Genomic DNA, 57,671 nt, shown 5'->3' on the forward strand with positions numbered 1-57,671 from the left:
ACGACTGGGCCAGGGCACGCTTGGCGATGTCGCAGGAGCTGGTGAAGTCCACTTCCTTGGCCACCGGGCTGCCCTGGAAGGAGCAGGTGCTCATGTCCACGGTCAGGGTGATCTGGGCGCTGGCTTGAGCCTTGGCCAGATCCGGGTTGGCGGCGTTGGTCAGAGCCTTGAACAGCGGGAAGTAGGTGACGATGGCCAGCAGCAGACCCGCCATGATGATGGGTTTGCGACCAATCTTGTCCGACAGAGTGCCGAAGATCACGAAGAAAGGCGTGCCCAGCAGCAACGAGACAGCCACCATGATGTTGGCGGTGGCGTTGTCCACCTTCAACACGCTGGTCAGGAAGAACAGCGCATAGAACTGGCCCGAATACCAGACCACACCTTGACCGGCCACCAGGCCAAACAAGGCCAGAGCGACGATCTTCAGGTTCTTCCACTGGCCGAAGGACTCAGACAAAGGTGCCTTGGAGGTCTTGCCTTCCGACTTCATCTTTTGGAAGGCCGGCGATTCATTCATCGACAGGCGAATCCAGACGCTGATGGCCAGCAACAGGATGGACACCAAGAAAGGAACGCGCCAGCCCCAATCGGCAAACGCAGCCTCGCCCACCAGGGTTCGCGTGCCCAGAATCACCATCAGCGACAGGAACAGGCCCAGTGTCGCCGTGGTTTGAATCCAGGAGGTGTAGGCGCCGCGTTTGCCTTGAGGAGCATGCTCCGCCACATAGGTGGCAGCACCGCCGTACTCGCCGCCGAGGGCCAGGCCTTGCAGCATGCGCAACGCGATCAGGATCACCGGAGCCGCAGCGCCGATGGTGGCCGAACCGGGCAAGATGCCGACGATGAAGGTCGACAAGCCCATGATCAGAATGGTCACCAGGAAGGTGTACTTGCGACCGATCATGTCACCCAGGCGACCGAACACCAGGGCGCCGAAGGGGCGCACGATGAAACCGGCCGCAAAGGCCAGCAGCGAGGCGATGAAGGCCGCCTGCGGATCCAGTTGCGAGAAGAATTGCTTGGCGATGATGGCCGCCAGCGAACCGTAGAGGTAGAAGTCGTACCACTCGAACACGGTGCCGAGCGAGGAGGCGAAGATGACCTTCTTTTCCTCTGCCGTCATCGGCGTGCTGGTGGAGACTGCGTTTGCAGTTGCCATGGTGGGTGTCTCCGTTGATTTCGTCCGGCCACAAGGGGATGGACCTGGGGTCCTGAGCGGCTCTCACCAGCAAAAGGCTGAGGGCCCATCCTCTTGCAAACCGACGTTTGCTTGAGAGCCACCGACCGGTAGCTCTTGACACGCATCATGGGAGCCGGCTCTGACCCAACTCTGACGCCGAACTGAATCCAGGCTGACAAAATCCGCTGCAACCCTGCTTTGCAATTTCACAATCCGAAATTTCAAGCCTTTACAGGGTAAGTCCCGGGCTGAGTCGGTCAGGCTCGGTGTGCCGCTGAACTAGCGCGTCAGCTCATGACATCCAGGGGCCTTGCGCCCGAGCTGCTGGCGCTTGACGCGGCAGCAGGCCTCAGGCACCCGCGCGACGCAAACCAGGACGTTGCACCGCGGCGGCTTCCCAGCCGCCCTGCTCAAACCAGACGTCGCCCTTGAGGTAGGCGGCCAGCATCTCCAGCGAATCCAGGCCCCAGAACAGCCGGCCGTCGACCTCAATCGTCGGCACCCCGAACACCCCCAGCGTCAGCGCCGCCTCGGTGGCCACACGCAGCGCTTCCTTGATGTCTTCGCTGGCGGGGTCGCGCACCGGGGCGAGCTCCTGCGTCAAGGCGGCCAGACGCGTGGCATCGGCGGGATGAGCACCTTCGCTGCGCCAGACGTGGCGGAAGATGCGCTCGACCGTGGCCCGGTTCGGCGTGCCGCCCGCAGGAGCACAGGCCCAAGCCAGGCGCAGCAGCGGCAAGGGGTTGAATGGATGCTGGGCCGGAACCTGCAGCGGCAGGCCCAACTTGTGAGCGGCCCAGCTGACCTGACGGAAGGTCCACTGGCGCTTGGGTTCGATCTCGGCCGGTCCTTTTTGGCCCAAGGCGTGAAGCAAGGCGGCAAACAGAATCGGTCGGTACTCGACGCTGTAGCTCAGGCCCTCCAAGGCTTGGGGCAAATGCTCGAAAGCCAGGGCCGCGTAAGGGGAAATGGGGTCGAAGTAAAAGCGCAGCTGTTTCATGCGGAAGGCTCCTGTCGAGTGCTGCGGCCCTATGGGCCCCAGCGGAACGCGGGTGGAAAAAAGTAAACCGATAGGCCTCGTGCGTTACAGCACTCAGGCGATGAAAATGCCCTGCTCGGCCAGTTGCTCGCGCCGCTCGGGCAGGCGCGCCAGAATCTCGCGGCGCGTCTCATCATCGGCGCGCGACCAGACAGTGATTTCCGGAATGCTGCGGGCACAACCTTCGCACCAGCCGGTCGGCGCATGAATGCGGCAGATATTGGTGCAGGGAGAGCTCACCGTGGAAGCCGGCACTGGGGCAAGCACAGAAACAGGGGGGCGTGGGCCGCTCATGTTTGCACCACCTCGATGAACTCGGCACCGGTCAATTGCTTGAGCTCCGGAGGGCTCATCGGGAACACGCCGTTCGGATGACCGGCCGCAGCCCAGATGAGATCGAAGCGCAACAGGTCGGCGTCCAGAAACAGCTGAGGCAAAGACAGGCCCTGCGCCGGCGCAAAGCCCAGCGGAGACACGCCGCCAATCGAGAAACCGGTGTGCGACTTGACGAAGTCGGCATCCGCACGGCCCAGAGGCCCGGTGTGCTGCTGCAGCTTTTTCTCGTCAACGCGGCGATCGCCCGAGGCAATCACCATCACCGCGGCATCATCGGCCCGGCGACGGAACACCACCGACTTGGCAATCTGGCCCAGGCTGACGCCCAAGGCTTCGGCTGCTTCTTGCGAAGTCCGCGCGGCCACGTCGAGCCAACGGGGGGGCTGAGCATGGCCGCGTTGTCGCAAGGCCGCCTGGACGCGAAGAAAGCCCTCGGGCCTGGCCTCGGCAACTGGGGAAACAGGGGAATCGGGTAAGACGGGCAAATTCATCCGCGCATTGTCTCAGGCGCAGCCAGCCGCTTATGCCAGGACGGTATCCAAGACGCGCGGGAAATGGATGCGGGGATCCCAGTGCGCAAACTCACCCACCATCGCTCCGGCCCGAGCACGCAGCGACGGATCCGTCGCCAAATCACGCAAGGCCTGGCGCATGCGCGGCTGCGCGAATTGCCCGGCACGGAAATAGCGCCCGACGCCCGCTTGCTGCATGGCCTTCATGGTCAAAACCTGGTCCAGGTTGGAGCAGATGCCCAACACCGGCCGCCCCTTCTGCAAGGCCTGCTGCACGGTGGCACTGCCGCCATTGCAAACCACCAAGTCGGCCCGGGCGGCCGCATCGCTGCCCGGTAGATAGGGCGCGCTGAACACATGAGGTGAGTCCGAGCGGAAGTCGCTGCGACCAGCCGTGGCCACCAGGCAACTCAAGCCCTCGGCCAGACAGGCTTCAATGATCCCGGGCAGCAGGTCAACACTGCCGGTCGAGCCCAGGGTGATATAGGCCAGCGGCCGGCCTTGGCTGAGCGCCTGCTCCCACCATTCGGGCAATGCCGTGGTCGGCGACCAGACGATGGGCCCGACATAGTGGTGCGACGCCGGCAAGCCCTCGGTGGGCACCAGGCCCGGGGTGTCCGAATAGAGCGTCAGATCGCCATCGCAGTAGTACTCTCGCAAGGTTCGATAGGGCGGCAAGCCATGGTCCTTGCGCACCCGGTTCATGGCAGCGCAGTGGTGCAAGCTGGCCCATGGCCAAACGGCACGAAACACCAGATCCAGGCCGGCATAGCCCAGATAGCGAGCCGGCGCCATCTCAGGCGCCTGCATGCGCTGATCAAGAGCAAACGGGCTCCAATGCGCGTTGGCGATCGAGAGCAGAGGAATGCCGACCTTGCGCGCCGCCACACTCAAGGAGAGCCGATAGTCACCCACGACCGCGGCTGGGCGCACGGACTCAAGCATGCGGATGTCGGCCTCCACGTACTGGCGCAATTCCGCCTCGGTGTAGACCGGCTGCCCCGCCGCCAGGCGCTGCAGAAACAGCGCAGGCGCAATGCTCTGCAGGGTGTGAGATTGCCACTCGGGGCTGGCCGAGCAGATCGGGAACTGACCATTGCTCGCGAACACGACCTCATGGCCCAACTCAACGGCGCGATGCGCCAGCACGCTGGGTCGTGCCACATGGGCCAGGGACACGGCCTCAGCCACGAACAACAGTTTCGATGCAGTCATCTGTCTCGACTCGGTACGGGTGCTGATTGGGCGCAAGCAGGACTCAAGGCCGACGGGCCTGGCCGAACAGGCCGTGAGCCCGGAGCTCGCTCACGGTCTTGTCGTACAGATTTTCGGACTGTTCACCCGAGGCCCAGCCGACAAACTCCTCCATGCCCTGAAGCAAGTCAACTTGAGGTTGGAAGCCGAGGTTACGGCGCGAATGCTCCAGATCGGCGTAGCAGGCAAAGATGTCGCCCACGCGGAACTCGCCACGGTCTTCCAGTTGGGCGTTGAGCTTCATCGCTTGAGCTTGCGTACGGGCGATGTCGGCAATGCTGGCAGGAACGCCGGAGCCGACATTGAACTTCTGACCGGCGGCACTTGGCGTACTCAAGGCCAAGAGATTGGCTTGCACCACGTCGCGGACATGCACGAAATCGCGGATAGGTAGTCCGCTCTCGTACATGGACAGGGACTTGCCCTCGCGGAGCAAGGAAAAGAAGATCGAGACCACCCCGGTGTACGGATTCTTCAATGATTGGCCGGAACCGTAGACATTGAAGTAGCGCAAGGTGGTGACGGGCAGTTTGTAGGTCTTGGCAAAGTAGTCGCAGTAGTCTTCCTGCTCTTTCTTCGTACGCGCATACACCGACAAAGGCGCAGACGGGCAATCCTCGGTCGTGGGCATGGCCTGCATCGGCGCCTGGCAATGCGGGCATGGCATGGAGAAGTCGCCCCGATTCATGGCCGCCACCGAACGGATCTCGGGATGCTGAATGCCGTGACTCGGGCATTTGTACAAACCTTCACCATAAATGGCCCGCGAAGACGAGAGCACCAGGCGATGGAGCTCAACCTTCTTCTTCAGAATGGCTTCCAAAAGCACGGCCGTGCCCAGAACATTCGTGGAGACATAGTCCGCGATCTCGTACATGCTTTGCCCCACGCCCGTGCGTGCGGCCATGTGGTAGACGGCATCGATACCGTCCAGCGCCTCCATGCAATCACTCAAGCTCAAGACAGAGCCCAGACGGCATTCCGCCAGCTCTTGCAGCGCCGCACTGAACTTCGGTTCTGCGCCGTGAATCTGCGGGTCGAGGCTGTCCAGAATCCGGACGCGATGGCCCTGGGCCACCAAGGTGCGAGTGGTGTGGGTGCCGATGAATCCAGCGCCACCGGTGATCAATACATTCATGACGACTCCTCTACTGCAAGCAAGGCAGGATGTGCCGGACCAGATGCCGGCGGATCAGCGCTGCAAAATGCGAGCCACGTTCTCTATCGGTATGGCATAGCTGATACCTGAGGGCTGGGCCAGCACCGATTCCTTGGTGTTCTTGATCAAGACCATATTGATGACGCCCAAAACCTCGCCTGTACGAGCATCGAGCACCGGCCCACCGCTGTTGCCGGGATAGGCCACGGCGTCCATCTGCAAGATGTTGAAAGCACCGGACCGCAGCTGAGACAGATTGCGAGCGTTGAGCGAATTGGAACTGGGGGCAGGCAGCGCGACGGGTGTAATGGCCGAGATCATGCCTCGATGGCTGACATGGGAAAAGCCCAGCGCACCCCCTATGGGAAAGCCGATGAAAAGCACCTCGGTGCCCTCCTGGGGCAGTTCGGTCTTCAAAGGCAAGGGCTGCAAAGCTGGAGCGCCGATGTCCAAGATCGCCAGATCGTGGGAACGTTCCAAGCGGACATCCTGAACCTTGCGTATTTCCCAAGCGCCGCTGGGCTGCTTGACTTGCACTACCAATTGCGACTCCTGCTCAGCCCCAGGTTCCGGAAGCACATGGGCATTCGTTGCAATGCGTGTGCCATCGGCCACGGCGAAGCCGGTTCCTCGAAAGGCAAAGCGTGGATTGGCCAAGGGGTTGAAGGTACCGACCAGAACCACGGAGGGTTTGCTGCGCGCAATGATTTCGGGCGCACTCGGCAGCGAGGGCGCATTCTGAGCACCAACTGCAGTGGCAGCCAACGCCAGAACAGCCGCCAAGCTGCGGAGGGTTGAAGCCAAAGTCCGGCGGCCCGTCTGCACCATGCATTTCATCCGAGGCATCAGGCCAAATCTCCCGAGGTCAAACTCATCTCCAGGGCGGCCACGCATTCGCGCCAAGTCTGATCGGGATCAGCTAACTTGAAGCCGTAGAAATTCCCGGCCTCGGTTTCGCGATGGCGCACCAAACGCACCTCGACCCTCGAACGTTTGTTCTGCCCCAGATCGATTTCAGCCCAGCCGTCCCGGTCAAGGGAAAGACTGATCTTGGACTCTGCCTGAAAGCCGGAGAGCGAGATCTCGATGACGTCCAACACAAAGCTTTGTTTCTGCCCTTCCAGGTCGAACTCCACCATGCCTGGGCACCGAATGGAATAACGCTGGTGGCGACGCAAGGGATGGCCATGATCAGCCGAGCCTTGCATCAGAGGCAGTACAGGACGGTACTCGACTTGATCGTAAATGGACCACAGCAGGGACTTCTTGCGATCGTCGAGCTCGGGAAGGACTTGGGTCCGTTGATTGAAGAAGTAGTCCAGCAGCTCAGGAGTCATCACCGGGTCGTTGGTGGTGAAGTACTTGCGGCTGGGCCGTTTGATATTGGGAAGAGTCAGCTCAAAAAAGTACCTATGCAGGTTCTTGCGCGGCGGGCGGCCGCCGTAGCCTTGCTTGAACACAGCCGATGCGGAACGCAAATCGAGGGTCGCGCCGACGGCCGGCGCACCGTTGGCGAAGTCATAGCGATCGACGACGTTTTCCTGAAGCCGCTCGCAGTACAGCACCGCCTCGTAGAGCTCGATGCGATCGGGATTCACAGCGATCACCAAGTGACGGGTGTCAAAGTACTCCGCACAGTACTCCCGCATGAACTTCATCAAGGGGAACAAGATCGCGCCGCCAGTGCGCCGGAATTCAGGGTGTACCGCCAGCGCGGAAATCTCCGCAATCTTCCCTCCCTTGGCGCGCACTTGTGTCAGGTCAAACGCCGACTGCATGGGGAAGCCAAACACGCCTTCGCGGATGATCGAAATGGTGCCCACCACACGGCCGTCGAACTTGGCACACAAAGTCGTGGTCGTGGGCAGTGCGTGATAAATCGTGATGCGCATGCCCGAAGGATGCGGCTTCATGAAGCCGCTGGACACGTAGGCGTCATGAAGGATCTGAAAACAAGCCTCCAGCTCTTCCTGGCTTTCCGCAATTTTCAGCTCCAGTCGACTGTCGGGCGCGGGATCACAGTCCACCATGCGCCGGTAGAAAGGAAAGCGGATGCTCTGCGGGAACTTGCGGAACAAGCCGCGCAGCTGTTGATGGAGGCTCTTGCGGAAACTGGACCGGCGGATTTGACTCATAGATTCCTCAATCTGATGCGTCCCCCAGAACTCCGCTGCACCCAGGCGGCGGGGTATGGAATCAGCGGGAGTGGCGGGGCCTCAAAGCACTGCAGGCGCGTGTTCGCCACCGTCCGGTCAATATACGCCGAGCACACAAATCGTGACAAAGTTTGCAAGCACCAAGACTCCAAGCTTATCGAGAGCACAAAGCCGCCGAGCTTCACAGCCAAGCCATAAATCGGCACGGTCTCGATGAGCGCTTGCTGTTTTGGGTCGGCAATATGTCAAGCCACAAGCACCACGACAGCACTACTCAGCGGCGGTGGATGGATATCTGAGCGAAAGGGCCTCGCGAGCACCTCCCCATGAGCAAGTCACTGGTTCAAGCTTTGATCTGCAGCTTGTCCATCAGGTCGTACAAGGTCGGGCGGCTGACGCCAAGCAGCTCAGACGCGCGTACGATATTGCCGTCCACCCGCGCCAAAGCGGCCACCACAGCCTGACGCTCAGCACGCTCGCGAACAGTGCGCAAGTCCAGGACAGGCGCATCCTCCCCATCCGCCGGCGCTGCAGCGGCGATACCGATGTCTTCGGCAGTGATCTGTTGGCCGTCGGCCATGATGGCAGCACGCTTGATGATGTTCTGCAGCTCTCGCACATTGCCGGGCCAGAGATAGGCCTCGATCTTGCGGATCGCGTCTTCACCCAGACTCAAGCCAGGGCGACGCAGCTCGCTGCTGAACTTGCGCAAAAAGGTGTGAGCCAAGAGCACAGCATCACCCTGGCGATCGCGCAGGGCAGGAATGTCGATCACGATCTCGGCAAGGCGGTAATACAAGTCCTCCCGGAAGCCGCCCGAACTGATCTGGCCTTTCAGGTCCTGGTGGGTGGCCCCGATCACGCGCACATCGATGGGAATCTCCTTGCGACCACCGACCCGCTCAATCACCCGTTCTTGCAAGAAGCGCAAGAGCTTGGCTTGCAAGGGCATGGGCAGATCACCAATTTCGTCAAGCATCAAGGTGCCGCCGTGGGCAGTCTCGATCTTGCCGATCGTGGTCTTGCTGGCGCCCGTGAAGGCACCCTTCTCATAACCGAAGAGCTCGCTCTCCAGCAGATTTTCAGGAATGGCTGCGCAGTTGATGGCGACGAAACGCCCTTCTCGCTTGGACGCCTCATGCAGGCCCTGGGCCAGCACTTCCTTGCCGGTGCCGCTTTCGCCGAGCAAAAGCACCGTGACGTCGCTACTGGCGACCTTTTCGATCGTCCGGCAGATGCGCTGCATCTGAGCGTCACGTGTGACCAAGCCGTTCAAAGCGCCCGTCTGCTGCGCGGTTTGCAATCGGCGGTTCTCTTGCTGCAACTCGTAAAGCCGATAGGCACGCTCCACCGTCAAGCTCAGCACATCAGGATCAACCGGCTTGGACAGAAAGTCGTAGGCGCCCATGCGAATGGCGCGCAGCGCATTGTCCTGGTCGTTCTGGCCGGTCAGAACGATGACCTTGGCCGAAGGGTCCAGCTCCAAGAGCTTTTCCAGACACTTAAACCCCTCAGACACCGAATCCTGATCTGGCGGAAGCCCGAGATCCATAGTCACCACGGCCGGACTGTGGCGCCTAAACTGCAGAACGGCGGAAGCCACATCCTGGGCCAACACCGCCTCAAAACGATCGAGCGACCATTTCAGTTGTTTTTGCAACGACAGATCGTCTTCGACGATCAGCAAAGGTTGTTGACGCACCGCACTCATGCGCCGCCCACCAAGGAATGTTCACCCACTCCGCCGCTGTGAAACAAGGGCAAGGAAATCGTCACTGTGGTCCCGATCTTGAGTTTGCTGTCCACCGAAATCTTCCCGCCCAGCTCCTGCAGGTATTGGTAGCTTTCGTAAGCACCGATGCCCATGCCGCTGGTCTTGGTGGTCTGGAAAGGTTTGAAAAGCCGGTTCTGAACGAATTCTTCGCTCATTCCGCAGCCTTGATCGCTGATGATGAGGCGAGCCATGCTGCCATTCTGTTCCAGGATCAAGCTCACGGCAGCCTCAGCGTCGCTGGCATCAAATGCGTTCTGCACCACGTGACCGAGCACTCGCTCAACCCGATCCTCGTGGCCACGTGTACGCAGACCCTGGCACAACTGCAAGTTCAGGCGCCGCCCCTTCGCATCAGCTGCTGCGGCCAAGCGCTTGGCAATGCCGACAAGGTCCACGCCACTGCTCAAGCCATGCGGCTTTTCGCCCTCGCGCAATTGCAACATCAGCTGCCGCATTTTCTCCAATGAGTTCTCCACCGTGTCCAGCATGTCCTGCTGAAATTCGGGATTATCTCGAAGCCGCTTGGCATTCCTCATCATCAAGGACAGCTGGGTCACGATGTTCTTCAAATCATGAACCACAAAGGCCGACATACGGTTGAAAGCATCGAACTTGCGTGCCTCGAGCAAAGCTTCCGCCGCCTGCATCTGGGCCAAGTAGCTCGCAGCCTGACTGCTGGCGGTCTTGAGCAGGTCACGGACTTCCCAGTTGACTTCGATGGGTGCACGCGGCCGCCCCAGCAAGACCAGTCCCAGCAGTTCTCCGCCCACGATCAAAGGAATGACCAACCAATAGCGCGCGTCGGCCAGCAACCATTCAGGCAGGGTCACAGCTTGGTACTCTTGGCTCTGCGAGCGGATTTGTTGAGTGTCAACAATCCAATTGCGTTCACGCAGGAACTCGCAAAAGCTGGAGGCTACTGGCTCCGCCTGATCTTGCTGGGGCAGGTTCCAATGGACCACCGGATGCAACTCAGCCTCCACACCGCGCCGCATCCACAGCGCACCTGAGGGTGCCTCCACCAGATTGGCCAATGCCTTGACCACCGTCAGGCCCATTTCCTGGGGCGAACTGCCCGAAGACAGGATGGCAGTAAACCGCAGCCACTCCTCACGGTAGTCATAACGGTAATTGAAGAAGTTTTTGCTGATGTAGATCTTCAAGCGCGCTCGAATTGCGCCCGACAGCACAGCCACAGCAAGCGCGATCAAAGCCACGAACATCAGGGCCAATTGCAGCGCCCGGCCCCACTCACCACCGGTGTAGCGGACGTAGTAGCCCACCCCTGACACGAGCAGCAAATAGCCCCCCACCAGCAGGAGCGTGGCCGAATGGAACACCGCGGCCCGCGAGACATGGAGCTTGTCCAGCCAATCGACCTGCCGCCGAGCGGCCATGAACAGCAGAGGCACCGCAAGACTATGGACCAGCGCTCGCACGCTCAAGGCATCGCTGTCAAAGCGCCGAAACAAAGCAGCCTGCGAGAAAAAGAACAAATCGAAGGCAAAGATGGCACTCAGGCCAAGGCAGACAGGCTTGGCATTCCAGCGTGAATCTGCGGAAACGTTGCGCAGCAATTGCTCTATCAGAATCAAGCCCACCACAGCCTGAGCCAGAGAAGCAAAAGCGGCCGGCCGACTGAGCATGACTGGCCAAGACAGCCAGGGGTTGCTGTATTCACGCGAGAGCAAAAAGGCCAGCGAAACCAGGGACACAAAAACCGCCAGCGGAACGAACCGAGGCAATCCTGCGGCCCGAGCCCCGCCATCTGCCGGACGCAATAGCAGACAAATGAAGCCAAGCCACAAGGCGTAGCGCAACCAATCGGCCAGAGGAATCAGCCAGACATCGACCTCGATGGGCAGGCGCAGCCACTGCGTCAGCCAGGACAAAGCTGCCCAGGTCGTGCTGACACCGAGAGCAGACAAAAACACGTAAGAAACGACGTGTGCTGGCACGCTGCGGCGCCAACAGAGTTTCCAAGTGAAATAGAGCGTGAAAACCGCATAGGCCAAAGCGGCCAGCGCATCACCAAACAAGCTGAGATCCAGCAAATTGTTAAGCATCAGCGATTGGAGCACGGCCCAGGTGCAAGCTGAATCGGCACAAATGCCAAGAGCTCACCTGCGGCAAGGCAGAAAAAAGGCCGACTCCAGGAGCCGGCCCATCTTGAGGAGCGCAGGAACTCGATCAGCGTGCGCCTTTGCCGGTCAGAACCACAGCCACCGTTTCCAGCATGATCAGCAAATCAAGGAACAAGGAATTGTTCTTGACGTAGTACAGGTCGTACTGCAGCTTCTCGATCGAGTCTTCCACGGTCGAGCCGTACTCGTAGCGAACCTGAGCCCAACCCGTCACACCGGGCTTGACGCTGTGACGAACGGCGAAGTAAGGGATCTTGCTGATCAAATCATCAACGAAGAATTGACGCTCGGGACGAGGGCCCACCATGCTCATCTCACCGCGCAGCACATTCAGCAGCTGAGGCAGCTCGTCGATACGCACTTTGCGGATGAATCGCCCGACACGCGTCACCCGATCATCATTCAGGGTAGCCCAACGTGGCTTGCCGTCCTTCTCTGCGTCGGTACGCATGCTTCGGAACTTGATGACCTTGAAGATGGCACCGTTCAAGCCAACCCGTTCTTGCTGATACAGAACCGGACCTTTGGATTCCAGCTTGATCAGCACGGCGGTGACCAGCATGATCGGCAGGGACACCAGGAAGATCAAGGAAGAAAAAACGATGTCGCAAAGGCGCTTGATCGCTGTGCGCACCATGCCTTGATTGAAGCCATCACCAAAAATCAACCAGCCCGCATTGACGTGGCTGATCTTGATCTGAGCAAGCGTCTTTTCAAAGTGAGTGGCAATGTCGACCACGCGAATGCCATACAGCTTGCAGTCGAGCAGTTGACGCAAGGGCATGCTGCCGCCGCGACGCTCGGACAGCGCCACAACGATTTCATCCACACCCAAGCTCCGAGCAGTCTCGGTCAAGGAGCCGCGTGATTCGATCATTTCGCCCTGGGGAACTTCGAAGCTCTCTTCGTTAGGCCCGGGCAAATAGCCGACGATCAAGGCATGCGGATCAGCGGCCTTCAGGGTTGCACCGACTGTCTTCGCGACGGCGCCAGATCCAAAAATCAGGATGCGTGTCCGCGTGCGGGACTGGGCCCCTGCATGAGCAGCGTACACACGATGAACCATCACGGCAGCAACAGCGACCATGGCCGCAACCGTCACCAGTTGGCGATGACCGGGATCCACAGGCAGGAGACTGAAGATTGCATATGCCAGCGGGAGTCCGAACAACAAACCAAGCAAAGCGCGAGCACAGGACTCAGTCAGCGAGCGGTTGTGAACATGTTGATAGAGACCACTCGCCGAATTGATCACGAACATGCAACCAGCCAAAGACAGGCCATGAGAAGCGACAAAGGGAATCACCGAGGACGCGGCCTCGTCCTGACTCATGACCACAGCCACCACCGCGAAAACAATCAACCCCAGATCAAAAAAGACCTGCAGCAAGGTCTGCCTGTGCAAATAGTGGCTGAATATCCGAATCATGTTATTCCCCGATCACAAAAACTGAACTGCAAACCGCGTCAAGTGCCTGCCTCAAACTCTTGGCATCCAAGAAATGGACGCCGGGCGTTCCGCGCTTAGCAGCGGACCTAGAAGCAGGCAATCAAATCTGACGCTGGGTCTTACCTTGATCGCGAGCGAATGATGCCTGTAGCTACCCGCCTTGAAAGCCCCCCGTTTAGAGGGGGACCCGCGGGAATAAAGACAAATTTGCGCTATACGGCCATTGAAGTTTCATGTGCCGGCGACTAAGTGCTGACAGTAGAACGCATTCGTCATTCACCTTGAAAATCACAACTGCCGACAGCGTGCCTTTTCCACGGGACTGCACCACAAGCAAATCTAGGCATCTGGCGGACACGGAAATCAAGCCAGGACGAGAAACCAAACCGCCACGCCCTAAGGCGCAACTGTCCTCACATTGGGTCAGCGGAATAAAAAAGGCCCGCTGAAGCGGGCCTTTTGCGATCTGAAGAGAGCTGTCTAAATCAGCGAACCACAGCGATCTGCGACTTCTCGCCACCCTTGTAGGTGTACATGGTCAGGGCGCCATTCTTGATGTCACCCTTGTTGTCGAAGGAGATGGTGCCAGTCACGCCCTTGTAACCTTCCGTCTTGGCCAACACCGGCAGATACTTTGCCGGCTCGGAAGAACCAGCCTTGACCATGGCAGCCACCAGAACGTTCACAGCGTCGTAGACGTAAGGAGCGTAGATCTGGACTTCAACCTTGTAGGTTTCCTTGAACTTGGCCTTGAATGCGTCCGAAGTCTTCTTCGATTCGCCTTCCACGCCACCGGCTTCAGCGCAAACCACTTGGCCGTCACCCATGGTGCCAGCGGCCAGCTTGGGCAGTTCGCCCGAGCAGATGCCGTCACCACCCACGAACTTGGCTTCGATGCCCAGTTGCTTCATCTGGCGCAGCATCGGGCCGGCCACAGCATCCATACCGCCAAAGAAGACCACGTCGGGCTTCTTGGCTTTCAAGTTGGTCAGGATGGCGGTGAAGTCCGTTGCCTTGTCGGTGGTGAATTCGCGACCGACGACCTTGCCGCCGGAGGCCTTGACGCCCTTTTCGAACTCGTCAGCCACGCCTTGGCCGTAAGCGGTACGGTCGTCGATCACTGCGATCGACTGGCCCTTCAGCTCCTTGACGGCGTACTTGCCCAGCGTGCCACCCAGGTGCACGTCATCGGCCACCACGCGGAAGGTGGTCTTGTAGCCGTTGCGTGTGAACTTGGGGTTGGTGGCCGAAGGCGAGATCTGGGGAATGCCAGCGTCGCTGTAGACCTTGGAAGCGGGAATGGAGGTACCCGAATTCAGGTGACCGACCACACCGTTGACCTTGGAGTCGACCAGCTTCTGTGCAGCTGCAGTGCCTTGCTTCGGATCGCCAGCGTCGTCTTCAGCCAGCAGTTCGAACTTGGCCTTCTTGCCGCCGATCATCACGCCCTTGGCGTTCAGCTCGGTGATGGCCATGCGAGCGCCCAACTCATTGTCTTTGCCCAGGTGGGCAATCGCGCCGCTGGTGGGGCCGACGTGGCCGATCTTCACAACCAGATCCTGGGACATGGCTGCACCGCTCAGCATCAGCGCCACGGCGCCGACCACAACATTCAATTTAACCTGCATGAATTACCTCCGAGTTGGAAGAAGGAGAGTTATTTGCCGTTGAATTCTCAACCCCTTGAACATACCCCAAAACAAGGGGGTGACGACATGGGGAAAGCATGGAAGCGCAACAGGCTTTGCCAGGGTGCAAATGGCAAAGCTTCAAATCCCTCAAGCCACCTTGTGGTGGGTGACCTTGAAGCCCAACTCTTCATAGCGGCGCCAGCGCCGGCGCGCAGCCTGCACCTGCTCGGGGTCGGTCGACACCACCTCCAGCACGCGCTGGAATTCTTCGAAACCTTCAGGCATTTCAGCGCCGACATTGAGCAGCACCTCGCGATGGGGCAAGTCCGCGCACCGCTCACTCAACAAGATCGGCGTGTGCTCGCCCAAGGGCGTGCCCGCATGCGCAGCTTCCCAGCGCGCGTGCGGCACAAAAATGCTGGCCTCGGCATCCCAGAGCTTGCTGTCCAGACGCCCCAGCAAATGGGCCGGCCCACACACACCCGTGCGCACACCGGCCTGCTGTGACTTGCGCAGCAGACGAACCAAGTAGCCGAGTCGATCGGCGACGCCGGTGTAGAAGCTGACTTCGGTAGTCATTCGGTCCTTATGAACGAGAAACGGCGAGCGCCGATCACCGGCGCCCGCATCATTCTTCGATCAACGAACTTGCGACAGCACAAAGTGGGTCAGCAGACCGACCGGACGACCGGTGCCGCCCTTGGCTGCGCCGCCCTTCCAGGCGGTACCGGCGATGTCCAGGTGACCCCAGACGAACTTGCTAGCAAAGCGCTGCAGGAACTTGGCCGCAGTGATGGAACCACCGGCACGCGAACCCACATTGGCGACGTCTGCGAAGTTACTCTTGAGGCCTTCTTCGTAGTCGTCATCCAAAGGCATGCGCCAGCACAGGTCCAGCGAGGCTTCGCCGGCTGCGGTCAGGGCTTGCGCCAGGCCCTCGTCGTTGGCGTACATGCCGCTGCGCACACCGCCCAGCGCGATCACGCAGGCGCCGGTCAGCGTGGCCACGTCCACCACCGCTGCGGGCTTGAAACGCTCGGCGTAGGTCAGCGCATCGCAGAGCACCAGACGACCTTCGGCGTCGGTGTTCAAGATTTCGATGGTCTGGCCCGACATCGAGGTCACCACATCGCCCGGCTTGAGGGCGCGGCCGCTGGGCATGTTCTCGCAGGCAGCGATCAGCACCACCAGGTTGATCTTGGGCTTGAGTTCAGCCACGGCGCGCAGGGTGCCGATGACACTGGCAGCGCCGCCCATGTCGAACTTCATCTCGTCCATCTCGGCGCCCGGCTTCAGCGAGATGCCGCCCGAGTCAAAGGTGATGCCCTTGCCCACCAGCACCACGGGAGCCTGCGTCTTGGCTGCACCCTCGTAGCGAGCGACGATGAAACGCAGCGGCTCGTCCGAACCTTGCGCGACGGACAGGAAGGAGCCCATGCCCAGCTTTTCGACCGCTTTTTTGTCCAGCACTTCGACCTTCAGGCCGTAGGTCTGGCCCAGGGCCTTGACTTGCTCGCCGAGGAAGGTCGGGGTGGCGTAATTGCCCGGGCGGTTGGCGCATTCGCGGGCCAACTCAACACCCGCACCGATCGCTTCGCCGCGGGCCAGGCCCAGCTTGGCGGCCTTGGCGAAGGCCGTGTCGGCCTTGTCCACCAGCAGGCTCAGCTTGTTCAGCTTGCCGGCTTCCGGTGCGCTCGGCTTGGTATGGCGGTACACATAGCTCGCATCGCCCGCAGCCAGCACGAACTGCTCGGCCAGGCTGTCGCCGTGCGCGGCCAGGTCAAAGCCGACAAAGGCCACGCCGGCATGCGCCACGCCGCGGCCCTTGAGCAGGCCCAGGGCCGCTTGCACCGCCGAGCGCGCGGCCTTAACGCTGGTCTTGCCAGAGGCGGCCAGCACCACGCGCGGGGCCTTCACACCAGCGGGGCGCTGCAGCACCAGCGACTTGCCGGCTTTCAACTCGAAGTCGCCCAGCTTGATGGCGTCCTTGATGAGGGCGCTCAGGCCGGCGTCCAGGCCCGCGGGCAGCGTGTCACCGCCCAGAACCAGGATCAAGGCATCAGCATTGAAGCTGGCCAATGCGTCAAAGGACGCAGACTGTGTACGGAAGTCCATAATGTCGCCGAGTAGAAAAAAGTCCCAGGATGTTATTCGATTCCACCGTACGCACCGAGTTGGCCCGCAGCTTCGGCGTGACCCTTGTGGTCATTCTCACCACCGTCCTCACCATCATGCTGATTGGCACCCTGGGCCAGGCGGCGGGCGGCAGCGTGGCGCCGCAGGACGTGATGCTGTTGCTGGGTTACGCCTCGCTGGGCCACCTGCCCACGATGCTGATCCTGTCGCTGTTCATCGCCATCGTGACCAGCCTGGGCCGCATGTACCGCGACTCGGAGATGTCCATCTGGTTCGCCAGCGGCATCGGCCTGACTCGCTTTGCCAAACCGATGTTCCGCATGGCCTGGCCGGTCTTGCTGGTGGTGATGGCGCTGTATCTCTTGATCTGGCCCTGGGGCAACCAGAACAGCGCCCAGCTGCGCGAGCGCTATCAAAAGCGCAGCGACCTCTCCCGCGTCGCGCCCGGCCAATTCCAGCCTTCGCGCGACGGCAGTCGGGTCTTCTTCATCGAACGCGACAGCGAAGACGGCCGCACCGGCCGCAATGTCTTCATCCTGTCCAAGCAGAACGACACTGAATCGGTCACCACCTCGTCCAAAGGCCGGATCGAACAAAACGGCGATGACCGTTTCCTTGTGCTGGATCGCGGCCAGCGCAATGAAATGAAAGGCTTTGGCGGCGAGAAGACACTGGCCCGCTTCGAAGAGTACCAAGTGCTGATGGACAGCCAGGTGCTGCGCTCGGCCGACCAGTTACCGCCCAAGGCCTTGGCCACGCTGGAACTGCTGAACAACCCCACGCCGCGCAACCGTGCCGAGCTGGCCTGGCGCTTTGGCATGATTTTGTCGGCCTTCAATATGTGCTTGCTGGGACTGGGTCTGTCGGCCACCAATCCGCGCCGCGTCAGCAACTGGAACCTGCTCTTCGCTTTGCTGACCTTTGTCGTCTATTTCAACCTGGTCAACCTCAGCCAAGCCTGGATCACCAGCGGCCGCATGAGCATGAGCGGAGCCCTGCTCAGCGTGCATGGCAGTGCTTTGGCTCTGGCCTTGCTGCTGCTGTGGTGGCGCGACCAAGGCAATCGCATCCACCTGCCGCGCCGCCGCGGCGCTGGCCTGAAAGCCAGTTGCCCGGGGAACCCCGCATGAAGACCGTCCGCCGCCTGCTCTACCGCGACATCGTCGGTGCGGTCGCCTTTGTCACCCTGGCCTTTTTGTCCCTGTTCTTCTTCACCGATTGCGTCGATGAAATCGACCGGATGAGCCGTGCCGGCGCCGGCAGCTGGGTGGCAGTGCAGCTGGCCTTGCTGTCCATACCGGGGCATTTCTACCAGCTGTTCCCGATCACAGTGCTGATCGGCACGATCTTCTCCCTGGCCCGCCTGGCGCAATCCAGCGAGTTCACCATCTTGCGTACCGGTGGCCTCGGGCCGGGCCGAGCACTCGGCCTCCTGGCCAATCTGGCATTGGTTTTCGCAGTGCTGACCTTTGTGGCCGGCGACTATGCCGAGCCCTTCTTCAAGCGCCAATACGACCTGTTGCGCGCCAGCGCCACCGGTGACGCCCAATCCAGCGCCAAGGGAGCCTGGCTCAAGGAGCATCGAACCGTGGACGGCCAGGAGCGCAGCTATTCGATCAACGTCGGCCAGGCCGATGTGGCCGGCCAGTTGCGTGATGTGCGCATCTTTGAGTTTGATGAGCATGGCGGCCTGATCTCCCGCACCGCGGCCGAGCGTGCCAGCGTCGACAAGCAAGGCCTGTGGCAGCTGCAGGACGTGCAGCGGACCGAGTGGTCGGCCCGCAACAGCCAAGGCAGCAAAGAATCACCCGTGCGCGAATTGCGCCTGCCCAGCCTGGACTGGCCCAGCAGCCTGCATGCAGGCGTGATCACGGCCGCGGTGCTGCCTGCCGGCTCCATGTCCACCTTGGAGCTCTACCGCTATACCGAGCACCTGTCAGCGCAAGAGCAATCGGCCCAGGCCCATAACATCCAGTTTTGGCGCAAGGCACTTTACCCTTTTGCCTGCTTTGTGATGATTGCCCTGGCCCTGCCCTTTGCCTATCTGCACGGACGCTCCGGCGGCATCAGCCTGAAGGTCTTCGGCGGCATCATGCTGGGCATCAGCTTTGTGCTGCTGAACAATGTGGCGGGCCATATGGGCATCCTGAACAACTGGACACCCTGGGCCGCCGCCGCCTCGCCGAGCCTGGTCTATCTGGCCCTTTCTCTGGCCGCCTTTGGCTGGCTGGTTCGCTACCGCTGACATCCCTCCACGGAACCCTTCCCATGAGCCAAGGACTGCTGCTATTTGCCCACGGAGCCCGCGACCCCGATTGGGCTCGCCCCTTCGCGGCCGTCGCCGCCCGATTGGCGGCCCAGCGCCCCGGCCTGCCTTTGCGGTTGGCCTTTCTGGAATTCATGGAACCCAGCCTCGAACAGGCCGCGCATGAGCTCGCGGCACAGGGCTGCACCAGCATCCATATCGTGCCCATGTTCCTGGGCACCGGCGGCCATGTGCGGCGTGACATTCCCCCACTGCTGGAACGCCTGCAGCAACACTATGGCGAGACTGTGAGCTGGTTGCTGCACCCGGCTTTGGGCGATCAGGAACGCATCATCCAAGCCATGACCGACGCCAGCCTGGCCTGGCTTGATGGCCCGCTCGAGCCGCAGACATGAACCTGCATCAGTTTCGCTTCGTGCAGGAGGCTGCGCGCCGCAACCTGAACCTGACCGAGACCGCCAAAGCGCTCTTCACCTCGCAGCCGGGCGTATCCAAGGCGATTCTGGAACTCGAAGAAGAGCTGGGCATCGACATCTTCGCCCGCCACGGCAAACGCCTGCGCCGCATCACGGAACCGGGACAACAGGTGCTGGCCGCCATCGAAATCATCATGCGCGAGGTCAACAATCTCAAGCGCATTGGCGACGAGTACTCCAAGCAGGACAACGGCACCCTGTCGATTGCCACCACCCACACCCAGGCACGTTATGTGTTGCCCGGCCCAGTGGCTCAGCTGCGCCGTCAGATGCCTTTGGTCCGCATCAGCCTGCACCAAGGCAACCCTGACCAGGTCGTTCGCATGCTGCTGGATGACAGCGCCGACGTCGGCCTGGCCACGGAATCCCTGGCCCAGATCGAGGAGCTGGTCACCCTACCCTGCTATGAATGGCAGCATGTGCTGGTGGTACCGGCCGACCACCCCTTGGCGCAAGTCGAACGCCCCAGCCTGGAACAACTCGCTGCTGAGCCTCTCGTTTCCTATCACCCAAGCTTCACGGGGCGCACGCGCATCGACCGCGCTTTCAGTGCGCGCGGTTTGCATCCGAACTTTGTTCTGGAAGCGATCGATTCCGATGTCATCAAGACCTATGTGCGCCTTGGCATGGGTGTCGGTATCGTCGCCGAGATGGCGGTGCGAGAAGACGCGCCGGGCGGCGATCTGGCCTCGCGGCCGCTGGGCCATCTGTTCGGCCAGAATGTCACGCGCATCGCCTTCAAGCGTGGCGCTTATCTGAGGAATTATGTCTACAGCTTTGCCGAGCTGCTGTCAGACCGCCTCAATCGCCCACTGCTGGAGCGCGCCATGAGCGGCGACGCCAGCGACTACAAACTCTGACGCCTGGTCACCCATGGGCTGACCCTCAACTGCTAGACCGAATGAACTTCGAAACACCGGCGCTGATCAGCCGCCTGCCGCGCGTCGGCGCCACCATCTTCAGCACCATGTCGGCTTTGGCGCAAGCCCATGGTGCCGTCAATCTCGGCCAGGGCTTCCCGGACTTCGACTGCGACCCGGCACTGATCGAGGCTGTCCACCAAGCCATGCGGGCCGGGCACAACCAGTACCCGCCCATGCCCGGAGTGCCGGCGCTGCGAGAGGCCGTGGCTGCCAAGCTTCTGGCCAGCCACGGCATGGCCTACTGCCCGGAGCGGGAGATCACTATCACCGCGGGCGCGACCCAGGCCATCTTGACGGCGCTGCTGGCCATCGTCCACCCAGGCGACGAGGTGATGGTGCTGGAACCCTGCTACGACAGCTATGCACCCAATGTCGAACTGGCCGGCGGCGTGCTGGTGCGCGTGCCGCTGGACCCGCACAGCTTCCGACCCGATTTTGAGCGCATCCGTGCCGCACTCAGCCCGCGCACCCGCGCCATCATCATCAACACGCCGCACAACCCCAGCGCCACGGTCTGGAGCGCGGAGGAAATGCTCAGCCTGGCGGAACTGTTGCGCGGCACCTCGGTGTTACTGATCAGCGATGAGGTGTACGAGCACATGGTGTTCGACGGCGCTACCCATCAAAGTGTGGCGCGCTTTCCCGAGTTGGCGGCACGCAGCCTGATCGTGTCGAGTTTCGGCAAGACCTTCCACGTCACCGGCTGGAAGGTCGGTTATGTGGCAGCGCCTGCCTCGCTCAGCGCCGAGTTTCGCAAGGTGCACCAGTACACGGTGTTCTCGGTCAACACGCCAGTGCAGCTCGGTCTGGCGCGCTACCTCGAGGACCCTCGCCCGCACCAGTCCCTGCCCGCCTTTTACCAACGCAAGCGCGACCATTTCCGCGCTGGCCTGGCCGCTTCGCGACTGCGCCTGCTGCCTTGTTCAGGCAGCTATTTCCAGTGCGTGGACTACCGCGAGTTGGGCCAGCCCAGCGAACTGAACGACGGCGAATTCTGCCAATGGCTGACACGGGAAGTCGGCGTGGCCGCCATTCCCATCTCGGCCTTTCACAACAGCGCGGAAGATCAGATGCGGGCGAGTGAACTCAAAATCATTCGCTTCTGCTTCGCCAAGCAAGACAGCACCTTGGACCGCGCCTTGACGCTGCTCAGCCAGCTCTGACTCACCGCCAAGCGCTGCCAGCGCGACTCAGTGACGGCTGTTTGCGCCGGAAGACAAGGCTGACGCTACAGGCTCAACATCGAGGGAGATGTCAACCTCCAGCGCGTGTTGCGGCCCCGGCATCTCCTTGCCCTGCCAGATCATGGTGGCCATCAATTGGTGGCCATCATCGGGCTTGTTCTGAGAGTCCAAGGGCAGGAAGAGGTCGATCTCATCGCTGCGGACCTCATGCTCGGAGCGGTCTCGGGCCACGCTGTAGAGGAACAGCAGTTCGCGGTAAGCGGGCAGATCGAAACCGTGTCCGGTATCCCCGCCCTTGGACAAGAGATCCTGCAAGAGCGCCATGCTGGCCGCAGGATCCGCCCAGCGCCCTTGCACTCGCTTGACGACGGCAGCGTAGGCTTCAAGATCGCGGCCGGAGTTGAGATCGGCCCCCCAAGTGGGCGCCAGCGCATCAAATCGCTTGGCGAAACTGGCCGCGACTTCATTGAAATACATCTCCTCGCCCTGACGCTGGTGGATCTCCAGCAACTTCAGATAGGGCAAGGCACTGGCGCCGCCAAAATTGATGCGAGCCTGCAGCAACTCGATCGCCGCCTCGCTTTGGCCCAGCACGAGAAAAAACTCGACCTGCTGCTCCAGATCGATCAGCTCTTCCACCGTGACATGATCGGTGCCCGCGGCGGTCACATTCAAAGGCACTGGCGACGTGAACGCGCCAGTTTCATTGACGAAATTGGCCGATGTATCGAGCAACTGAATGCTCAGGGGCCCGGAATTCAGATCGTCCTGAGTCGCCCCGTCTGCGGATGGCACGCTGCGGCCCGCTGGTTCGCCAGCATCATCTCGCCCGGATACCACTCGGTCTTCGGTCAGCTCAGCCCCATCCTGTGGCGGCATGGTGATCGTGCGCTCGTCTTGACCGCCCAAGGCCGGCAGACCGGCGAACGGTGCAGGCTCATGAACGTGTTCAGCAGGCGCAGGCGCACGCCCAGCAGCTTGCAGACCCGCCGGCGACGGACTGGGAATCACGGCACCCGGCGTGTGACCCTGGGCCGGACCAGCGGCTGCAGAAGCCAACTCTGGCCCGTCAGTACCAACTCGTCCGGCACTCCACCATGCCGCGTCGCGTTCGGCTCGTTCGCGGCTGCGACTGCGCCACAAGAAGGCACTGAAGCCCGCCAAGGCCAGGCTCAGCACGCCCAGGGCCAGCAGCGCAAGCGAAGGTGGCTCCGAGACCTCGGGTGTCGCCAATTGCGTGCGCATGGCCTGGAGCTTGCCGCGACTGACCTGGTTGTCTTGCTGCAGGCGGTTGAGCGTCTCCTCGAGCTGGCGCAGGCGCAACAAAGCTGTCTCTGCCGCGGCGATCTGCGCCAAGGGCGATTCGGCCGCTTCGTCAGCGTCTGGCGGCTCCAAGCGAAGTTGGGGCGCCAGCCCGGCCACCACGGGCACACTCTTCACGCCCACCGATCGGAAAGGTTTGGCCCGGACTTTAGGCTGAGGCTGATTTGATTCAGCGAGCATGAGCGTCGCACCCGGCGCCTTGACAGGGGGCGCGGACGGCAGAACGGCAGCAGGAGCTGGCACACGGACCGCAGCGGCCAGCAAGGTTTCCGGTCTCGCGCCAGCGGCACCGAGGGCCGCGCGCATGGCCGGGGAATACTGAGGTGGCCGGGTTGTGGCACCAGCGGCCGCACGGACGCCCTGGTCCAGCCCCGGTGGATCGATAAAGGCGGTGTACTGGCGGCTCAGCTGCGTCGGGCAACCCAAGCTCAAGCTGACATGCACCAGAGGCTCATTGATGGGAACGGGGCTGTACAAGCGCACGGCGCGGACGGCCCCCTCGCTTTCCCCTTCCAGCACCAGCTGGACCAAGTTGGGTGGCACACGCGCCTCACCGGCATACACATCAGCCTGCACGCATTCGGCGGCCAGCATCTCCCCGGGCTTGAGTAAGACCGGAAAGACCAGACTCAAGGCCTGCCCCAAAGCAGACTGAGTGAGCGGCCTGTCCACCCCCAGCGCATGGGCACTGCCAGCGACCCCGAACCCCAGGCCGGTCCAGCTGATCAGCAGCGGCGCCAGCACACGAGACTTGCGCCAAAGATGAGAGGACAGTGGGAAATCTCGGTCCATGCCGGGGGCAAATGTTGTTTGACTCACTCTAGCATGGAGGCCCCCTCGAGCGGACCCGATGAAACCGCGAAACAGCCGGGCTTCAACCAGCTATTTGCGAACCTCGTGCCCAAACTTGCCGCTCGTCCTTTTCATCTCAAAGAAGCTCACCCTCGCCCTCATAGACAATGTCGGGCCAGACGACGGAACCCCGTCATCACGTCAGTAATCCACCATGAACAGCTCGGCCCTCACACAGCTTGAACGCCACAACATCGACTCCGGCCCCTGGTTCTCCAAGCTGTCGGCCGCTTTGCGCAGCGACATCCTCGCCCGCGCCTCAGTCAGACGCCTGCACGACGGTGCTTTGCTGTCTTGCCGCGGCGAGCCCGCCGAAGAATGGATGGCGGTCGCCAAGGGCGCCGTGCGTGTCAGCTCAGTTTCCTTGGCAGGCAAGCAAATCGCGCTGACCTATGTGGAGCCTGGAACCTGGTTCGGCGACATCTCACTGTTTGATGGATTGCCTCGCACGCATGACGCCAGCGTGCACGGCGAGACGACCTTGCTGGTCATGCGCAAACCCGACTTCAAGGAGCTGCTGCAGCGCCACACCGAACTCTATGAGGCGCTTCTACGCCTGAACTGCCGCCGTCTGCGCCTGATGTTTGACATGGTGGAAGATCTCAACACGCGCCCGCTGGCATCGCGTCTGGCCAAGCAAATCCTCTTTCTGGCGCGCTCATACGGAGAGCTCCAGGGCGATGAAATCCGTATTGGGCTGCAGCTCGCTCAAGAAGACCTGGCTCAGCTGCTGGGCGCCTCGCGTCAACGCGTGAATCAAGAGCTCAAGAGTTTCGAGCGCGAAGGCGCGGTGAGGGTCGAGCCCACACGACTGGTCGTGCTGAACCGCGAGAAATTGCTGGCAATTGCCCACCGCTGAGGACGATCCGGCCAGCAGACCAAGGCCCAGCGCTGGGCTCCTCTTGTCAGAACGGGCCGAACCTGGATCACCCCAAGTTCCGCCGTCAAGACCGGCTGTGATCCTCTTCCGGCCGCGAAGACTGCCAGGCAATCGAGGTGGTGGTGGGCCAAGGGCCGCTGTCGGACAAGCGGCCGTTGATGCGCTGTGCTTCACGGCAAGCTGACTCCAGCACCTTGAGCAAGCCCTGAATCACCGCCAGGCTGGGCTGCTCCATGGCAGTACGCAGATAGGCGTTGCCTCGCATGGTCATCAGCACAAAAGGATGCCCCTCGGGCAGCAAATCCTGACTGGCCTGAGCCAGCACTTCACTGAACTCACCCTCCAGCCAAGCGGCAGTCAGGTCTTTGTTGACGCCGATCGCGCCAAAGCGCTGGCGCACCAGCTTGGAACTGATCTGACTGACCTTGGGGAACATCACCAGCCAACGCATCTCCTCGGGTGTGTCGGTATCGACGCGGGTCTTGAGGGTGTCCGTGTAGGCTTCGAAGACCGTGGACTCCAAGGCATCCATCAGCTGACGGCACAAGACCATCATCTGCAGGTCACTGTGCAGGCGAAGTTCGCAGCGCATGCGCAGCTCATTGCCTTTGATGTAGCCCCGCTGCGAAGCCCCCCACTCGATGCGCAGACCTCCAGGCAAGGCCTTGGGCTGCTCGATCACAAAGCCCCGGCCGTCGCGCGTCAGTCGGAACTGAGCACTGCGGCTCTCCGACCAATCATGGATGGGCCGCCACCGTGCTGCGTTGGAGCGGGCCACAAACCAGTGTTTGACTTGCTTAAAAAACATGAGCTAGCACAATGCGGCAATTGCCAGAGCTGCGACCCGATGCGGTCTGCATCGACCGTCTGGCCAAGGTGGAGAACCCAAATGATTGAAGTGTATTCATGGCCCACACCCAATGGCCACAAGGTTCACATCATGTTGGAAGAATGCGGACTGCCCTATCGGGTGATCCCTGTGGATATCGGCAGCGGCGCCCAATTTGAAGCCGCTTTCTTGGCCATTAGCCCGAACAACAAGATCCCGGCGATCACCGACAGCGAAGGCCCGGATGGCCGGCCGATTCATCTGTTCGAATCGGGTGCCATCCTGCTTTACCTCGCGGGCAAGACCGGTAAATTCCTGCCCGCCGATACCGCGGGCAAGTATGAAGTGCTGCAGTGGTTGATGTTCCAGATGGGCAGCGTAGGCCCCATGCTCGGACAGGCGCACCACTTTCGCATCTACGCCTCGGAAAAGATCGACTACGCGATCGAGCGCTACAGCCAGGAGGCGCAGCGCTTGTACGGCGTCATGAACAAGCGATTGGCGGCCAGTCGCTACCTTGGGGGCCCAGCCTACAGCATTGCCGACATGGCCATTTTTCCCTGGCTGCGCAGCTGGAAAAACCAAGGTGTGCAACTGTCGGAGTTCCCACATCTCAAGGGCTGGTTTGACGAGATCGCCGCTCGGCCCGCCGTGCAACGCGGGCTGGGCGTGCTTGAGGAACAACGCCGACCGCTGCTCGATGACAAAGCTCGCGAAACCTTGTTCGGCAAGAGTCAATACCGCCGGCGCTGAAGGCATCATCATTGCTGCCGATCGGATGCAGCCTGCCCCTCGGGCAGCGTGGCCTGAGACCGAGCCGCCAGGAACTCTTCGGTCATGGCCCGGGCCAGCAGTTCTGGGCGCAGCCGCTCCAGGCTGCGTGCACTGAGTTCGAATCCACGCTCATTGGTGTAGAGCGCTTGGCCGATGCTCAGGCCGGCGTCGGCCGCACGCGGCCCTTTCAAGCCGAGGACGGGATACAGGCGCAGCCGGGCTTTGAATGTCGCGGACTCCGCATCGGCGAACACCGTGGTTTCCAAAACCTGGGCGCAGCCACGTTGCTCGGCTTCAGTGAGCAGCAGCCCCAAGTTGCGGGCCAAGTCTACGGCGGCCACCTGAAGCACCATGCCGTGAGCCGGTCGAGCCGCCTGATTCAACACCTCCACCACCTGCCGGTTGAAGCGCAAATTGACTTGGTCCCACTGCGCATTCTGTGCCGCCATGGCGGGCTCGTAGTTGCGCCCATGGCCGAACACCATCAGGCAATCCGCCGCCTGAGCTCGCACGGCAGGTGACAGGGTCAACAGAGCCAGCATCGCCACGCCAGCACAAACGGGCAGCAGCAAGCGCTGGCGGGTTTCATGACGACTCATGGTGCTGCGCAGAAGGACGATCCAGGTTTTCGGGCCCAAAGTGGGAGTTGCAAGGCAACACTTTCCGGCGAGTCTAACAATTGAATCCAACAGACCAAGCACCGGCCGCCGAAGCCGAGGCGATGGAGCAAAGCAAAGCGGCGCCACAAGGGCGCCGCCAGCTCACAAGGAATCACATCCAAAACAGGCATTGAGGCCCGCATGCGTTCCAAGCCATTCCCCCTGGGCTGCGAGACAGGTCCGTTCAGACCCGCCCCGCTCCCCTCCGTGCGAGCACATCAAGGCGCGTCGCTTCCCTCGTTTTGTGCTGCTTACTTTACGTTCTGTAACACGCAAGATGCAACCCTTGCGAAAGCAAATCACACCCAAAAACGCAGGAATTCGGCGTCAAATTTCAATTCAAGCGAGATGAGAGGGCAAGGAAAACCCTAGGGCGCCGGTATTCAGCGGGATTTTCGTGCGCGCGCCGCGAAGTTAGCGAGCAGGCAATCGCAAAAACAGAAGAATCTCGCGACTCAACGAAACTGAAACAAGGCGCAAGCGCAAGAAGTGGCCCGACCAGCAAGAATCGAACTTGCAACCGCCCGCTTAGAAGGCGGGTGCTCTATCCAGTTGAGCTATGGTCGGAGGAAGGAATTTACGCAGGGTGCAAGACCCGCCCGATGCACATGGGCAACAGGTCCTCAGTGCGGGCCGCGATTGTGCCACGCAGCCCAAAGCGCCATGCACTCGGACTGCGCGGTCTATGCAGCACTCAGGCCAGCAGCACGTTGACGATGGCGTTGCCAATGCCCATCAAGGCCGCACCGGAAATCAAGCCAGCACAGATGGATTCGCAACCCTCGACCCAGAAACGGTGGCCAGAGCTGCCCGGCTTCTTGTTACGCAAGCCCATCACCCAGAAGAGCAAGGCACCGACCCACATGGCGAACACCGATTCAGGTGGCAGCACCACACCAAGACCGATGGAAACTGCCGACAAGGGGAAGCGGCCCTTGGTGACAATGCGGGCCACCTCAATCGCGAAAGCACTCAGAGCAGCCACGATCATGGCCACCACCGCCGATTGCGGCAGCCCCTGAATGCCCTTGGCAATCAACTCCGCCACACCCTTCCACTGCAATGCAGCGGGCATCGCAAACTGCTCAGTCACCAGCGTGGTCGTCGAACGCACACCGGACGCATCGGCAGGCAGGAACAGCAGGAAATACAAGGGCACGCACGCAGCCAGGCCAGCAAAGATGCCGATCACATGACCAATCACCTGGTGACGCGGCTTGCCGCCCAGCATGTAGCCGGGCTTGATGTCGGACAGCAGGTTGGCCGCATTCGAAGCGATTTCTGAGGTCATGCCGGCCGGCAGCAAATTGCTGGCCGGGTTGCTGCGGTCAATCGCACCCATGGAGAACTGGGTGATCTTGGACAGCGCGCCGGTCGGCGTCCAGGAAGTCAGCGCCATGGAGTTGGCGCAAATGATCGTCAACACAAAGATCAAAGGCAAAGACACCAGTGCCAGGAACATGGGCACGCCAAAGAACAGATGCGTCACCCAAGCTCCCAGTAGGCTGAACACCGGAATACCGACGTACGACACCCACAATGGCACCTCAATATTCGCCAACAGATCGGGGCCCTTGACGGCTGCAGCCGCCCCCTTAGGCTTGCCTTTGATCAAACTGGTGAACAGCTCCGGCTTGGCCAGCAAACTGGTCAGCGAGCCGACCACCATCATCGTCACACCCCACCACAGGGACCATTGATTGACGATCTCGGCACGACCCAGCGGAACGACAACTCCGGTCGGGCTAACCCGCGGGGCAATATCACCGGCCTGAATCATCAGTGGGGCCAGGATCCCGAAATTGATGAACGCGCCCAACAAGCAACTGGTGGCAACCGCGATACCCATCAGGCCGCCCACGCCAATCATGGCGGCATCCAAGGTCAGGCGAAGGCCGAGCACACGGAAATCGGTGCCCAGAATCTTGGGAATCCACAACTCAGCCTTCACGGCCGCTTGGTAATAGTAGGTATCCAAGCGCTCATGGAAATACCAAGGCTCTTTCATGCCCGCCCATTGATCCATGCGCAGGATCTTGAATTGGAGCAGCTTCATCCAGCCATCGCTGACCAGGGCCTGATAGAGAGCGGTGAACCCGGCGACCGCGCCTAGCAGACGAGCCTTGTAAATGCCCGTCGCCGCATCGCCGGTATAGAGCGCATCCAACACCACGCCGCTCGCACGGCCTTCAGGGAAAGGAAGTTGCTCATCGTTGATGAAGCGCCGCTTCATCGGGAAAGCCACCAGCACGCCGAGAATCGACGTTACCGCCATCCAGATCATCATCTGCCACCAGGGAATGATGCGCCCTGTGATCAGCATGTAAGCCGCCAGACTCGAGTACAAGGGCGCGACCACATAGCCAGCCGCAGTGGCAATGGACTGCGTACAGTTGTTCTCGAGAATCGTGTAATCCTTGGCCAGGCCGGCACCGTGCAGCGCGCGGAACAAAGCAAACGACAGGATCACGGAAGTCAAGCCGACACCGATGCCGATGCCCGTCTTGCCTCCGATGTACAGGGCAGTCGCCGCGAGAACGGCACCAAGCAGAAAACCGGTCATGGCCGAGCGCAAGGTGAGCTGCGGCATATCACCACGAAAAACGTTCTTGAACCACCACTCGTCCTTTTGGGCGCGCGTCCAGGTCCTGATCTGTTCGTCGGTCAGTTGTTGAATTGCCATGACAGAGATTCTTCTTGGTTGGCTGGCCCGGTAAGGCCACGAAGGGCGCAATTCTCAGGTTCGAACTGCACGCAGTGAAGGCGAGATAACCCAGGGCTACCCCATAGAACACGTCCTACACCCGGGGTCTTCGCATACCCTTTGCACAACGAAAAAACCCGCTGCAAGCGGGTGCTTGCAGCGGGTTGCTCGAAAAGGTCTTGGTCGGGGCGGCGGGATTCGAACTCGCGACCCTCTGCTCCCAAAGCAGATGCGCTACCAGGCTGCGCTACGCCCCGACTAAGACAGCCATTCTAGCCTGAAAATTCATCACCACAGGGAACATGACCAAACAATTCTTCTACCCCCTGGTTTGCAGGCAAAACTTTATCCGCCCAATAGCCTCGTTATGTCAGGCGTTTCAATCCACAGCCAATAAGAACGCAACCCTCGGACGCTAGCCGGACTGCGCAATTGACCGCGACTCACGGACCAGGAGGCTTTGTGTCAAAATCTTGCGACATTCAAGCCAGCCCTGACTGGACTTCTGTCGGCACCCCGCCGAGACCTCGTCCAAGGACATTCCATGAGCAGCGAACTGATCAAACACATTTCCGACGCATCCTTTGACGCCGACGTGATTCAAGCCGGCAAGCCCGTGCTGGTCGACTATTGGGCAGAATGGTGCGGCCCATGCAAGATGATCGCCCCGATCCTGGACGAAGTCTCCAAGGACTATGGCGATCGCCTGCAAGTCACCAAAATGAACGTTGACGAGAACCGCGAAGTTCCCGCCAAGTTCGGCATCCGCGGCATCCCCACGCTCATGTTATTCAAGGACGGACAGCTGGCCGCCACCAAGGTGGGCGCCTTGTCCAAGGCTCAATTGACGGCCTTCCTGGACGCTAACCTATAATCACCACCAATCTGTTGCCGCGACCACCCGAATCCCGGCTCGCGGCAACAGTGAATTGCCAACACGCCCTGGCCGCATCGACGGTTTTGGCGCGTGGACTCGGCGCCCAAGCTCCCTCGTTTTTCGTATTCGCAGTTCCGCTGGCTGTTTCTGTGCCGTTGGCGTGGCTTGCAGGGCGATTTGCGCTTGCCGCCGAAGTTTTAAGTCCCCGGTCCTTGGCAGGACCCTGACGACCTACCGGGTGTTCACCCATGCATCTTTCCGAACTGAAAGCGCTTCACGTCTCCGAACTCATCAAGATGGGCGAAGAGCTGGAGATCGATAACGTCGCTCGCATGCGCAAGCAGGAGCTGATGTTTGCGATCATGAAAAAGCGCGCCAAAGCTGGCGAGCAAGTGTTCGGCAACGGCGTGCTCGAAGTGCTGCCGGATGGCTTCGGCTTCCTGCGATCCATCGACGACAGCTATATGGCATCGACCGATGACATCTACCTGAGCCCGAGCCAGATTCGCCGCTTCAACCTCCATACCGGCGACATGATCGAAGGCGAAGTGCGCGTCCCCAAAGACGGCGAGCGCTACTTTGCCCTGGTCAAAGTCGACCGCGTCAATGAACTGACGCCCGAGGAGAGCAAGCACAAGATCATGTTCGAGAACTTGACACCCCTGTTTCCCAGGGAACCGTTCAAGCTCGAGCGCGACAACTTCAAGGGCGAAGAAAACATCACCGGCCGGATCATCGACCTGATTGCCCCCATCGGCAAAGGCCAACGCGCCCTGATCGTCGCCCAGCCCAAGACCGGCAAGACCGAGATGATGAAGAGCATCGCGCATGCGCTGGTGGCCAATCATCCCGAGTCCCACCTGATCGTGCTGCTGGTGGACGAGCGCCCCGAAGAAGTGACCGAGATGATCCGCACCGTGCGCGGCGAAGTGATCAGCTCCACCTTCGACGAGCCGGCTGCCCGCCACGTGCAAGTGGCCGAAATGGTGATCGAGCGCGCCAAGCGCCTGGTCGAACTCAAGAAGGACGTGATCATCCTGCTTGATTCCATCACCCGCCTAGCCCGCGCCTATAACAACGTCCTGCCGTCCTCAGGCAAGGTGCTGACCGGCGGCGTCGACGCCAACGCGCTGCAGCGCCCCAAGCGCTTCTTCGGCGCCGCTCGCAAGGTGGAAGAAGGCGGCTCGCTGACCATCATCGGCACCGCGCTGATCGACACCGGCAGCCGCATGGACGAAGTGATCTACGAAGAATTCAAGGGCACGGGCAACTGCGAAATCCATCTGGATCGCCGCATGGCCGAAAAGCGCGTCTACCCTTCGATCCTGATCAACAAGTCCGGCACCCGCCGCGAAGAGCTGCTGCTCAAGCCCGAGATCCTGCAAAAGAGCTGGATCTTGCGCAAGCTGCTCTACAACATGGACGAGATCGAGGCGATGGAGTTCGTGCTGGACAAGATGAAGTCCACCAAGAACAACCTTGATTTCTTCGACATGATGCGTCGAGGCGGTTAAAGCTTGCTGGACCCAGGCCCGCAGACGCGGGCGCCGAGCCGACCCTGGGGTCGGCATCCAAAAAATATTGCTATAATCCGCGTTTTTGTCGCTGTCGGAAAGTGCGTCGCATGGTGCGACTTGGCTCCCGGCACGTCAGCGCAAAGCGAGAGGTCTCTCATGAAAGACGGCATTCACCCCAACTACCGCGACGTTTGCTTCGTGGATCAGTCCAACGGTTTCAAGTTCATCACGCGTTCGACCGTGACCAGCAAGGAAACCACCAAGCTCGACGACGGCCGCGAAGTGCCGCTGGTCAAGCTGGAAACCACCAGCGAATCGCATCCCTTCTACACCGGCACGCAGAAGAGCATCGACTCCCTGGGCGGTCGTGTCGAAAAGTTCCGCAACAAGTTTGCGGGCTTTGCCAAGAAGTAAGCCCAAGCGGGCCGAAGACACAAAAGGCAGCTGCGGCTGCCTTTTTTCATGCCTGTCTGCATAGGCCCAGAGGCAAAGTACTTTACCGACGACGAGTGCGCAGGCGCCACTTGGTTTGGCGGTTCTGCGGCATGATCCGAATTCAAGAAACTTCCAGCCCGCCCCACGAGTGAACCGCCCAACCCCCGCCATCGTTGCCGAACGCAGCGCCCAACGTCTGCCCCGACTGGCCCTGATCCTGTTCTGCGCAGCCTATGTCCTGCCTGGACTGTTTGGCCGCGACCCATGGCGCAATGCCGACCTGAGTGCATTCGGCTTCATGGCCAGCATCGCCCAAGGCAGCGCCCCGTGGTGGCAGCCGGCCATTGCCGGCATTCCGGCCGAGGGCGGCCCCCTGCCCTACTGGATCGGCGCACTGGCGATCAAGGCCATGCCTTTTGCCGACGCCGCATTTGCGGCCCGCCTACCCTATGCACTGATCCTTGCGCTGGTGCTGGTGCTGGTCTGGTACAGCTGCTTTCACTTGGCGCGCACCGATGCAGCACAGCCGGTCGCTTTTGCCTTCGGCGGAGAAGCCCAGGCAGTGGACTACGCCCGTGCACTCGCCGATGGTTCTGTGCTGGCTTTGATTGCGACTTTGGGCTTGCTGCAACTGGGTCATGAAACCACGCCCGAACTCCTGCAGCTACTGGCCATCAGCATCTACCTCTACGGTTTGGCTGCCGCGCCTTATCGGGCCACCAAGGCTCGCTGGGCCAGTCTGTTTGCACTGCCCATCTTGGCAGCCAGTGGCGCGCCGGCGGTCGCTCTCGCCTTATCCGGCATCGGCGCTTGGCTGTGCCAACGCTCACGCTTCTCCGAAGTGCGCAGCCTGACGCCATGGCTGCTTGCTGCCGGCGGGCTGGCCGCTTTGAGCGCTTGGGAATTCAATGCCTGGGCCTGGCGCCTGAAAGGCACGCTAGATTGGGATCAAGCCCAACGCAACTTGAGCCTGCTCGCTTGGTTCTGCTGGCCCGTCTGGCCCATGTCGCTGTGGACACTGTGGCGCTGGCGCGCTCATTGGCAGGGTCGGCATATCTTGCTGCCCCTCGTTGCGGCACTGGTGCCTTTGCTGACAAGTGTGCTTATGGGCGGATCGGACCGTGCACTCTTGCTCAGCCTGCCGGCCATGGCCGTGCTGGCCAGCTTTGCCTTACCGACCTTGCAGCGCGGCATTGCCGCTGCCATGGATTGGTTTTCGGTCTTCTTCTTCAGCGCCTGGACCCTGCTGTTCTGGCTGCACTACGTCTCCATGCACCTGGGCTGGCCGCGCACTCCCATGAGCAATTTGCGCCGTTTGGGCCTAGGAGATAGCTTCGAGCCAAGTTTCAATCCTCTGGCCTTGCTGTTGGCCACCCTGGCCACAGCGGCCTGGATCGCCTTGGTGCGCTGGCGCACAGCCCGGCATCAGCATGCACTTTGGAAAAGCCTGGTCTTGCCAGCCGGTGGCGTCAGCCTGAGCTGGCTGTTGATCATGACCTTGCTGCTCCCGCCCTTGGATTTCATCCGCAGCAACGGCCCTTTGGTAGAGCGGCTGCGTGCGCACCTGCCAGCCGATATCAATTGCGTGGCCGCGCCCGACCAATCCCTGGCCACCTTGGCAGCACTGCAATTCCAGGGCCGTTGGCATGTGGAGGCCGACAAGACCTTGCAGCAAACCGCATGCAGCTACGCCATACAAAGCAATGCAATCGAAATTGCCAGCGGCTGGACCTTGGTTGCAGCCGTGCGACGCCCCTCAGACAAGACCAATGGATTCGTGGTCCTGAAACGAATCTGAGGCCTTACCAGGTCCCGGGCGCCTCAACAAAAAGGCCTCTGCAGATCAAATCTGCAGAGGCCTTCTTTCAATGACAGACGCGGGCAGCGAGCAGCCTCAAGCCTTGACGGCCTCGACCAAACGCAGTGCACTCTGTTGCGCCAGGGCAGCATCACTGGCCTCCACCATCACACGCAACAAGGGTTCGGTGCCCGACGCACGAATCAGCACGCGACCACGATCGCCGAGTTCGGCCGTCACTTCCGCCTGCTCGCGCGCCAGATGGGCATTGCTGCGCCAATCCTGCCCAGGCTGCAAGCGCACATTGATCATGGTCTGCGGGAACAAAGTCACCGCCGCCAATTGATCGGACAAAGACTGCCCCGTGCGGCTGATCGCTTGCAAGATCAAGAGCGCGCTGACAATGCCGTCACCTGTGGTGTGCTTGTCCAAGGCCAGCAGATGACCCGAGCCCTCACCACCCAACTGCCAGCCGCGCGCGCTGAGTTCCTCCAGAACATAACGATCCCCCACCTTGGCGCGGACGAAGTCGACATCGCGCGAACGAAGGGCCAGCTCGACGGCCATATTGGTCATCAGCGTGCCCACCGCTCCCGGCACATGCAAGCCTTGAGACAGTCGGTCGGCCACCATGACGTAAAGCAGCTCATCGCCGTTGTAGAGGCGCCCTTGAGCATCAACCAATTGCAGGCGATCGGCATCACCGTCCAGAGCGACGCCGTAATGCGCGCCATGCTCATGAACTGCCTTGACCAAGGCGGCGGGTGAAGTCGCGCCGAAACCGGCATTGATATTGAAGCCGTCGGGGCTGCAGCCGATCGAAATCACCTCGGCGCCCAACTCATGGAAGACGTCGGGCGCCACGTGATAGGCCGCGCCGTTCGCCGCATCAACCACGATCTTCAAACCCTTAAGGGTCAGATCCGAACCGAAGCTGTTTTTGCAGAACTCAATATAGCGGCCACGGGCATCACCGATGCGTCGGGCACGCCCCAAATTGGCGGAGTCAATCCAGGTAGGAGGCTCCTCCAATGCAGCCTCTACGGCGAGCTCCCAGGCATCGGGCAGCTTCTCACCCTTGGCCGAAAAGAACTTGATGCCGTTGTCGGCAAATGGGTTGTGCGAGGCGCTGATGACCACGCCCAAATCCTGCCGCAATGCCCGGGTCAGATAGGCCACGCCAGGCGTCGGCAGAGGCCCAGTCAACTGCACATCGACGCCCGCCGAAGCAAAGCCGGCTTCCAAAGCCGACTCGATCATGTAGCCGGAAATACGGGTGTCCTTACCAATCAGAACGCTAGGGCGGCTCGACTTCTTGCGCAAAACCTGACCGACCGCATGCCCAAGGCGCAGCATGAAGTCCGGCGTGATTGGCGCCTGGCCAACCGTGCCACGAATACCATCGGTACCAAAATACTTGCGGCTCATTGTGAGCACCCTCCTGAAAGACAATTCTCTATTGTCGGTCAGTCGCCGAAGCAACTGCACCACCGATTCACGCGCGGCTCGAAACCGCCTGCCACACCTTGATCGCGTCCACCGTGGCAGCTACATCGTGCACACGCAGCACGCGCGCACCACGTGCCACGCCGGCCAGTGCCGCAGCCAGACTGCCCGCAAGCCGCTGCTCCACGGGCCTGCTGGTCAAATCACCCAAAGCACGCTTGCGCGACCAACCAATCAGCAAGGGGTAGCCCAAACCCATCAGCTCAGACTGCCGGGCAAGCAACTGAAAATTCTGCTCGCTGGTCTTGGCGAAACCATAACCTGGATCCAAGACGATACGGTCGGCATCAATACCGGCAGCTCGAAGCACAGAGGCACGCTCAGCGAGGAAGCTCGCCACCTCGCCGACAAGATCCGCATAGTCCACCAGTCCCTGCATGCTGCCGGAGTCGCCGCGCATATGCATAAGACAGACACCGGCCCGGGGATGCGCTCGCACTGCGCTCAGCGCGCCTTCGGCCCGCAAGGCCTGAATGTCATTGATGATGTCCACCCCGAGATCAAGCGCACGCTGCATCAGCACGGGTTTGCAGGTGTCAATGGACACCGGCACGCCAAGCGTCAGGGCCTCGCGCAGCACCGCTTCCACCCGCGACCATTCTTCGGCATCACTGAGGCGCGTCGCACCCGGTCGACTTGACTCACCGCCAATATCGAGAATATCGACCCCCTCTTCCACCAGACGTTGGCAATGCAGAATCGCCTGACGCGCATGGGCATGCTGCCCACCGTCTGAAAAGGAGTCCGGTGTGACATTGACGATGCCCATCACCTGCGGGCGCTGCAAGTCGATCTGGAACCGTGAGGTCTGCCATTTCATGACGCTGAACTCAAAGACTTGGACTCCAACACAAGAAAAAAGGGTCGGCCCTTTCAGGCTGACCCTTGCTTCAACTCGCTCCGGTCCGATGAACACAGCGATCCGCTGCGACTATCGGTGCCGCAATTCGTTCAAGCTGCGGCAGCTGCTCCGTCAGCGCTGACCGCCGGCGCTGCGGGCTCGGTCTTGCCGCCCGAAGGAGGCGTCCAGTCCTTGGGTGTGCGCGGCGGCTTTCCGCCCATGATGTCGTCGATCTGATCGGCATCGATGGTTTCCCATTCCAGCAAGGCCTTTGCCATGGCGTGCATCTTGTCCTGGTTGTCCTCGATGTGCTTACGGGCAATCGCATACTGCTCGTCGATGATGCGGCGGATCACGCTGTCAACCTTGCGCATGGTCTCTTCCGACATGCTGGTGGTCTTGGTCACCGAGCGGCCCAGGAACACTTCACCCTCGTTCTCAGCGTAGACCATAGGGCCCAGCTCGTCTGTCATGCCGTAGCGGGTCACCATGTCACGTGCGATCGCAGTGGCTCGCTCGAAGTCATTGCTGGCACCCGTGGTCATCTGATTCATGAACACTTCTTCAGCGATACGACCGCCGAACAGCACGGAGATCGTGCTGAGCATGCGCTCCTTGTCCAGACTGTAGCGATCACCTTCAGGCAACTGCATGGTCACGCCCAGAGCACGGCCACGCGGAATCACGGTGACCTTGTGAACCGGGTCGGTCTTGGGCATCAAGCGCGCCACCAGGGCATGACCGGCTTCGTGATAAGCCGTGTTCTTGCGCTCCTCTTCGGGCATGACCATGGACTTGCGCTCTGGGCCCATCATGATCTTGTCCTTGGCCTTCTCGAAGTCGACCATCTCGACCACGCGGCCGCTTCGGCGAGCCGCAAACAAGGCCGCCTCATTGACGAGATTGGCCAGATCGGCGCCCGAGAAACCGGGCGTGCCGCGCGCCAGAATGTCGGCGCGGATGTCCTGACCGACTGGCACTTTACGCATGTGCACATTGAGAATCTGCTCACGGCCCCGCACATCGGGCAGCGTCACATAAACCTGGCGGTCAAAACGACCCGGACGCAAGAGCGCCGGATCCAGAATGTCAGGGCGGTTGGTGGCAGCCATCACGATGACGCCGAGGTTGGTCTCGAAGCCATCCATCTCAACCAACATCTGATTCAGGGTCTGCTCGCGTTCGTCGTTGCCACCGCCCAGGCCAGCACCACGGTGGCGGCCGACCGCATCGATTTCATCGACAAAGATGATGCAGGGCGCACTCTTCTTGGCCTGCTCGAACATGTCGCGCACGCGTGCTGCGCCGACGCCGACAAACATTTCCACGAAGTCCGAACCAGAGATGCTGAAGAACGGCACTTTGGCTTCACCAGCGATGGCCTTGGCCAGCAAGGTCTTGCCGGTTCCCGGTGGGCCCACCAGCAACACGCCACGCGGAATACGACCACCCAGCTTCTGGAACTTCTGCGGGTCCTTCAAGAAATCGACCAATTCCTTGACCTCTTCCTTGGCCTCGTCGCAACCGGCCACATCGGCAAAGGTCGTCGAGTTATTCGCTTCGTCCAGCATCCGGGCCTTGCTCTTGCCGAAGCTGAACGCACCGCCCTTGCCGCCGCCTTGCATCTGGCGCATAAAGTAGATCCAAACGCCGATCAGCAGCAGCATCGGGCCCCAGCTGACCAACATGCTGATCAGGAAGGAAGGCTCTTCGCGCGGCTTGACGTCGAACTTGACGCCATGGTTGCGCAAGTCACCCACCAGACCGCGGTCAAGGTAAGTGGCCGTGACGCGAATCTTCTTGCCGTCCGAGCCCTCGGCAATGATGTCGGTCCCGCCATTGCCTTCTTGCAGGGTCACCTGCTTGATGCGCCCGGACTGGACTTCATCCAGAAACTCCGAGTAACCCATGGCACTGCCCTGGGCCACGCCTCGGTCGAATTGCTTGAAGACGGTGAACAGCACCAGGGCAATCACTATCCAGACCGCTACTTTCGAGAACCACTGATTGTTCACCGCCACTCCTTGTTCATTACGGCCAGGCTGCACTGATCTCAGCCACGTGCACGGCATATGGGGTCGATTCTATTGCAGTCAAGTGGCAAGGCCGATTTGCATGGCCATGCGAAAAGACCGCCTTTCAAGCCTTGGCTGCAGCCGGCTTCTTCAAGCCGATGCCGATCAGGAAAGTTTCAGACGAACGATCCCGGGAAGCCTTGGGCTTGAGCGGCTTGACCTTCTTGAAGGTGGCCTTGAATTGTTCGACCAACTGGGTGTAGCCGCTGCCATGAAACACCTTGGCCACCAACGCTCCTTCGGGCTTCAGGTGGTTCTGGGCAAAGTCCAAGGCCAACTCGACCAAGCCAGCAACACGGGCCGCATCCGAGCTCTCGATACCGGAGAGATTGGGCGCCATATCCGACACCACTACATCAACAGGTCGACCGCCAAGGGCGGCTTCGAGCTGATGCAGGACGGCCTCCTCCTGGAAATCACCCTGAATGAAGTGCACACCTTCAATCGGGGCGCACTCCAAAAGATCGAGGGAAATGATCATGCCGTTCAACTGCCCGACCGCCGCGCCGCCCGTACCGGCTTCCTTGGGCGCGAAGCAGCGTCGCAGGTACTGGCTCCAAGCGCCCGGCGAAGCACCCAGATCAACGACCACTTGCCCCGGTCGAATCAGCTTGAGCTCTTCGTCAATTTCCTTGAGCTTGTAAGCCGCGCGAGCGCGATAACCGTCACGCTGCGCCATCTTGACGTAGGGATCATTGATGTGATCATGCAACCACGCCTTATTAAGTTTTTTGCTTTTTGTTGTGAACTTCATGTTGCACGGATAATACGCCTATGCCTGCGATTCAATTGACCCCTGCCCAGCGCAAGGAAAAACGCTCCGAAGCCCATCATCTCGACCCCGTGGTCATGATAGGCGCGGATGGACTCACCCCTGCCGTCGTCAAAGCGACCGACGCCGCACTGAACGCCCACGGGCTGATCAAGGTGCGGATTTTTTCGGACGACCGCGCCAACCGTGAAGGCATCTTTGCCAGCCTCTGTGGCGAGCTCAATGCCGCGCCGATTCAGCACATCGGCAAGCTGCTCATCATCTGGCGTCCGATGCCTGAAAAGGAAGATGACAACACACGTGCCGACAACAAGCTTGGACCGCGCGTCGTCAAGATCGTCAAGTTCTCCAAGAGCGGCAACCACCGGCCGCAAACCAAGAAGCTGCGTGTGCTCGGCAACGAGCGAGTCGCCCAAGGCGGCGAAATCAAGCGTGCCAAGCGCCGCCTGACCAGCATCAAGAAAACCTCGCAAGACCAATAAAACGGTCATGGTCGTCAGCGGGAGCTGGCGACCACCCTGAGAGCTTCAGTTACGGCGCTCGGCCACTGCAACGCCAGGCCAAGGCCAAGACCGCCAAGGTCTTGAGTCCGTACAAAGCAAAAGACACGGCATGCAAGCTCATGAATGACCATGAGCCCTCTCCCGCCCGTGCCGCAGCCATCAAGGGCTGCAAGGCGAAGTAGCCCAGCACCGTACAGAACAGCGCCGCAGCCGGAAGCAAAAACTCGGCACGGACGGCCGACAGTTCCGAATCGCGCGTCATGCGGCGATCCATCATCATCAGCAAGAGTGCTGCAGCCAGACTCAGGTGCGCTTCCTGAGCAAACAAACGCCCGACCAGCAGCCCAGCTTGTGCCTTTTCCAACACCGCGAAAGCGCTGGGCGCCGCCATGAAGGCGACACAAAGCAAAAGGCCGCCCCAGAGGGCAGCCAGCAAACCTTGAGCGCGAAACAGCACCGGCGACCGATCAGACGTAGCGGACTTCCACCACCTCATAGCGCTTGACGCCACCAGGCGCCTGCACATCGGCCACATCACCGGCTTCCTTGCCGATCAATGCGCGAGCGATCGGCGAGCTGATGGAGATCAGGCCCAGCTTCAAATCCGCCTCGTCATCTCCGACGATCTGATAAGTCACCTCAGCGCCGCTGGCCTCTTCTTCCAGATCAACGGTCGAGCCAAAGACGATTCGACCACCGGCATCGACCGACGCAGGATCGATGATCTGGGCGGCGGAGAGCTTGCCTTCGATCTCCAGAATGCGACCTTCGATAAAGCCTTGCTTGTCCTTGGCCGCTTCGTACTCGGCGTTCTCGGACAGATCACCCTGGGCACGCGCCTCGGAAATTGCATTGATCACGGCATGACGCTCAACGCTCTTGAGTTGATGCAACTCTGCCTTGAGCTTCTCAGCACCGCGGACGGTCAATGGAATAGTGGCCATGATTTGAATGAAACCTTGAAAAAACCTGGGCGCTGACCGCTGAAGCGGGGTCCGCGCCAATGAACGGCAAGAAAGCGGCGAGAAATCTGCAGGAACACGCAAACGCTTGCAGCAGATCCTCGCTCCACAAAACGAAGCCGCCGCTGCGACCCTGGTGTCTCCAGGAGCGCGGCGGCGGACATCGTTGGGCTGAAGTTTAGATCAGTTCGGCATGCAGTTCTTGCAGGGATTGCACCAGCAGGCCATTCTGGTGCTTCATACCCTCTACCGCGGCCTCACAACCGGCCATGGTGGTGTAGTAGGTGACCCGAGCAGCCAAAGCCGCCTGGCGAATGTGGCGACTGTCTGCAATCGCGGTGCGGGTTTCATCCACGGTGGTGAACACCAACTGGATCTCGCCGCCCTTGATCATGTCCACGATATGCGGGCGGCCATCCTTGACCTTGTTGACCAACTTGACCGGCACACCCGCCTCGGCAATCGCCGCGGCTGTGCCCTTGGTGGCAACGACGCCGAAGCCCAAAGCATGCAGATCCTTGGCCACGGCCACGGCACGCGCCTTGTCGCCGTTCTTCACCGTGATCAGGATATTGCCCTGACGCGGCAGACGTGAACCGGCGCCGAGCTGACTCTTCAGCATCGCTTCGCCGAAGGTCTTGGCCGCACCCATCACTTCACCGGTCGAACGCATTTCCGGGCTGAGGATTGGGTCCACGCCGGGGAACTTGTTGAAGGGGAAGACAGCTTCCTTGACGCTGTAATACGGCGGAATCACCTCAGCGGGCACCCGACCCAGACGGTCCTTCTGGTCCTTGAGCTTCTGGCCGGCCATGCAGCGCGCCGCAATCTTGGCCAGTTGCTGGCCGGTCGCCTTGCTGACGAAGGGCACGGTGCGTGATGCGCGGGGATTCACTTCCAGCACGTAGACCGTGGCACCGTCGAGGCCGCCCGTCACGTCACCCTGGATGGCGAACTGCACATTCATCAGGCCCACGACCTTGAGCGCACGCGCCATGGCCGCCGTCTGCCGGCGCAGCTCATCCTGCAGCTCCTTGGACAGGGTGTAGGGCGGCAGCGAGCAGGCCGAGTCGCCGGAGTGAATGCCGGCAGCCTCGATGTGCTCCATGATGCCGCCGATCATCACATCGGTGCCGTCGCTGATGCAATCGGCATCGACTTCCACGGCGTCTTCCAGGAAGCGATCCAGCAGCACCGGGGACTTCTCCGAGACTCGCACCGCCTCACGCATATAGCGCTCCAGGTCCTTGTCACCATGGACGATTTCCATGGCACGGCCGCCCAGCACATAGCTCGGGCGCACGACCAGCGGATAACCGATCTCGTTGGCCAGGGCCACGGCCTGCTCTTCGGTGCGTGCCGTGCGGTTGGGCGGCTGCTTCAGGCCCAGCTCGTGCAGCAGCTTCTGGAAGCGCTCGCGGTCCTCGGCCATGTCGATGCTGTCGGGCGAGGTGCCGATGATGGGCACGCCGGCGCGCTCGAGATCCAACGCCAGCTTCAGCGGCGTCTGGCCGCCGTACTGGACGATCACGCCGACCGGTTTTTCCTTGTCGACGATTTCCAGCACATCTTCCAGCGTCACCGGCTCGAAGTAGAGGCGGTCCGAGGTGTCGTAGTCGGTGGACACGGTTTCGGGGTTGCAGTTGACCATGATGGTCTCGTAGCCGTCCTCGCGCATGGCAAGCGCGGCATGGACGCAGCAGTAGTCGAACTCGATGCCCTGCCCGATCCGGTTCGGGCCGCCGCCGAGGACCATGATCTTTCTGTTGTTGGTTGGCTCAGCTTCGCACTCTTCCTCGTAGGTCGAGTACAGGTAGGCCGTCTCGGTGCTGAACTCAGCCGCGCAGGTGTCCACGCGCTTGTAGACCGGGCGCACCTTCAAGGCATGGCGGGTGGCACGCACTTCATGCTGGTTCGTGCCCAGCAACTTGGCCAGGCGGCGATCGGAGAAGCCCTTCTTCTTCAGCAGGCGCAGCTCGTCGGCACTCAGCGAAGCCAGGCTGCGGCCGGCCAGCGATTGCTCGATCTTGATCAGCTGTTCGATTTGGGCCAGGAACCAGGGATCGATGGCGGTTTCTTCGAACACTTCCTGCAGACTCATGCCCAGACGGAAGGCGTCGCCGACAAAGAGGATGCGCTCCGGGCCGGGCTCGCCAATTTCCTGGATGATTTCTTCACGGTCGGTCGAGCGCTCGCTCAGGCCGTCGATGCCGGTTTCCAGGCCGCGCAGCGCCTTCTGGAAGGATTCCTGGAAGGTGCGGCCCATGGCCATCACCTCGCCCACCGACTTCATCTGCGTGGTCAGACGCGAATCGGCCATGGGAAACTTCTCGAAGGCGAAACGCGGGATCTTGGTGACCACGTAGTCAATCGAGGGCTCGAAGGACGCCGGGGTCACGCCACCGGTGATGTCATTCTTCAGCTCGTCCAGGGTGTAGCCCACGGCCAGCTTGGCGGCGATCTTGGCAATCGGGAAGCCGGTGGCCTTGGACGCCAGTGCTGAGGAACGCGACACGCGCGGGTTCATCTCGATCACGGTCATGCGGCCGTTTTGCGGATTGATCGAGAACTGCACGTTGGAGCCGCCGGTGTCCACGCCGATTTCGCGCAAGATGGCGATCGAGGCGTTGCGCAGCAGTTGGTATTCCTTGTCGGTCAGCGTCTGAGCCGGGGCGACGGTGATGGAGTCACCGGTGTGCACGCCCATGGGGTCCAAGTTCTCGATCGAGCAGACGATGATGCAGTTGTCGCGGCTGTCGCGCACCACTTCCATCTCGTACTCTTTCCAGCCGATCAGCGATTCTTCGATCAGCAGCTCATTGGTCGGCGAGAGGTCCAGGCCGCGCTTGCAGATTTCCTCGAACTCTTCCGGGTTGTAAGCAATACCGCCACCGCTGCCGCCGAGCGTGAAGCTGGGGCGGATCACCATGGGGAAGCCATTGCTGCCGGTCTCGATGGCGATGCGCTTCTGTACCGCCAGCGCTTCTTCCATGGAATGTGCGATGCCGGACTTGGCGGAGTCGAGACCAATCTTGGTCATCGCGTCCTTGAATTTCAGGCGGTCTTCAGCCTTCTCGATCGCCTTTTCGTTGGCGCCGATCATCTCCACGCCGTACTTGGCCAGCACACCGTGCTTGTGCAGGTCCAGGGCGCAGTTCAGCGCGGTTTGGCCGCCCATGGTGGGCAAGACCGCATCGGGCCGCTCCTTGGCGATGATCTTCTCGACCACCTGCCAGGTGATGGGCTCGATATAGGTCACGTCCGCCGTGTCCGGGTCGGTCATGATGGTCGCCGGATTGCTGTTGACCAGGATGACTTTGTAGCCTTCCTCGCGCAAGGCCTTGCAGGCCTGGGCGCCGGAATAGTCGAACTCACAGGCCTGGCCGATGATGATGGGGCCGGCGCCGATGATGAGGATGCTCTTGATGTCTGTACGTTTGGGCATGTCTTTACTCCATCAGGCCGTGATCAGGACTTGGCCATCAGACCGATGAAGCGGTCAAACAGGTAGGCGATGTCATTGGGACCGGGGCTGGCTTCCGGGTGACCCTGGAAGCAGAAAGCCGGCTTGTCGGTGCGGGCCAGGCCTTGCAGCGTGCCGTCGAACAAGCTGATGTGGGTGGCGCGCAGATTGGCGGGCAGGCTGTCAGCATCGACCGCAAAGCCGTGGTTCTGGCTGGTGATGCTGACGCGGCCGTTGTCCAGGTCCTTGACCGGATGGTTGCCGCCGTGGTGGCCGAACTTCATCTTGAAGGTCTTGGCGCCCGAGGCCAGGGCCATGATCTGGTGACCCAGGCAGATGCCGAAGGTCGGGATGCCGGCCTCAATCAGCTGCGCGGCGGCGGCAATCGCATAGTCGCAGGGCTGCGGGTCACCAGGGCCGTTGGACAGGAAAACACCGTCGGGCTCCAGACCGAACACGGCCGAAGCCGGAGTCTGAGCCGGCACCACGGTGATCTTGCAGCCGCGTTGGGCCAGCATGCGCAGGATGTTGCGCTTGACGCCGAAGTCATAGGCCACCACATGGAAGCGCGGCTGGCTGAGCTGGCCATAGCCCTTGCCCAGGGTCCATTCGGTTTCTGTCCAGCCATGCGCCTCGGGCGTGCTGACCACGCGGGCCAGGTCCTGCCCGGCCATGCTGGGCGCAGCTTGGGCCTTGGCCACGGCCTCAGCGATCAGGGCCTCGGTCACGAGCTGCCCCTCGGGCACGGCCAGGATGCAACCGTTTTGCGCCCCGGTCGTACGAAGCAAACGGGTCAGGCGGCGGGTGTCGATGTCGGCAATAGCGACCGTGCCTTCGTCGCGCAGATACTGCGCCAGGCTGCGAGTCTTGCGGAAGTTGGAATCAAGGATGGGCAATTCCTTGATGATCAAGCCAGCGGCATGGATCTTCGGGGCCTCGACATCCTCGTCATTGACGCCGTAGTTGCCGATGTGCGGATACGTGAGCGTCACGATCTGCCGGCAGTAGCTGGGGTCGGTGAGGATTTCCTGATAGCCGGTCATGGCGGTGTTGAACACCACCTCGCCGACTGTGTGACCGGCTGCGCCGATCGAGGTGCCTGTGAAGACCGTGCCGTCTGCCAGGGCGAGAATCGCTTTGGGGGTATGGAGCAGATCGGGCAGCACGGGGAACTCCGGTGAGGTGCGCACGCCCGGCTCTGCTCGTCCGACCGGCCCGGGTCGCAGATGGACCGGGCCGAGGAGCCTGAGTTCGGTGGAGAAACTGAAGCGAGTTTCGCTGGGGTGGCTGTGGTTGCGGGTAAACCTGCTGAGTATAACCGACCAGGGTTATCACCAAGCTCGGTTTTGCATACTTTGCGCAAATGACGGCATCAAGTCAGCCTTCGCCGGATGCCATGACCACCCTCAACCTCTGCGGAGCGCCGTCGAGAAACGAAGGCGCCCAAGCCCACTCAGGCCAAGGATGCGATGCCTGCACGCGCAATCTGCGCATCCTCGCTGGACTTGACGCCACTGACACCCACTGCACCGATGCAGTGGCCATCCATCAGCACCGGCACACCGCCTTCAAGCAAACCACTCAGGCCCGGCGCACTCAGAAAGGACACGCGGCCTTGGTTGATGATGTCTTCGTAGACCTTGGACTCGCGGCGGCCGAGCGCAGCCGTGTGGGCCTTGGCCGGAGCGATCTGGGCCGACACTGCAGGCGCACCGTCCAGGCGCTGCAACCACAGCAGATGGCCGCCGTCATCGACGATGGCGATGGTGACCGCCCATTGATGGGCCAATGCTTCAGCCTCGGCGGCTGCGGCCATGCGCTTGACGTCTTCCAGGCTCAGATACGGTTTTTGTTTCATGGTCTCTCTTGAATCGGGACGGGAAAGGCCGCACTTTAGCTCCATGGGCAGCGGGCATTCATGTGGCGGGCTGCAGTACTGACCTGACCCCGAAAGCCCGGCTGCGCGGACTCAAGTGCTGGCGCACAGCGAGCCAAGCCGGCAAGCGCTACATTTCGCCCAGAGTGACGCAATGAGACCTGCATGCGCCACACCACCGATGGATTGAACGACGGAGGACGCTTGAAATGAATGAAACCCTGCAAACCCAACTGAACGTAGGCCTGGGCCAAGGCCTGGCGGCCGAGCGCCAACGCGTGCTGCGCAACACCTACTGGCTGCTGGCCCTGTCCATGCTGCCCACCGTGCTGGGCGCCTGGGTGGGCGTGTCCACCGGCGTGATGGCGACCATGGGCACCGGCATGAGCCTGATCGTCTTCATGGTCGGCGCCTTCGGCTTGATGATGTTGGTCGAGAAGACCAAGAACAGCCGCACCGGCGTCTACGCCCTGCTCGCTTTCACCTTCTTCATGGGCCTGATGCTCTCGCGCCTGCTGGCTGCGGTGCTGGGCTTCAAGAACGGCGGCAGCCTGATCATGACCGCCTTTGGCGGCACCGGCGCCATCTTCTTTGCCATGGCCAGCCTGGCCACCGTGATCAAGCGCGACCTCTCCAGCATGGGCAAGTTCCTGTTCGTAGGCGCCGTCATCATGCTGGTCGCCGGCGTGGTGAATGTGTTCCTGCAGTCCTCGGCCCTGATGCTGACCCTGCTGGTGCTGTCCATGGCCGTGTTCTCAGCCTTCATGCTCTACGACATCAAGCGCGTGCTGGATGGCGGCGAGACCAACTACATCTCGGCCACCCTGGCCATCTACTTGGACCTCTACAACGTGTTCCAGAGCCTGCTTTCCCTGCTTGGCATTTTCGGCGGCGAGCGCGAATGAGCTGATGGACGGCGCTCAGTTTGGCGCCGCGCAGCACAAAACAAAAAAGGGCCCGCGGGCCCTTTTTCATTTGGCAGCAGCCTCAACCGCGCTTCAAACCACGTCGCGCTCAAACACAGCAATGCTCTCCACATGCGAGGTGTGCGGGAACATATTGACCGCACTGGCCGCCGTACAGCGATAGCCCGCCACATTGACCAGCAGGCCAGCATCACGCGCGAGCGTCGATGGATTGCAGGAGACGTAGACAATCCGGCGCGGCGGCGTCCAGCCGGGCGCCAGGCTCGGGTCCTGCGCAATGTCGGCCACTGCCTTGGCCAAGGCAAATGCGCCGTCGCGCGGCGGATCCACCAGCCATTTATCTGCCACACCGTCGGCCACCAGCAATTCAGGTGTCATCTCAAAGAGATTGCGGGCGACAAACGATGTCTTAGCCTCAAGCCCGTTGCGCCGCGCGTTCTCGCGCGAGCGCTGCACCAGGGTTTCGCTGCCTTCGATGCCCAGCACCTCGCGCGCTCGCGTAGCCAGCGGCAAGGTGAAATTTCCAAGGCCGCAGAACCAGTCGATCACCCGCTCATGCGACTGCACATCCAGCAAACGCAGGGCCCGCCCGACCAGCACCGCGTTGATATGCGGATTCACCTGGGTGAAATCGGTCGGCTTGAAGGGCATCAGCACGCCGAACTCGGGCAGACGGTAGGCCAACTCCGGGCCGCCTTCGTCCAGCAAATGAACCGTGTCCGGCCCCTTGGGCTGCAACCACCACTGCACCCCTTCATGCCGGGCAGCGAAGTCACGAAGGCGCGTCTTGTCAGCCTCCAGCAGCGGATTCAAATTGCGCAACACCAGGGCGATCACCTCATCACCCATGGCCAGCTCGATCTGCGGCAGACGATCGCGCTCGTCCATGCTGGCGATCAAATCACGCAAAGGCATCAGCAAATCGCTGACGCGCTGAGGTACCACCTTGCAGACCTGCATATCGGCCACATAGCGACTTTTCCGCTCATGGAAGCCGATCAAGACCTGACCCTTCTTGGGCACATAGCGGACCGAGAAGCGAGCCCGATAACGATAGCCCCAAGTGGGACCTTCGATCGGGCGAAGCAGCATCTCCGCCTTGACCTTGCCCAGATGCCAGAGGTTGTCCTCCACCACCCGCTGCTTGACCGCCACTTGGGCACTGGCGTGCAAATGCTGCATTTTGCAGCCACCACATGCTCCCGGGTGCAGGCCGAAATGCGGGCATCCGGGCGTCACTCGCTGAGAACTCTCACGACGCATTGCCGTCATGGTTCCCTGTTCCCAAGCGTTCTTCTTGCGGCCGGTGCTGACCTGAACCTGCTCACCAGGCAAAGCGCCCTCGATGAACACCACCTTGCCGTCTTCCTTGTGGGCCACGCCCTGGGCATCGAGGTCGAGCGACTCGACCGTCAGCCATTCTGTTTCTTGACTCATGCGCTGATTATCCCAGCCCTGAGCGCCGGTCCGGCAAGACTCAGAAGATCGAGTCCCGGTCGATGCCGTGCCGCATCATGTTGCGCTTGAGCTTGGCCAGAGCTTCGATCTGGATCTGGCGGATCCGCTCGCGAGTCAGCTTGAGTCGTACCGCCAGCACATCCAGGGTCTCGGGCTCGCGGTCAAACAAGCCAAATCGCCCGGCCAGCACCTCGCGTTCGCGCTCGTTCAGTGCAGCCATGCCGTGCACCAGCAACTCATCCAGCTCATGACTGAGACGCAGGCCCAAGGGGTCGACGGACTGCTCATCCGCGACCAGGTCCATCATCGACTCGCCGCCCTCCCCGTTGCGGTCGACCGGAGAGTCGAGCGAGCTGGGCAGTTCGGCGTAAGCCAGCAACTCGGACACTTCAGCCAAAGGTCGCCCCAATGCGGCGGCGATATCCTCTGCGCGCACCTGACCGGCGCCGCCGTTCTGGCTCTGCACCGCTTCAAGCGCACGCCGGGCCTTCAACACATGGTTGAGCTCGCGCACGATATGCACAGGCAGACGCACCAAGCGGGCCTGGTGCATCAAGGCACTTTCGATGCTCTGTCGGATCCACCAACTCGCGTAGGTGGAAAAACGAAAGCCTCGCTCGGGTTCGAATTTGCCGATGGCATGCATCAGGCCGAGATTGCCATCCTCAATCAGATCACTGAGCGGCAGCCCGCGACCCAGATAGTTCTTGGCAATGCTGACGACCAGACGCAGGTTGTGCTCGATCATGGCCTGGCGGGCCGAAAAATCACCGGCCCGCGCCTTCACGGCCGTCGCGAACTCCTGCTGGGGGCTGAGCAAGGGCGTGCGCCGGATATCGCGCAAATAGGCCTGCAGTGCATTGCCCACCTCGAGATCGCTGCCGGCTGCCAGGCCATGGCGCGAGGCCTGCGCCTCATCGTCTGTCGCTGCCGTGCCGAGCTCCCCGTGAAGCTCCATCACATCTCGCGGCGGCGGCAGCGCGTGCTCGCGCGCACCCGCAGAGGCTGAAGCATCAGAGACTACGGGCGGCGCGCTGCGTTTCATGGCGGGCTCACATTGAATGCGCCGGCCAACAGGAGGCTAGCGTGAGGGCAGGACCTTGGCGGGGTCGATCGGTTTGCCCAGCTTGCGCACTTCAAAATGCAGCTTGACCTGCTCGGCGTCGCTGGACCCCATTTCGGCGATCTTCTGGCCCTTGCGCACCGCCTGGTCTTCCTTGACCAGCAGGGTTTGGTTGTGCGCGTAGGCAGTCAGATAGGTTGCGTTGTGTTTGATGATGACCAGATTGCCGTAGCCGCGCAAGCCCGAACCTGCGTACACCACGCGCCCATCCGCTGCAGCCAGCACGGCATCCCCGCTCTTGCCGAAAAACGCCAGGCCCTTGTTGCGTTGCTCGTCAAACCCAGCGCCGACGGCGGTGCCGGTCGGCCAAGCCCAGCTGGGGTCTTCATCGGCGTCGCGAGCCGCTGCCGGCGCAGCTACGGCCGCACTCGCGCCTGCCGAAGCAGCGGAAGCTGAGGCCGTGGCCGCGCCTGGCGCCGTCGTCGATGCACCTCCTGCAGCCGCACCCGGCTTGGCGTCCAGCGGTCGCGATTCCACCTTGGCGCTGGTGATGGGCCGCGCCGCCACCGAAGCGGCGTCAACGCCCGGCGGCAGAACGCGCAAGACTTGACCCACCTCGATCAAATTGGGTTTGTCCAGACCATTCCACTTGCTCAGGTCCCGCCAGTTCTGGCCGTTATCCAAGGCGATGCGAATCAAAGTATCGCCGGGCCTGACGGTGTAATAGCCCGGTTTGCCGGCGTTCTCGGCGCCCGGCAAAGGCTTGCTCTCCGCCGCGGTCACAGGCGCGGCGGCCGGCACCGGCGCGCTCGCCGGCGTCGTCGTCTTGGCAGCTCCGCTGATCGGGCGCTCCTCCACCGGGGCCCGATTGAGGCTGGTCCCGCAAGCCGTCAAAGAAAGCAGGCCGCTGGCCAGCAAGAGCTTGATGGAGGGATGAATTGTCGGTTGCATGCGTCGCTGTAAGAGCTGGTGCGTTGGAAGGCTCCGCCCCTGCGGCCGGAGTCCAAGATCGCGAGGCGCACCCGGCGCCTCACATGACGCCTGATTTTAGGGGCACGAACAATACGGCCTCGTACTCGCTGCGCACAAAGCGCGAACGACCGGCCTCTGCCACATGATCGACACAGACCAACACCTGACCCCGCCCCCCCGGAGCGGCCATGGGGGCGATCAAACGCCCGCCGGGTGCCAGCTGCGCCAGCCAGGCTTCGGGCAGGTCCTCGCCACCGGCCGCGGCGACGATGCTGTCAAACGGTCCTCCGGCCGGCCAGCCGAGCCGACCGTCGCCGTAGATCAAACGCACCTGGCTCAGCTGCACGGCGGCCAAGTTCAGACGCGCCTTGTCATGCAGGGGCTTCAAGCGCTCGATGGAGACCAGGGCTTGCGAAAGCAGTGCCAACACAGCCGCCTGGTAGCCGCAGCCGGTGCCGATTTCCATGGTCCGCCCGAGGTGGCCATATTGGCGCGCCGACTGGCCGCCGAGCAGCAAAGCCGTCATGCGCCCGACGACCGAAGGCTTGGAGATGGTCTGCTCGTGGCCGATCGGCAGGCTGGTGTCTTCATAGGCCTGGATGGCCAAGGCGCTGTCGACAAACTCATGGCGCGGCACGCGTGCCATGGCCTCCAGGACACGCTCGTCGTGCAGGCCGTCGCGGCGCAGGCGTTGCACCATGCGCTGGCGAACCTTGACGGAATCCAGCCCCAGGCCACTGGGCGCCAGTTGGCGGGCGGCGTCCTGCGCGGCTTCGCGCAAATGGCGTTGGGGCATCAGCACTTCACGCGAAGCTGCACCACCATTGGCAGGGGCGCCCAAGCCGGCGCCGCCCATCTTGCCCAAAGGCAAAGGGAAGCGCTGCGGACGGGCGGCCGGCTTGCTGGCGCTCATGCAGAACGATCCAAACGCTGGGCCCAAGCTGCGAGCGCCGCATGGTGGGTCAGGTCGACCTGCAGCGGCGTCAGTGACACCATGCCATTGGCAGTGGCGTGGAAGTCGGTGCCTTCACCGGCCTCGCGCGCATCGCCGGCCGGGCCGATCCAGTAGATCGCTTCACCGCGCGGACTGATCTGTTTGATCACCGGCTCACTGGCATGGCGACGCCCCAGGCGCGTGACCCGGCGTGGCAGTGCGCTGGCGTCGGCACGGTTCGGAATATTCACATTGAGCAAGAAGGCAGGGCCCAAGCCGCCGGCGATCACCTGCTGGACCAAGTCGCGAGCCATGGCTGCGGCCGCATCCAGCTGCCCCCAGCCTTTGTCAACCTGGGAAAACGCAATCGAGGGAATGCCGAAGAGATAGCCCTCGGTGGCAGCAGCGACGGTGCCGGAGTAGAGGGTGTCGTCGCCCATATTGGCGCCGTTGTTGATGCCCGAAAGCACCAGGTCCGGGCGGTAATCGAGCAAGCCGGTCAAGGCAACGTGGACACAGTCCGAAGGGGTGCCGTTCACGTAGCGAAAGCCGTTGCTGGCCGTGAAGACCGACAGCGGCCGGCCCAGCGTCAGGGAGTTGGAGGTGCCACTGGCGTTCTGCTCAGGGGCGATGACCTCGATCTGCCCGAGTCCCTCGCACGCCTTCACCAGCGCATGCAAACCAGGGGCGAGGTAACCATCATCATTGGCGATCAATATGCGCATCGCCTCATTGTAGGCAAGCACTCGCCGGCACAAACCCAGCACAACCCTGAGCCGCACAATCCAGCGAACTCCCAAGACGGACAGTTTTCCCGCACCGAAGCGGCCTTCACCCGAGCAAACCCTAGGTCCAGACTCCAGCGGCTTTGCAACAAGACGTTAGCCAAGCGCAAACACGGACGCATCAAAGGGCCGCGAAGCTCGGATGTAAGCTAGGATGGAATTTGTGCTGAACTTCTCACTATGGCCGTCAAAGTACTGATCATCGAAGACAACCCGGTTGCCCGGAGCTTTCTGTGCCGCGTCGTGCGAGAGAGCTTCAGTGATCCCATGGAGATTTCCGAGGCCGGTGACCTGGAAGGCGCGCGACGACACATCGCCCAGCTGGCGCAAACCGACCCCGAGGCTTGCTTCCGTTTGGTGCTGGTGGACTTGGAGCTGCCCGACGGCAATGGCATGGAGCTGCTGGCCGAGATGGCCGGTACCGCTGCGCTCAAGATCGTCACCACCCTCTATTCCGACGACGACCATTTATTCCCGGCCCTGCAATGCGGCGCCGACGGCTATCTGCTCAAGGAAGACCGCTTTGAAGTGCTGGTCGAAGAGCTGCAGCGCATCGTGCGTGGCCAACCGCCGCTCTCGCCCGCCATTGCACGCCGACTGCTCTCGCACTTCCGCCCCAGCTCCAGCGGCGACAGCGGCCCCATGGCCCTGAATTCCGGTTTTGGCGCCCTGTCCTCGTCCAGCACCTTTGCCGCTGGCCGCGGCGTGGTCCTGGACCCGCCACCGGAGTGGGAGCGCCTGACACCGCGCGAAAGCGAGGTACTGACCTACCTCAGCAAGGGCTTCACCATCAAGGAAATCGCCAACTTGATGGGCATCAAGTGGTTCACCGTGAATGACCACATCAAGTCCATCTACAAAAAGCTCAATGTATCCAGCCGCGCTGAAGCTGCCGTGCTGGCGAGCAAGCAAGGCCTGGTCTGAGCAGGCCCGGCAGCCGCTGAGCTGTCAGGGAAGCAGCAGCAAGCGCAGGTCGCGCCGCAGCTGAGCCTCGTTACCGCTGAAATCTCGCGCCAGCACCCGCAGCACATACTCTCCGGCGGGCAGCGTCTCTAGCCCCGAGCTAGCGCTTTCACTGCGACCATCGCGCACCAAGCTGCCCAGCTGATAGCGGAAACGAGTCACCGCGCTGCCGTGCACGGTCACACCACTGCGGGCTGCGTAAGCCATCTTGACGGCCTTGTCATCGACCGGCAGGCGCGTGAAATCCAGCAGCATGCGCGGCTGTTCAAAGCCCGCCACGGGTCGGCCATCCGCCTGCAAGAGCTGATAGCCCAAGGCCTGCAGCCCAAGGCGACGCCGCTCTTCATTGCCATCGACCTGATCCCAGGCATCGACCACCAGCTGCAGACCGGATCGTGCCGAGGGCAGAACCAGGCGACCACGATCTTGTGCCTGCAAACGGCGCCCGGCGGCATCCGCAATCTCGACCGCCTCAATCATGGGCGGCTGCTGGTCGCTGAAACCCAGAAAACCCAGTTGCAAGGGGTTGCGGTGGTAGCCACCCGTGCCCAGATTGATGTGGACATGGGCCATGGGATTGATGCTGCCCAGCGCATCGCCAGCCGTGAAGCGCGTGCCGCGGCGGACACGAATGCGCTCGGGGCGCCCCGCGGCATCGAGCACCAGCTGGAACTGACGCGCATTGAACAGATGGCCGCGCTTGTCTCGGCCGACCCGGATATGGATATAGCTCAGGCGATCCAGGGCCAGGCCCTCCGCATTGCTGCCATAGGCCCAGTTGGCCAAGGGGCTGCTGACCTTGGCATCGGCCATGGCGACCACGGTTTCGCCGACATCGCCGCGCACATCGAGCCCTTCGTGCAGATGATCGCGCGCGTCACCCCCTGAGCGCCCACGCACCTCGCCCGGTGTGCCCACCACCTCATGCCAGCTCCCTTGCGGCAACAGGGGCCAGCGCCCCTCCGTGCGAGGCAGCGCCAGATCCGGCGCAGGCCCGACGTCGGGCCGCGGTGCCAGCTCATCATCAGTCTGGCCCGTTTCCGACCGCCAGCTCAAGCGATGCAAGCGGTAGGACGCCGCGTCCGACACCAAGAGCTCGCCGCTCGGCATCAAGGCCAGGCCCGCCGGTCTGGCCAGATGCGCTTGCGGGCCACCGCTGAGCCGGTGCACTCGGCCATCGGGCGCAATCTGCAAGAGAGCACCACGCCGCAGCACACCGACGTACAAGAAGCCATCATGGCTCCGAGTCAGGCTCAAGGGTCGGCGCAGCAGTTCCTGTTCATCGTCATCCTTGCCCCTCACAAAGGTGCTGACCATGCCGTCAGGCTGCACCACGCGCACCGCATCGTTGCGGCTGTCCAGCACCCACACCCGGTCCTCGGCATCGACCACCAAGGCCGTGGGCGTGTCAAAACGAGCTTTGGCTCCGGGACCGTCCTGCTCACCCGGCCAGGCACTGCCGGCCAAGGTGCGCACTTCACCTAGCGGGCTGATGACCCGAATCCGGTCGTTGTAGCTGTCGGCCACATAGACCGAACCGTCGCGCCCGACGGCCACGCCCAAAGGCCCATTGAAGCGAGCCTGAGCCGCAGGGCCATCGCGAAAGCCGGGCTGGCCATTGCCAGCCAAGGTCCTGACCTCACCCTGAGGACTGATCTTGCGAATCGCATGGTTGCCGGTGTCCGCCACATAGAGATTGCCCTGGGCATCGAGCGCCAGACCCGAGGGCGTGTGGAAGGCGGCCTCAGCAGCCGGGCCGTCGCGAAAGCCCTCCTCGCCTCCGGCGTAGCTTGTGAGCTGCCCGTCAGGTGAGAGCCGCAAGATGCGATTACTGTCGCCGCCGTCGCTGATATAGACCAGCCCCCGCGCATCGACAGCCAAACCATAGGGGTCGGCAAAACGAGCTTGCCGACGATGACCTTCACGCAAACCGGCATGGCCGTCACCCGCCCACAACTCGAGGCGAGCCGCAGCGCCGAACTCGCTGGCCGGTGGTTCCGGAGGCAGGTCGGGGGCGATCGGAGTGCTTGCGTCGGCGGCCGGCAGCGCAGCATGGCCGGCAGCGTCGCCACCTGCAAGCGCAGGCCGGTGGCGCTGCAGCTTGATCACGGCCAAGCCCAGTACCAACAGGGCGGCGAGTACCAGGGTCAGGGCGAAGAGTCGAGACTTGAAGAAAGCGGGCACAGGAAAGGCAAGATCTGGTCAGAGGCATGCAATTAGCAGCAACGCCGATGGGCGCCGCCACATGCGGGCCCGCATCCTATGCCATGGCGCGCGGTATGCGGCTTCAGCGCTTTTTCTTATTCTTCGGGTCGATCTGCCCCAAGGCTTCCATGGCCTTCTCGCGGCGGGCCGCTTTCTTCTCGTCCATGCGTTGCATGGCCTTGCGCTGTGTGTAGCCGGTGCCGTCGGCCCAGGCCCACCAGGCGACGGCCAAGCCAAATGGCGACAAGACCAAGAGCCAGCTGCTGCTGGCCACCGGCTCGATGCCCGCCCACTTCAGCAGCACTGCCAGAACACCCAAGACCAAAAACAACATAGAGAGAAACCCCTTGCACACGCAGGCCAGCGGCAATCGTCAACACTACAATTCCGGCAGCACTGGTTGGCCTGAACTGTAGAACACAAAGCCAGCCGGAATCTGCGGAATCACCCCTTTGTCTGCCCTCGAAAGGAAGTCATGAAATTCGCACTGATCCTGGCCGCCGTGGCCACCGCTGCCGCCGCACCTGCAGCCTTCGCCAACGCTGAATTGGCACAGAAGAAGAACTGCATGGCCTGCCACGCCGTCGACAAGAAACTGGTGGGCCCGGCCTACAAAGATGTGGCGGCCAAGTACGCCAAGGACAAGGACGCCGCCACCAAGCTGGCTGACAAGATCGTCAAGGGTGGCGCCGGTGTCTGGGGCCCCGTGCCCATGCCCGCCAACACGCAAGTGAGCGCGGCAGAAGCCAAGCAGCTGGCAACCTGGGTGCTGAGCACCAAGTGAAGCAGCTTGACTGAAGGGCGCAAGCCCATTCAGCCATGAAAAACAGGCCCCGCGGGGCCTGTTTGTATTTCCAAGAGCCAGCTTCGCTCAGCACGCCTGACCCAATTGTTCATGAAGGGCTGGGCCGCCTCCGCGCTTTCGCAAGGCTTGAGCTACTGCGTCAGTAGGCCTGACCCTTTGCTCAAGAATGGCCAAATTTTGGTGCTCCCCCACATCGCTGTGCGATATGAGTGAGCCCCGAACCCGACCGGCGGCTGCGCCGACCTAACGCTGTCGCGCGACTTCTTGATCCCCTGGGTCAGTAGGCCTGACCCAGTTGCTCAAGAATGGCCGGGTTCTCCAAGGTGCTGGTGTCCTGGGTGACGGCTTCTCCCTTGGCGACCGAGCGCAGCAGGCGGCGCATGATCTTGCCGGAACGGGTCTTGGGCAGGTTGTCACCGAAGCGAATGTCTTTGGGTTTGGCGATCGGGCCGATTTCCTTGGCCACCCAATCGCGCAAGGTCTTGGCGATCGCCTTGGCCTCGTCGCCGCTGGGACGCGGACGCTTGAGCACAACGAAGGCACAGATGGCCTCGCCGGTGGTGTCGTCGGGGCGACCGACCACGGCCGCTTCCGCCACCAACTCGGTGCAACTGACCAGGGCCGACTCAATCTCCATTGTGCCCATGCGGTGACCGGACACGTTCAGCACATCGTCGATGCGGCCAGTGATGGTGAAGTAACCCGTGTCGGCGTCGCGGATGGCCCCGTCGCCAGCCAGGTAGTAGCCGCGCAACTCGCTCGGGTAATAGCTCTTCTTGAAACGCTCGGGGTCGTTCCAGATGGTGCGAATCATCGACGGCCAGGGCTTCTTGACCACCAGGATGCCGCCCTGCCCGTTGGGCACGTCATTGCCGAGTTCATCGACGATGGCAGTGGTGATACCCGGGAAGGGCAAGGTGCAGGAACCCGGGACCAGCGGCGTCGCACCCGGCAGCGGCGTGATCATGTGACCACCGGTCTCGGTCTGCCAGAAGGTGTCGACGATGGGGCAACGGCCGCCGCCAACATGCTTGTGGTACCACTCCCAGGCGGCCGGGTTGATGGGCTCACCGACCGAACCCAGCAAGCGCAGGCTGCTCAGGTCATAACGATCCGGATGCACGGCTTCATTGGTCTCAGCCGCCTTGATCAGCGAACGAATCGCGGTCGGCGCGGTGTAGAAAATCGAGACCTTGTGCTTCTCAATCATCTTCCAGAAGCGACCCGCATCCGGGTAGGTGGGCACGCCCTCGAAGACGATCTCGGTGCCACCCAGTGCCAGCGGGCCATA

General features: G+C 61.7%; 50 protein-coding genes and 2 tRNA genes (2 of these 52 cut by a window edge). 15 read left to right on the forward strand and 37 right to left on the reverse strand.

The genetic code is table 11. The annotated features are described in order from the left end of the window. From LNV28_RS16780 to LNV28_RS16845, 14 genes are all read right to left on the reverse strand, one after another. A protein-coding gene (locus LNV28_RS16780; RefSeq protein ID WP_263517485.1) for an MFS transporter crosses the window boundary here: on the reverse strand, positions 1-1,162 show its 5' portion. Its footprint begins 521 nt before the window's first position; the window shows 1,162 of its 1,683 coding nt (coding positions 1-1,162); its start codon is at positions 1,160-1,162; the stop codon falls past the left edge of the window. 370 nt (positions 1,163-1,532) lie between these two features. Next, positions 1,533-2,183: a 2-hydroxychromene-2-carboxylate isomerase gene (locus tag LNV28_RS16785; RefSeq protein ID WP_263517486.1), complete on the reverse strand. Its 651-nt coding sequence runs from the start codon at positions 2,181-2,183 to the stop codon at positions 1,533-1,535. Positions 2,184-2,276: 93 nt separating this feature from the next. Further along, the gene (locus LNV28_RS16790; RefSeq protein ID WP_263517487.1) at positions 2,277-2,462 is read right to left on the reverse strand and encodes a DUF1289 domain-containing protein; all 186 of its coding nucleotides are present in this window, start codon (positions 2,460-2,462) and stop codon (positions 2,277-2,279) included. Positions 2,463-2,512: 50 nt separating this feature from the next. Continuing rightward, a complete protein-coding gene (locus LNV28_RS16795) occupies positions 2,513-3,049 on the reverse strand; it encodes a YbaK/EbsC family protein (RefSeq protein ID WP_263517488.1) in 537 nt (178 codons plus the stop codon). Positions 3,050-3,079: 30 nt separating this feature from the next. Beyond that, a complete protein-coding gene (locus LNV28_RS16800; RefSeq protein WP_263517489.1) occupies positions 3,080-4,285 on the reverse strand; it encodes a glycosyltransferase in 1,206 nt (401 codons plus the stop codon). Between the two features lie 43 nt (positions 4,286-4,328). Beyond that, entirely contained in the window at positions 4,329-5,462 is a 1,134-nt protein-coding gene (locus tag LNV28_RS16805; RefSeq protein ID WP_263517490.1) for an NAD-dependent epimerase/dehydratase family protein, read from the reverse strand. Positions 5,463-5,516: 54 nt separating this feature from the next. Further along, the gene (locus LNV28_RS16810) at positions 5,517-6,377 is read right to left on the reverse strand and encodes a S1C family serine protease (RefSeq protein WP_318013871.1); all 861 of its coding nucleotides are present in this window, start codon (positions 6,375-6,377) and stop codon (positions 5,517-5,519) included. Next, entirely contained in the window at positions 6,329-7,618 is a 1,290-nt protein-coding gene (locus tag LNV28_RS16815) for a GNAT family N-acetyltransferase (protein WP_263517491.1), read from the reverse strand. The genes LNV28_RS16810 and LNV28_RS16815 overlap by 49 nt, the downstream gene beginning before the upstream one ends. A gap of 364 nt (positions 7,619-7,982) precedes the next feature. Beyond that, positions 7,983-9,350, reverse strand: coding sequence for a PEP-CTERM-box response regulator transcription factor (gene prsR / locus LNV28_RS16820; protein WP_263517492.1), 1,368 nt, complete (start codon positions 9,348-9,350; stop codon positions 7,983-7,985). Continuing rightward, entirely contained in the window at positions 9,347-11,479 is a 2,133-nt protein-coding gene (prsK, locus tag LNV28_RS16825) for an XrtA/PEP-CTERM system histidine kinase PrsK (RefSeq protein ID WP_263517493.1), read from the reverse strand. Before prsK ends, prsR begins: the two co-directional genes overlap by 4 nt. A gap of 124 nt (positions 11,480-11,603) precedes the next feature. Further along, on the reverse strand, positions 11,604-12,986 hold the full coding sequence (locus LNV28_RS16830) for a TIGR03013 family XrtA/PEP-CTERM system glycosyltransferase (RefSeq protein WP_263517494.1): 1,383 nt from the start codon (positions 12,984-12,986) through the stop codon (positions 11,604-11,606). A gap of 506 nt (positions 12,987-13,492) precedes the next feature. Then, positions 13,493-14,635 (reverse strand): branched-chain amino acid ABC transporter substrate-binding protein, encoded by a 1,143-nt coding sequence (locus LNV28_RS16835; RefSeq protein WP_263517495.1) that lies wholly within the window; start codon positions 14,633-14,635, stop codon positions 13,493-13,495. A gap of 150 nt (positions 14,636-14,785) precedes the next feature. Further along, on the reverse strand, positions 14,786-15,217 hold the full coding sequence (locus LNV28_RS16840) for a DNA polymerase III subunit chi (protein WP_263517496.1): 432 nt from the start codon (positions 15,215-15,217) through the stop codon (positions 14,786-14,788). 60 nt (positions 15,218-15,277) lie between these two features. Next, a complete protein-coding gene (locus LNV28_RS16845; protein WP_263517497.1) occupies positions 15,278-16,753 on the reverse strand; it encodes a leucyl aminopeptidase in 1,476 nt (491 codons plus the stop codon). Positions 16,754-16,782: 29 nt separating this feature from the next. On the opposite strand from LNV28_RS16845, the gene lptF reads away from it, so the two are divergent. Genes lptF through LNV28_RS16870 form a run of 5 tightly spaced genes read left to right on the forward strand, consistent with a single transcriptional unit; the run spans position 16,783 to position 21,602 of the window. Continuing rightward, the gene (gene lptF / locus LNV28_RS16850; RefSeq protein WP_263517498.1) at positions 16,783-17,904 is read left to right on the forward strand and encodes an LPS export ABC transporter permease LptF; all 1,122 of its coding nucleotides are present in this window, start codon (positions 16,783-16,785) and stop codon (positions 17,902-17,904) included. Continuing rightward, complete coding sequence (gene lptG / locus LNV28_RS16855; RefSeq protein WP_263517499.1) at positions 17,901-19,019, forward strand: LPS export ABC transporter permease LptG; 1,119 nt, start codon at positions 17,901-17,903, stop codon at positions 19,017-19,019. Before lptF ends, lptG begins: the two co-directional genes overlap by 4 nt. A gap of 23 nt (positions 19,020-19,042) precedes the next feature. Next, entirely contained in the window at positions 19,043-19,435 is a 393-nt protein-coding gene (locus LNV28_RS16860; RefSeq protein WP_263517500.1) for a sirohydrochlorin chelatase, read from the forward strand. Continuing rightward, positions 19,432-20,376, forward strand: coding sequence for a CysB family HTH-type transcriptional regulator (locus tag LNV28_RS16865; protein ID WP_263517501.1), 945 nt, complete (start codon positions 19,432-19,434; stop codon positions 20,374-20,376). Before LNV28_RS16860 ends, LNV28_RS16865 begins: the two co-directional genes overlap by 4 nt. Positions 20,377-20,417: 41 nt before the next feature. Continuing rightward, positions 20,418-21,602, forward strand: coding sequence for a pyridoxal phosphate-dependent aminotransferase (locus LNV28_RS16870; protein WP_263517502.1), 1,185 nt, complete (start codon positions 20,418-20,420; stop codon positions 21,600-21,602). A 27-nt stretch (positions 21,603-21,629) separates the two neighbouring features. Here the strand turns inward: LNV28_RS16870 and LNV28_RS16875 are convergent, their stop codons facing one another. Next, positions 21,630-23,738 carry a type IV pilus assembly protein FimV gene (locus LNV28_RS16875; protein ID WP_263517503.1) on the reverse strand — a complete coding sequence of 703 codons (2,109 nt, stop codon included), beginning with the start codon at positions 23,736-23,738 and terminating at the stop codon, positions 21,630-21,632. 214 nt (positions 23,739-23,952) lie between these two features. Between LNV28_RS16875 and LNV28_RS16880 the strand changes: the two genes are divergently transcribed. Further along, positions 23,953-24,657 (forward strand): Crp/Fnr family transcriptional regulator, encoded by a 705-nt coding sequence (locus LNV28_RS16880; protein ID WP_263517504.1) that lies wholly within the window; start codon positions 23,953-23,955, stop codon positions 24,655-24,657. A gap of 85 nt (positions 24,658-24,742) precedes the next feature. Here the strand turns inward: LNV28_RS16880 and LNV28_RS16885 are convergent, their stop codons facing one another. Then, a complete protein-coding gene (locus LNV28_RS16885) occupies positions 24,743-25,486 on the reverse strand; it encodes a hypothetical protein (protein WP_263517505.1) in 744 nt (247 codons plus the stop codon). A gap of 81 nt (positions 25,487-25,567) precedes the next feature. Between LNV28_RS16885 and LNV28_RS16890 the strand changes: the two genes are divergently transcribed. Continuing rightward, on the forward strand, positions 25,568-26,260 hold the full coding sequence (locus LNV28_RS16890) for a glutathione binding-like protein (RefSeq protein ID WP_263517663.1): 693 nt from the start codon (positions 25,568-25,570) through the stop codon (positions 26,258-26,260). Positions 26,261-26,268: 8 nt separating this feature from the next. Here LNV28_RS16890 and LNV28_RS16895 read toward each other — a convergent pair whose 3' ends face one another. The 4 genes from LNV28_RS16895 to LNV28_RS16910 all read right to left on the reverse strand — a co-directional run bounded on the left by LNV28_RS16895 (position 26,269) and on the right by LNV28_RS16910 (position 29,901). Next, a complete protein-coding gene (locus tag LNV28_RS16895) occupies positions 26,269-26,880 on the reverse strand; it encodes a hypothetical protein (protein ID WP_263517506.1) in 612 nt (203 codons plus the stop codon). A gap of 550 nt (positions 26,881-27,430) precedes the next feature. Next, positions 27,431-27,507 (reverse strand) — tRNA-Arg (locus LNV28_RS16900). Positions 27,508-27,634: 127 nt separating this feature from the next. Next, the gene (locus LNV28_RS16905) at positions 27,635-29,623 is read right to left on the reverse strand and encodes an OPT family oligopeptide transporter (RefSeq protein WP_263517507.1); all 1,989 of its coding nucleotides are present in this window, start codon (positions 29,621-29,623) and stop codon (positions 27,635-27,637) included. A gap of 201 nt (positions 29,624-29,824) precedes the next feature. Continuing rightward, positions 29,825-29,901, reverse strand: a tRNA-Pro gene (locus tag LNV28_RS16910). A gap of 287 nt (positions 29,902-30,188) precedes the next feature. Here LNV28_RS16910 and trxA point away from each other — a divergent pair. The 4 genes from trxA to LNV28_RS16930 all read left to right on the forward strand — a co-directional run bounded on the left by trxA (position 30,189) and on the right by LNV28_RS16930 (position 34,271). After that, positions 30,189-30,518, forward strand: a complete 330-nt coding sequence (gene trxA / locus LNV28_RS16915) for a thioredoxin TrxA (protein WP_263517508.1) — start codon at positions 30,189-30,191, stop codon at positions 30,516-30,518. Between the two features lie 251 nt (positions 30,519-30,769). After that, positions 30,770-32,035: a transcription termination factor Rho gene (rho, locus tag LNV28_RS16920; RefSeq protein WP_263517509.1), complete on the forward strand. Its 1,266-nt coding sequence runs from the start codon at positions 30,770-30,772 to the stop codon at positions 32,033-32,035. A gap of 159 nt (positions 32,036-32,194) precedes the next feature. After that, positions 32,195-32,452 (forward strand): type B 50S ribosomal protein L31, encoded by a 258-nt coding sequence (locus LNV28_RS16925; protein ID WP_263517510.1) that lies wholly within the window; start codon positions 32,195-32,197, stop codon positions 32,450-32,452. A gap of 169 nt (positions 32,453-32,621) precedes the next feature. Next, a complete protein-coding gene (locus LNV28_RS16930) occupies positions 32,622-34,271 on the forward strand; it encodes a glycosyltransferase family protein (RefSeq protein WP_263517511.1) in 1,650 nt (549 codons plus the stop codon). A 96-nt stretch (positions 34,272-34,367) separates the two neighbouring features. Here LNV28_RS16930 and glmM read toward each other — a convergent pair whose 3' ends face one another. From glmM to LNV28_RS16950, 4 genes are all read right to left on the reverse strand, one after another. Continuing rightward, positions 34,368-35,699: a phosphoglucosamine mutase gene (gene glmM, locus LNV28_RS16935; protein ID WP_263517512.1), complete on the reverse strand. Its 1,332-nt coding sequence runs from the start codon at positions 35,697-35,699 to the stop codon at positions 34,368-34,370. A 67-nt stretch (positions 35,700-35,766) separates the two neighbouring features. Further along, positions 35,767-36,597 carry a dihydropteroate synthase gene (gene folP, locus LNV28_RS16940; protein ID WP_263517513.1) on the reverse strand — a complete coding sequence of 277 codons (831 nt, stop codon included), beginning with the start codon at positions 36,595-36,597 and terminating at the stop codon, positions 35,767-35,769. Positions 36,598-36,728: 131 nt separating this feature from the next. Next, a complete protein-coding gene (gene ftsH / locus LNV28_RS16945) occupies positions 36,729-38,633 on the reverse strand; it encodes an ATP-dependent zinc metalloprotease FtsH (protein WP_263517664.1) in 1,905 nt (634 codons plus the stop codon). A gap of 124 nt (positions 38,634-38,757) precedes the next feature. Further along, positions 38,758-39,447, reverse strand: coding sequence for an RlmE family RNA methyltransferase (locus LNV28_RS16950; protein ID WP_263517514.1), 690 nt, complete (start codon positions 39,445-39,447; stop codon positions 38,758-38,760). A 20-nt stretch (positions 39,448-39,467) separates the two neighbouring features. Between LNV28_RS16950 and LNV28_RS16955 the strand changes: the two genes are divergently transcribed. Beyond that, positions 39,468-39,947, forward strand: a complete 480-nt coding sequence (locus LNV28_RS16955) for a YhbY family RNA-binding protein (protein WP_263517515.1) — start codon at positions 39,468-39,470, stop codon at positions 39,945-39,947. Positions 39,948-39,996: 49 nt separating this feature from the next. Here the strand turns inward: LNV28_RS16955 and LNV28_RS16960 are convergent, their stop codons facing one another. The 5 genes from LNV28_RS16960 to LNV28_RS16980 form a co-directional block, all read right to left on the reverse strand. Beyond that, positions 39,997-40,425: a DUF4149 domain-containing protein gene (locus LNV28_RS16960; RefSeq protein ID WP_263517516.1), complete on the reverse strand. Its 429-nt coding sequence runs from the start codon at positions 40,423-40,425 to the stop codon at positions 39,997-39,999. A 10-nt stretch (positions 40,426-40,435) separates the two neighbouring features. Further along, positions 40,436-40,912 carry a transcription elongation factor GreA gene (gene greA, locus LNV28_RS16965; protein ID WP_263517517.1) on the reverse strand — a complete coding sequence of 159 codons (477 nt, stop codon included), beginning with the start codon at positions 40,910-40,912 and terminating at the stop codon, positions 40,436-40,438. Positions 40,913-41,108: 196 nt separating this feature from the next. Next, positions 41,109-44,375 (reverse strand): carbamoyl-phosphate synthase large subunit, encoded by a 3,267-nt coding sequence (gene carB, locus LNV28_RS16970; protein ID WP_263517518.1) that lies wholly within the window; start codon positions 44,373-44,375, stop codon positions 41,109-41,111. A gap of 23 nt (positions 44,376-44,398) precedes the next feature. Continuing rightward, positions 44,399-45,583, reverse strand: coding sequence for a glutamine-hydrolyzing carbamoyl-phosphate synthase small subunit (gene carA / locus LNV28_RS16975; RefSeq protein WP_411969989.1), 1,185 nt, complete (start codon positions 45,581-45,583; stop codon positions 44,399-44,401). A gap of 263 nt (positions 45,584-45,846) precedes the next feature. After that, complete coding sequence (locus LNV28_RS16980) at positions 45,847-46,251, reverse strand: GlcG/HbpS family heme-binding protein (RefSeq protein WP_263517519.1); 405 nt, start codon at positions 46,249-46,251, stop codon at positions 45,847-45,849. A gap of 227 nt (positions 46,252-46,478) precedes the next feature. On the opposite strand from LNV28_RS16980, the gene LNV28_RS16985 reads away from it, so the two are divergent. Beyond that, positions 46,479-47,174 (forward strand): Bax inhibitor-1/YccA family protein, encoded by a 696-nt coding sequence (locus LNV28_RS16985; RefSeq protein WP_263517520.1) that lies wholly within the window; start codon positions 46,479-46,481, stop codon positions 47,172-47,174. A gap of 93 nt (positions 47,175-47,267) precedes the next feature. On the opposite strand, the gene rlmD is transcribed toward LNV28_RS16985, so the two are convergent. The 5 genes from rlmD to surE all read right to left on the reverse strand — a co-directional run bounded on the left by rlmD (position 47,268) and on the right by surE (position 52,347). Beyond that, entirely contained in the window at positions 47,268-48,632 is a 1,365-nt protein-coding gene (rlmD, locus tag LNV28_RS16990) for a 23S rRNA (uracil(1939)-C(5))-methyltransferase RlmD (RefSeq protein WP_263517521.1), read from the reverse strand. A 40-nt stretch (positions 48,633-48,672) separates the two neighbouring features. Further along, positions 48,673-49,698 (reverse strand): RNA polymerase sigma factor RpoS, encoded by a 1,026-nt coding sequence (gene rpoS / locus LNV28_RS16995; RefSeq protein ID WP_263517522.1) that lies wholly within the window; start codon positions 49,696-49,698, stop codon positions 48,673-48,675. Between the two features lie 36 nt (positions 49,699-49,734). After that, on the reverse strand, positions 49,735-50,667 hold the full coding sequence (locus tag LNV28_RS17000) for a peptidoglycan DD-metalloendopeptidase family protein (protein ID WP_263517523.1): 933 nt from the start codon (positions 50,665-50,667) through the stop codon (positions 49,735-49,737). A 79-nt stretch (positions 50,668-50,746) separates the two neighbouring features. Further along, a complete protein-coding gene (locus LNV28_RS17005) occupies positions 50,747-51,601 on the reverse strand; it encodes a protein-L-isoaspartate(D-aspartate) O-methyltransferase (protein WP_263517524.1) in 855 nt (284 codons plus the stop codon). After that, positions 51,598-52,347, reverse strand: coding sequence for a 5'/3'-nucleotidase SurE (surE, locus tag LNV28_RS17010; RefSeq protein WP_263517525.1), 750 nt, complete (start codon positions 52,345-52,347; stop codon positions 51,598-51,600). Before surE ends, LNV28_RS17005 begins: the two co-directional genes overlap by 4 nt. Before the next feature lie 240 nt (positions 52,348-52,587). On the opposite strand from surE, the gene LNV28_RS17015 reads away from it, so the two are divergent. Continuing rightward, on the forward strand, positions 52,588-53,331 hold the full coding sequence (locus tag LNV28_RS17015) for a LuxR C-terminal-related transcriptional regulator (RefSeq protein WP_263517526.1): 744 nt from the start codon (positions 52,588-52,590) through the stop codon (positions 53,329-53,331). Positions 53,332-53,355: 24 nt separating this feature from the next. Here LNV28_RS17015 and LNV28_RS17020 read toward each other — a convergent pair whose 3' ends face one another. Next, positions 53,356-55,554, reverse strand: a complete 2,199-nt coding sequence (locus LNV28_RS17020) for an NHL repeat-containing protein (protein ID WP_263517527.1) — start codon at positions 55,552-55,554, stop codon at positions 53,356-53,358. A 103-nt stretch (positions 55,555-55,657) separates the two neighbouring features. After that, positions 55,658-55,909 carry a TIGR04438 family Trp-rich protein gene (locus LNV28_RS17025; protein WP_263517528.1) on the reverse strand — a complete coding sequence of 84 codons (252 nt, stop codon included), beginning with the start codon at positions 55,907-55,909 and terminating at the stop codon, positions 55,658-55,660. A 141-nt stretch (positions 55,910-56,050) separates the two neighbouring features. On the opposite strand from LNV28_RS17025, the gene LNV28_RS17030 reads away from it, so the two are divergent. Beyond that, the gene (locus LNV28_RS17030) at positions 56,051-56,359 is read left to right on the forward strand and encodes a c-type cytochrome (RefSeq protein WP_263517529.1); all 309 of its coding nucleotides are present in this window, start codon (positions 56,051-56,053) and stop codon (positions 56,357-56,359) included. A 298-nt stretch (positions 56,360-56,657) separates the two neighbouring features. Here LNV28_RS17030 and acs read toward each other — a convergent pair whose 3' ends face one another. Next, positions 56,658-57,671, reverse strand: partial view of an acetate--CoA ligase gene (gene acs / locus LNV28_RS17035; RefSeq protein ID WP_263517530.1) — the 3' portion only. The gene runs 948 nt beyond the window's last position; 1,014 of the gene's 1,962 nt are visible here — the last part of the coding sequence; the start codon falls outside the window, past its right edge — the gene reads right to left on this strand; its stop codon occupies positions 56,658-56,660.

The sequence above is a fragment of the Paucibacter sp. DJ2R-2 genome, assembly GCF_025717675.1.
Classification (GTDB): Bacteria; Pseudomonadota; Gammaproteobacteria; order Burkholderiales; family Burkholderiaceae_C; genus Paucibacter_A.

Coding starts and splice junctions, on each gene's coding strand:
- LNV28_RS16785 (WP_263517486.1), bottom strand. CDS start 2,183: ATGAAACAGCTGCGCTTTTACTTCGACCCCATTTCCCCTTACGCGGCC.
- LNV28_RS16795 (WP_263517488.1), bottom strand. CDS start 3,049: ATGAATTTGCCCGTCTTACCCGATTCCCCTGTTTCCCCAGTTGCCGAG.
- LNV28_RS16800 (WP_263517489.1), bottom strand. CDS start 4,285: ATGACTGCATCGAAACTGTTGTTCGTGGCTGAGGCCGTGTCCCTGGCC.
- LNV28_RS16805 (WP_263517490.1), bottom strand. CDS start 5,462: ATGAATGTATTGATCACCGGTGGCGCTGGATTCATCGGCACCCACACC.
- LNV28_RS16810 (WP_318013871.1), bottom strand. CDS start 6,377: ATGCGTGGCCGCCCTGGAGATGAGTTTGACCTCGGGAGATTTGGCCTG.
- LNV28_RS16815 (WP_263517491.1), bottom strand. CDS start 7,618: ATGAGTCAAATCCGCCGGTCCAGTTTCCGCAAGAGCCTCCATCAACAG.
- prsR (WP_263517492.1), bottom strand. CDS start 9,350: ATGAGTGCGGTGCGTCAACAACCTTTGCTGATCGTCGAAGACGATCTG.
- prsK (WP_263517493.1), bottom strand. CDS start 11,479: ATGCTTAACAATTTGCTGGATCTCAGCTTGTTTGGTGATGCGCTGGCC.
- LNV28_RS16830 (WP_263517494.1), bottom strand. CDS start 12,986: ATGATTCGGATATTCAGCCACTATTTGCACAGGCAGACCTTGCTGCAG.
- LNV28_RS16835 (WP_263517495.1), bottom strand. CDS start 14,635: ATGCAGGTTAAATTGAATGTTGTGGTCGGCGCCGTGGCGCTGATGCTG.
- LNV28_RS16840 (WP_263517496.1), bottom strand. CDS start 15,217: ATGACTACCGAAGTCAGCTTCTACACCGGCGTCGCCGATCGACTCGGC.
- LNV28_RS16845 (WP_263517497.1), bottom strand. CDS start 16,753: ATGGACTTCCGTACACAGTCTGCGTCCTTTGACGCATTGGCCAGCTTC.
- lptF (WP_263517498.1), top strand. CDS start 16,783: ATGTTATTCGATTCCACCGTACGCACCGAGTTGGCCCGCAGCTTCGGC.
- lptG (WP_263517499.1), top strand. CDS start 17,901: ATGAAGACCGTCCGCCGCCTGCTCTACCGCGACATCGTCGGTGCGGTC.
- LNV28_RS16860 (WP_263517500.1), top strand. CDS start 19,043: ATGAGCCAAGGACTGCTGCTATTTGCCCACGGAGCCCGCGACCCCGAT.
- LNV28_RS16865 (WP_263517501.1), top strand. CDS start 19,432: ATGAACCTGCATCAGTTTCGCTTCGTGCAGGAGGCTGCGCGCCGCAAC.
- LNV28_RS16870 (WP_263517502.1), top strand. CDS start 20,418: ATGAACTTCGAAACACCGGCGCTGATCAGCCGCCTGCCGCGCGTCGGC.
- LNV28_RS16875 (WP_263517503.1), bottom strand. CDS start 23,738: ATGGACCGAGATTTCCCACTGTCCTCTCATCTTTGGCGCAAGTCTCGT.
- LNV28_RS16880 (WP_263517504.1), top strand. CDS start 23,953: ATGAACAGCTCGGCCCTCACACAGCTTGAACGCCACAACATCGACTCC.
- LNV28_RS16885 (WP_263517505.1), bottom strand. CDS start 25,486: ATGTTTTTTAAGCAAGTCAAACACTGGTTTGTGGCCCGCTCCAACGCA.
- LNV28_RS16890 (WP_263517663.1), top strand. CDS start 25,568: ATGATTGAAGTGTATTCATGGCCCACACCCAATGGCCACAAGGTTCAC.
- LNV28_RS16895 (WP_263517506.1), bottom strand. CDS start 26,880: ATGAGTCGTCATGAAACCCGCCAGCGCTTGCTGCTGCCCGTTTGTGCT.
- LNV28_RS16905 (WP_263517507.1), bottom strand. CDS start 29,623: ATGGCAATTCAACAACTGACCGACGAACAGATCAGGACCTGGACGCGC.
- trxA (WP_263517508.1), top strand. CDS start 30,189: ATGAGCAGCGAACTGATCAAACACATTTCCGACGCATCCTTTGACGCC.
- rho (WP_263517509.1), top strand. CDS start 30,770: ATGCATCTTTCCGAACTGAAAGCGCTTCACGTCTCCGAACTCATCAAG.
- LNV28_RS16925 (WP_263517510.1), top strand. CDS start 32,195: ATGAAAGACGGCATTCACCCCAACTACCGCGACGTTTGCTTCGTGGAT.
- glmM (WP_263517512.1), bottom strand. CDS start 35,699: ATGAGCCGCAAGTATTTTGGTACCGATGGTATTCGTGGCACGGTTGGC.
- folP (WP_263517513.1), bottom strand. CDS start 36,597: ATGAAATGGCAGACCTCACGGTTCCAGATCGACTTGCAGCGCCCGCAG.
- LNV28_RS16950 (WP_263517514.1), bottom strand. CDS start 39,447: ATGAAGTTCACAACAAAAAGCAAAAAACTTAATAAGGCGTGGTTGCAT.
- LNV28_RS16955 (WP_263517515.1), top strand. CDS start 39,468: ATGCCTGCGATTCAATTGACCCCTGCCCAGCGCAAGGAAAAACGCTCC.
- greA (WP_263517517.1), bottom strand. CDS start 40,912: ATGGCCACTATTCCATTGACCGTCCGCGGTGCTGAGAAGCTCAAGGCA.
- carB (WP_263517518.1), bottom strand. CDS start 44,375: ATGCCCAAACGTACAGACATCAAGAGCATCCTCATCATCGGCGCCGGC.
- LNV28_RS16980 (WP_263517519.1), bottom strand. CDS start 46,251: ATGAAACAAAAACCGTATCTGAGCCTGGAAGACGTCAAGCGCATGGCC.
- LNV28_RS16985 (WP_263517520.1), top strand. CDS start 46,479: ATGAATGAAACCCTGCAAACCCAACTGAACGTAGGCCTGGGCCAAGGC.
- rlmD (WP_263517521.1), bottom strand. CDS start 48,632: ATGAGTCAAGAAACAGAATGGCTGACGGTCGAGTCGCTCGACCTCGAT.
- rpoS (WP_263517522.1), bottom strand. CDS start 49,698: ATGAAACGCAGCGCGCCGCCCGTAGTCTCTGATGCTTCAGCCTCTGCG.
- LNV28_RS17000 (WP_263517523.1), bottom strand. CDS start 50,667: ATGCAACCGACAATTCATCCCTCCATCAAGCTCTTGCTGGCCAGCGGC.
- LNV28_RS17005 (WP_263517524.1), bottom strand. CDS start 51,601: ATGAGCGCCAGCAAGCCGGCCGCCCGTCCGCAGCGCTTCCCTTTGCCT.
- surE (WP_263517525.1), bottom strand. CDS start 52,347: ATGCGCATATTGATCGCCAATGATGATGGTTACCTCGCCCCTGGTTTG.
- LNV28_RS17015 (WP_263517526.1), top strand. CDS start 52,588: ATGGCCGTCAAAGTACTGATCATCGAAGACAACCCGGTTGCCCGGAGC.
- LNV28_RS17025 (WP_263517528.1), bottom strand. CDS start 55,909: ATGTTGTTTTTGGTCTTGGGTGTTCTGGCAGTGCTGCTGAAGTGGGCG.
- LNV28_RS17030 (WP_263517529.1), top strand. CDS start 56,051: ATGAAATTCGCACTGATCCTGGCCGCCGTGGCCACCGCTGCCGCCGCA.